Source organism: Pseudomonas sp. Wu6 (genome assembly GCF_019891515.1).
Lineage (GTDB): Bacteria > Pseudomonadota > Gammaproteobacteria > Pseudomonadales > Pseudomonadaceae > Aquipseudomonas > Aquipseudomonas orientalis_A.
Genome location: NZ_JAFLXH010000012.1, coordinates 1 through 57,016, shown reverse-complemented (window position 1 = coordinate 57,016; position 57,016 = coordinate 1). Strand labels below are relative to the sequence as shown.

The window sequence follows — 57,016 nt, the reverse complement described above, 5'->3', positions numbered from 1 at the left end:
AAGTGATGAGTTCGAGATCAGACATTGCGCTGAACAAGCCTACGCGCGTTATGTGCCCGTGATCGGTCGCAAGCCAGCCCCGATGATCGCCGATTTCATCACGCAGATAGCGGCCGGAGTGGTCTATGTTGCGCTTGACGATCAAGCCAGATTTCAGGGCTTTATTGTGTTCTACGTCAAGGACGGATATTGCCTATTGGAAAACGTGGCAGTCCTCCCGAGCGCAGCCGGGCGGGGGGTTGGGAGGGCGCTGATCAGCTTTTGTGAAAAAACCGCCAGCGCGCGCGGTGTGAACGCCGTTCATCTCTATACCAACGCGAAGATGGCAGACAACCTTTCGATATACCCCAAGCTTGGTTATGTGAAAGTAGCTGAGCGCACGGAGTATGGTTTCGATCGCGTTTACTTCGAAAAAAGCCTTACATAACCAGGCGCGTCTTGTCAGAGGCTGGTTCAGATGGCGACTCTGCAAGGTAGGTGGGGCTTCACCGCCGTCTGTAGGAGCGAGCTTGCTCGCGAAAAACTCACAGGCACCGCGTTCATTCAGGAAACACGCGTTATCGTTGACGTTTTTCGCGAGCAAGCTCGCTCCTACCCCATTGTTTTATCTTGTCAGTGCAGTTTCAGGCGCGGCTCAGTCCCGCGTCCGATCTTGCTGCCCAGCATCAGCATCGCCGTGCGGAAAAAGCCATACAGCGCCATCTGGTGCATACGGTACAGCGACACGTAGAACATCCGCGCCAGCCAGCCCTCCAGCATCACACTGCCGGTCAGGTTACCCATCAAGTTACCCACGGCGGAAAAGCGCGACAGCGAGATCAGCGAGCCGTAGTCGGTGTATGTGTAAGTCGGCAGCTCCTTGCCTTCAATCCGCAGCTTCAGCGACTTGGCGAGCAATGAAGCCTGTTGGTGAGCGGCTTGCGCGCGTGGCGGCACATTGCGGTCGGTGCCTGGTTGCGGGCAGGCGGCGCAATCGCCAAAGGCAAAGATGTTTTCGTCGCGGGTGGTCTGCAGCGTCGGCAACACCTGCAGCTGGTTGATGCGGTTAGTCTCCAGGCCATCGATGTCCTTGAGAAAAACCGGTGCGCGGATCCCGGCAGCCCAGACTTTGAGGCTGGCCGGGATCACCTGGCCGCTGCTGGTGATCAGCGCGTCGGCGGTCACTTCGCTGACGGCCGAGTTGGTCAGCACGGTCACTCCGAGTTTCTCCAGAGTCTTGTGCACCGGCCCGCCAATCCGCTCCGGCAGCGCGGGCAATACCCGTGGGCCGGCTTCGATCAGGGTGATGTGCATGTTTTCCGGCTTGATGCGGTCCAGGCCATACGCCGCCAGCTCATGGGCGGCGTTATGCAGTTCGGCGGCCAGTTCAACACCGGTGGCGCCGGCGCCGACGATGGCGACGCTGATTTGTTCGACCGTGTCGGTCTGCCCGGCGTGGGCGCGCAGGTAATGGTTGAGCAACTGCTGATGAAAGCGCTCGGCCTGTTTACGGGTGTCGAGGAACAGGCAATGTTGCGCGGCGCCCTCGGTGCCGAAATCGTTCGTGGTGCTGCCCACTGCAATGACCAGGCTGTCGTAGCCGAGGACGCGCGCAGGCACCAGTTCCCGGCCTTCTTCGTCGAGGGTGGCGGCCAGTTGGATTTTCTTTTGTTCGCGGTCAAGCCCGCTCATACGCCCCAGTTGAAACTCGAAGTGGTTCCATTTTGCCTGGGCGACGTAATTGAGTTCGTCTTCCGAAGAGTTCAGCGAGCCGGCCGCCACTTCGTGCAGCAACGGCTTCCAGATATGCGTCAGGTTGGCGTCCACCAGCGTGATGCTGGCTTTGCCGCGTTTGCCCAGGGTCTTACCCAGGCGGGTCACTAGCTCCAGGCCGCCGGCACCGCCGCCGACGACAATAATACGATGGGTCATGGGGATATCTCGCAAGGCTAAAAGAAATCGGAGCAGTTACCCCCGCGAGCGCCAGGCAGCTCATAGCGTCAGGTAACTCAAAAGGCGGCTCAGCAAACCGAGCCCGATCACCACCACCAGCACCACACCAAGGAGCAGCCACGGCCTGAAAGGCTTGCGCTCGACTCTGTGCTGGGAGAGTTGCAGGTACTCTTCGACATGCTGTTGGTCATCGGGTTTCAGGCGGCTGCTCATAAAGGCCTCGTCAGGTAGACGTTGCAAAAGGGCGTCACGTTACAGCCTGTGGATCAAAGGCTGATGCCCACATCGAACACTATGCTGCGGCCCAGGTTGTTGCGCAAGAAATCCGGCGCGTCCGGATGAGCGAACAGCACCCGCGCAAAGGTCGGCCCCACCAGTGACAGGGAGCGCCAGCCCTGGCGCAGATATTCGGTGGGCGGCGGAAAGTGGCTGTTGAGGTCCAGCACTTCGCGCTTGAGGCTGGCGAAGGCGATGAGGTCCAGCTCCCCCAGGTCCATGCCGCGTTCCTTGTAGTTGTGCGCTTTCTTGCGCAGTGTCGGTGCCAGGCGCAACAGGAACTCATGGGCGGGAATGCGTCTTGGCTTGGCTTCGCGACGCACCAGTTGGCTTAAGGAGAAAGCGCTGCGCCTGCGCAGCAATTCGTCGCGCCATTCGTCGTTCAGGCGGCGGCCTTCGTCCAATACAAAGAACACTTCAAAACTGGCGTCGCGAAACAGCACGTCCGGCGGCTCGGTGCCTGCGGCGTGGAACTCTTCGGCGCGATAGGGCACGTTCAAGCCTTGCAGCAGGCGCTGGCAGACCCAACGCTCACGCTCCCATTTGCGGGCATTGGACAGGAATGCGTTGGCTTGTTCGGCTGCTACGGTGAGCAAGCGCAAATAATCTGAGTCGTCCATCTGCCTAGCTTAGCGTTCAAATGATGACCGCAGGAAGACTCGCTACGACACTGGAGACGTCTGGGAGGCGATGTCCCAGCTGCGCGGCGATGGTGCGGCGCATTGGCGCAAGTATTCAGGCGCTACATCATGCACTTAAACAGTGCGCGAAGTTGCATGAGAGATAAAAGACTGCCACGAATATCGCATAACGGCGTCCAGGCGTTTGCTATCAAGTGAATTTGGGTAAGTCTAGGCAACACAGGCGGCTTGGGTTAGAGTCGAAACAGTGAATTTTCTATGGATAGATAAGAAGCGCCCCATGAAGACCCCGCCACTTAATGCTGTAAAAGCGTTTGAAGCAGTCTCCCGGCATTTAAGTGTAACTAAGGCCGCAGTGGAGCTATGCGTCACTCAAGGGGCCGCCAGCCAGCAGATCAAGAACCTTGAAAACTACGTAAACTGCCCACTGTTCATTAGGGATGCCAAGGGCCTGACGCTGACTGACGCCGGACAGCGGCTCGCTGGCGTTGCGCAGAAAGCACTGGGCGAATTGGCCGCTGTCGCCGAAGAAATTATCGGGACTCAAAGGACCACTCTTTCTATCTCCGCCCCGCCTTCATTTGCCGTTAAGTGGCTCATTCCAAATTTAAACAAGTTTTACGAACAACATGTGGATCTCAATGTTGTGATTGATGCGTCTTGCGAAGTGAGGAGTTTTCGCAGCGATGGTATCGATGCGTCCATCAGGTTCGGCAAAGGTGAGAATCCTCCACCCAACAGCACGGTGCTCGGCTGTTCGGATATTATTATTGTTGGAAGCCCTGCCTATATAAATAAATCACCGGCGATCAATCATTACGCCGATCTGTATGATCACAAGTTAATCAGTTACGAATCAAAAACTGAAGACCACAGGAAACTTCATAAAAGCTGGAGGGGCGTCTTCAGTGAGCTAGGTTTATCCCTGGACCTCAGCAAGACTGCGTTGATCTTTACCGAGGGGCATATGGCGTTAACGGCGGCCATTCATGGACAAGGATTGGCGTTAATAGAATCCATCCTGGTCGAACATGAGTTACGCAGCGGTCAGTTGGAAAAAGTCTTGGGCACTCGCTTTTCCGGCGATAATTGCTATACCTTTCTGAAACCTGAGTACTCTCAGAAAATGCAGGCACTGGAAAAGTTTGAAGCCTGGTTGACCCATTCACTCGCCGGTTCGCTAAGAAGCTTGTAAAACTTGGGCCGCAGCGCAGACTATTAGCCACCCGGTTCGCTGCTGTTTGCCCTTTAGTAAATCTAATACCCCCTGAAGAAATACTCCATCGACTCTGTTCCAAGAGTCTCGTATTTTTTGAAACAGACGTAGGCTTGATTAAATAGCCTTTGACTCATCTCCGTGATCGCCCGAAGCAAATTGTGTCAACAGTGTGCGGGTATTCATGCCGTACACGCACATTCCTCTATTTAAAAATAACGTTCGGCGGTTTCGTCGAATCAATAAATAAACAGCATTTGGCGCCCGCCTGATTCTGAATCAACTTTCCAAACCTATAGGAGCGACACCGTGGCACAACGAGCAACCATTATCCTCTCGGAGGAAAATATCGGTCAAATCGCCGCCGCAGTCGGCCTCGACACCTTAATGGACGAAACGATTGCCAGGTTACGTCAGGCGCTTACGCTTTTTGGCAATGGTGAAGTGGAGATCCAGCCGCGTACCGGGTTTGTCTATGAAACGCCGGAAATGGGCCTGATTGAATTCATGCCTGCTTACCGACGCGATAAGAACGTTGCGCTCAAAGTGGTTGGCTACCACCCGGGCAATCCCTTCAATCGTGGCATGCCGACGGTCATGGCGACCAACTCCTTATACGACGTCAGGGACGGTCACCTTATCGCTGTAGTTGACGGCGTATTCGCGACAGCGGTGCGGACGGGTGCGTCATCGGCCGTTGCGTCAAAATTGCTGGCTCACCCTGAAAGTAAAACTCTGGGGCTGATTGGCGCAGGCGCCATGGCCGTGACCCAGGCCCATGCGCTGAGTCGAATCTATGATTTTGATGCGGTCTTGGTACACGACATAGATCCGAACGTAGAGGCTACGTTCGCCAAGCGCGTCGCCGCCTTGGGCATCACCCCGACCATTGTTTCCAAGGAAAGGGTTCTGGCCGAGTCCGACATCATTTGCGTGGCGACCTCCATCGGGCTTGATGCCGGGCCGGTTGTCCACGCGGGCGGCATGAAGCCGCATGTGCATATCAATGCCGTAGGGGCCGACACACCCAGAAAATATGAGCTATCGACGCAATTGCTGAAAAGCTCGTTCCTGGTGCCTGATTATCTGGAACAGGCGTTGAACGAGGGTGAGTGTCAGCAATTGACTGAAGAGGAATACGGTTGCATCGGTCCTGAATTACACAGGATCGTCAAAGCGCCGCAGGACTATGCGCATTACCAGATGAAGCCAACCATTTTCGACAGCACCGGCGTTTCGTTGGCGGATCAGATCATGACTGAAGTCTTGATCGACCAGGCGCAGGCGCTCGGACTGGGCCAACGCATTCTGATTGAAGCCGGATGTGATGACCCGATGAACCCTTACCGCTTTTCGAATTTCACCCACGGTCTGCATGTGGTTGAAAGCGCAGCACCCGATCGTTCCATAAAGTCAGCGTGAGTGAGAAAGGACAGGCCATGAGCAGCGTGCATGCAGTCGATCGAAAAACACTTTACGTCGCCGTCTGCTTTGGGCTCCTGTCAGCGCTCATCTGGGGCGCCTGGCCTGTCCTTTCCCGTTTTGGTGTGCAAAAAACGCTGTCGGCTTATGACATAGCCGCCCTGCGTTTCATGGTGGCCGGGCTGATCCTGCTGCCTTTTGTCCTGAAGAAAGGAACCGGAACCCTCGGTTTGCCGAAGACGCTGGTTCTTACGGTGGGCCAGGGTATTCCCCACGTACTGCTTGGCATCATCGGACTGGCTTATGCGCCCGCCGGACATGCAGGTGTGCTTATTCCCAGTGCGATGATTGCAGTTTCCACCCTCGGAGGCTGGTTCATACTGCGCGACCGCCCAGCGAAAGCCGTTCTCATCGGAATTCTGGTGGTCATGGCGGGGGCAATGCTCTCGGGCTGGGGGAGTATGACGGACAGTGGAGGGCAGGTCTGGCTGGGGGATCTGTTGTTTATTGCAGCCGGCGCGTTATGGGGGGTTTATACCATTGCTTCGCGCGCGTGGGATGTCGATGCCTTTCAGGCGACAGCGCTGGTATCCGTAGTATCCATGCTGCTGTACCTGCCTCTGTATGTTCTTTGGGGAACACCGGGCATTCTTGCTGCTCCGTTGTCCGAAATCGTGTTCCAGGGACTGTTTCAAGGCGTGTTTGCCGCCATTGTCGCGCTGCTGTTCTATACCAAGGCGGTGACCGTACTGGGGGCGACACGCGGCTCCATTTTCGGTGGGCTCGTCCCGTGCATCGCCAGTGTGCTGGGAATCTTCGTCCTTTGCGAAGTGCCCAGCACACTTGAAGTCGTCGGCGTAATCCTGGCGAGCGCAGGGATGATCTATGTCTTCGGATATCGAAAATAACCTGTGCTTGAAGCAACGCCGTCAGCCAGGGCGGACGGTCATTGACCGGCGCGGTTGAATGGCTTGAGCTCGCCGGACATGACCTTGCGATAAAACGTCCAATAATCCGGCTCGATCACCTCCATGCTGGCACGAGAGCAGTCATGTAGCGTCTGGCAACGCCCCATGGGTACGCTCGCCAGACTGTGGTGGGCGGTGTGCAGGTTGTTTGCGTTTGTATACCAACGGGCCAGCCAGGATGCCTCGATGCTTCGGGTGTTCCTGTTGAAGTTCGGTTCGGTGTAGGCATCCAGGCCGAAGTGCTCCGGTAGTTCGATCAGGTAGTGGGCGGGCTCGGCGATCAGCACCATTGGGATGAGCCAGGCCAGTACCAAAAACCATGAGCCGGTCAATAAAGTGAAAGCGACCGCCGCAGCGACGATGAACAAATACGCACAATATTCCTGTCTCGTCTGCTTTTGCGCTTTGCTGTCTTCTATATCCTGCAGTGTTGCTCCGGTGATGCTTTTAAACATGAGCGCGCCCACGCGCATGAATCTGCCTGGATTGATGGCGGCACTTGCCAACTTCCAAGGGCTGTCCATGCCTTTTTCCGGGTAATTAAAAAACTCACTGTTTTGTGGAGTGCCCAGATGCCGGTGATGGCGAAGATGATGATATTTATAGTGGGAAAAAGAGTTGAGCATGAACAGGCCACAGATAAATCCTAATCCCCGGTTCAATTGTTGTGATTTAAAGGCGTGCCCATGCAGCAGTTCATGTTGAAGCTCGGTAAAGTGAGCGTAAACCAATCCCAGGATGATCATGCTTAAGGCTTTGGCGTACCAGGGCAGATCAACCGCGCCATTTTCTTCGAGCAGCAGTGCGGTCATGGCGAGTGCAATAATCAATGCCGCGTTGATATAAATGAGCGAGGTGCGTACCGGTGTTCGTCTCATCAGTGTGTTTTTTAAAGTCGCATCAAGTTTCGGTGCGCCGCGGTCACTCGCTAGCACGTGTTTATCGATCAAAAGCGGGTAAGTAATGCTGTCTGTCATAGATGCGCCCAGTACTCACAAGAGGCCTTGTTTTCCTGCTCCTTCGATTGGTTTAAAAGACCTCAAGGTTTTATTTGAAGGGGGCAGCGGCTGCAATGCAGTAATACTACGGCTGGTATTAGTTTCTCTATCGATCAACAGCGCAATGCAGTGCCTGTTTTTTCCGTGCCAGCTTCTAAACGGTTTACTCGGCAACCCGAACGTTGGCGATGTAGACTGACTATCCGGCAATGACTCTGGACACAAGACGTTTATGCGCAGGATCGACGCAGCCAGGCCCATGAAAGGTCGCGAGGCGCTGAGGCAGGTGAAACGGTGATCGCCTCGACGGTGCTGGCGCCGCAAACGCTCGGCATCGGCTGGTTGTTGTATGCCCCGCTGGTGATCTGGGCGATTGTGCGTGCGCCCTGGGTCGAACTGTTTGCCGACCGACGTCGCCAGCATTTGCTGTTCGGCACGGTGTTCGCGCTGTTCATGTTGTGGCTGGTGCGGCGGGATTTCGATACGGGGGTGTCGTACCACTTTATTGGCATGACCGCGGTGACCCTGTTGCTGGATTGGCCGCTCGCAATCGTCGGTGGGGTGGCCGCGCAGTTGGGGTTGGTATGGCTGGGGCGTCAGGACCTCGCCGCTGTCGGCGTCAATGGCCTGTTGTTGATTGGCCTTCCGGTACTCATCACTGAGCTTTGCGCGCGACTCGTGGAGCGGGCGCAACCGCGAAACCCCTTCGTGTATATCTTCTGTTCCGGTTTTTTCGCTGCGGCGCTGTCGGCGTTGCTTTGCCTGTTGGTCGGCCTGGGGTTGCTGTGGTTCGATGGTCGATTTGAAATGCCGCAATGGCTGGAGGATTTCGTCGGCTACCTGTGGCTGATCATCTTTCCCGAAGCGTTTATCAACGGCATGGTGATCAGTGCCCTGGTGGTGTTTTGCCCGGAATGGCTTGAGACTTTCAACCGCACCCGCTACCTCTCGGCGCCGTGGAAGGATGACGATTCAGCGCGTTGATCCAGATCAAAAAGGTGCCGAGCGCACAGGCCCATGCTCTGCGAAATTTCAGGAGCACCAATCATGAGTGTGTACGAATGGGCACGGCAGGAACTGCGCAGAAGCCAGGATGCCGCGCAGGAAATCGGTTTTGATCCAGGCCTGACCCTGCGCGCCATGCTCAGCGCGGTGGTGCAGCAGAGCAAGGGCGTTCGCAGCTTTGAAGACTTGGCCGACGAGTTGCAATACCTTGCGGAAAACCTCGACGACCAGCAGGAATATGCCTTTATGCGGCCTTAGTGGCGCGGCGGCAGGTCTTCGGAAAACAACTCGTCTTCGGCGTCCGGGGCTACCGGGATCTTGTGTTCTTCAGCGGCCCAGGCACCCAGGTCGATGAGTTTGCAACGGTCCGAGCAGAACGGCCGGTTGAGGTTGTCGGGTTTCCATTCCACGGGGGCACCGCAGGTTGGGCAATCGACGGTCAAGGGTTGGCTCATGATCGGCCTCCACGCAAAGTAAGGTAAAAGTGGTGCAGTCGCTCGACCTCACCGTGCAGCCAGGCAAGGTCCTGGTCATTGACCAGTACGTCATCGGCATGGTTCAGGCGGTCTTCGCGGCTCGACTGGGCCTTGAGAATCGCCTGCACCTGTTGCTCGCTGATGCCGTCGCGCTGCAGGGTACGCTGAATCTGCAGGGATTGCGGCACGTCGATCACCAGGATGCGCTGGGTCATGCGGTATTGGCCGGACTCGATCAGCAGCGGTGACACCAGGATCGCGTAGGGCGACCGGGCGCGTGCCAGGTGATCGCGAATCTCGTCAGCGATCAGCGGGTGCAACAGGCCCTCGAGCCAGCGACGTTCTTCGGGTACTTCAAAAATCAATGTGCGCAACGCGGCGCGGTCCAGTTGGCCGTCCGCCTGCAGCACAGCGCTGCCGAAATGCTCGGCTATGCGCGCCAGCGCCGGCCGGCCGGGCTCGACCACCCAGCGGGCGGCATGATCGGCATCGACCAGGTCGACACCCAGCGTGGTGAAGTGCTCGGCCGCAGCGCTTTTACCGCTGCCGATACCGCCTGTGAGGCCGAGAATCCAGGGTGTTGCAACAGGAGTGGTCATGTGAAACCGACAGACTGCAGATAGAAGTCGCTTATTTGACCACCCCAGAGCAATGCAATCCAGCCGGCAATTGCCAGGCAGGGTCCAAATGGCATGGGTGCCGACACGTGCGTCTTGCGCCAGCGCATCAGCAGCAACCCGGCAAACACGCCGAGCAGTGACGCCATCAGCAGTGTCATCGGCAGTATCTGCCAGCCGCCCCAGGCACCGAACAGCGCCAATAGCTTGAAGTCGCCATGGCCCATGCCATCCTTGCCGGTCACCAGCTTGAACAGCCAGAACACGCTCCACAGGCTCATGTAGCCCAGCACCGCGCCCCATAACGCATCGGGCAATGTTGCGAACAGGCCCAGACTGTTAAGGATAAGCCCCAGCCATAGCAGCGGCAGCACGAGGGCATCCGGCAGCAGTTGGTGATCTACATCGATCAGGCTCATGCCCAGCAACCCCCAACTCAGCAGCATCACCGTGCCCGCCTGCCAGCCAAAGCCGAAGTGCCAGGCTACGGTGGCGGATATCAGCGCACAGGCCAGTTCGGTGAGCGGATAGCGTGCGCTGATGGATGCACGGCAATGGCTGCAGCGGCCCTTGAGCATCAGGTAGCTGAGCAGGGGGATATTCTCCCAGGGGCGAATCGGCTGGTCGCAGTGTGGACAGCAGGAATTCGGGCGCATCAGGTTATAAACCGGCCCCGCAGGCGCGTCGGGCAGGCCGAGGATCTCACGGGCCTGGGCGCGCCATTCACGCTCGAGCATCTTGGGCAGGCGCCACACCAGCACATTGAGAAAGCTGCCAACGATCAGCCCCAGCACCAGCGCCATGCCGACAAACGCCCAGGGCTGCTCGCCCGACAACGCGCTCAAAATGTCGAACCCAGTTGAAACACCGGCAGGTACATCGCAATCACCAACGCGCCGACGATGCTCCCCAGTACCACCATGATCAGCGGTTCCATCAAGCTTGTGAGGTTATCGACGAGGCTCTCTACGTCGGCCTCGTAATGGTTTGCGACCCTTTCCAGCATGTGGTCCAGGGTGCCGGACTCTTCGCCGATGGCCGTCATCTGGATCGCCATGCCTGGAAACAGGCCGCTGGCGGCCATGGACTGATTCAACTGCATGCCTGTGGATACATCGTGGCGCATATGTTCGATTGCCTGTTTGAAAGGGCCATTGCCGACGGCGCCGGCCACTGAGCCGAGCGCCTGCACCAGGGGAACACCTGCCGCAAAGGTGGTTGCAAGCGTACGGGCGTAGCGGGCGACGGCAGCTTTGTTCAACAGTTTGCCTGCCAGGGGGACTTTCAACAAACCCGCCTCCAGCCGGTAGCGAAAACGCGCAGAACTACGGTAGGCGTGGCGCAGCCCGCCGATGAGCGTGCCCAGGCCCAGCGCCAGTATCCACCAGGCCTGTTGCAGAAAGTCGGAGAGGGCGATGACCCCCAGGGTGAAGCCGGGCAATTGGCTGTCGACTCCGGCAAACAGGTGCTGGAACTGCGGCACCACCTGTATCAACAGCACGGCGCTGACGAGGCCGGCCACCACCAGCACGGCAAGCGGGTAGGTCATGGCTTTCTTGATTCTGGTCTTGAGCCGTTGGCTTTTTTCCAGATGAATGGCCACGCGCTCCAGCAGCGTTTCCAGGGCTCCGGCCTGTTCGCCGGCGGCAATCAGGTGGCAGTACAGGTCATCGAAATAACGCGGGTACTGGCGCAACGTACCGGTCAGGCTGTTACCAGCGGCGACGTGTTGCTTCATACCCTTGACCAGCTCGCGCAGTGTGCGGTTTTCGACGCCCTCGCCGATAATGTCGAAGGCTTGCAACAGCGGGATACCGGCCTTCAACAGCGTCGCCAGTTGGCGGGTGAAAAGGGCGATTTCAGCCGGCAGTATCGGCGCCGCCAGGCGTGGCAGGCCTGACGACCGCTTGCGCACATGTTCGGGGCAGATTCCTTGCTGGCGCAGTCGTGCCTTGACCCACGCGGGGTCATGCCCCGAGATTTTCCCGCACACCCTGCGGCCGTTGCGGTTGATGCCCTGCCAGGCGTAGATCGTCGAGGTGTCGTTCATGTCGCGTTCGCACATGCAGATTAAGAATTTACAGCTTAGCCAGCGGGCGGATACAGGCAGGCTGGCGTTGGCCGATAAAATGTCAGATTGTGCTTCTGGTATGCGATTGGCCGCGCAGGGATGAGTACACTGGCGCCGCTGCACAATACGGGGCGCAGGATGCGCCTTGTCATGGTTCTATTCTGGAGAGTGAGAGCGATGCATCAGAAAGGCTTTACCTTGATCGAGTTGTTGATCGTCGTGGCAATCATCGGCATTTTGGCCACGATTGGCTTGCCCATGTACACCAAGCACCAGGCCAAGGCCAAGTTCACGGCGGGGTTGGCCGAAATCAGCGCGTTGAAGGCCGGCTACGAAGATGTGATTAACCAGGGCACCGTACCCACGCTGCCGTTGATTGGCGGCAAGAGCCCCACCGCCAATTGCAAGGTCGATGTGACAGGAGATGTCGCCACGGGCAGCGGCTCCATCAGCTGTGAAATCCTTGATGCGCCTGCGCCCGTACTGGGCAAGACCATCACCTTGACGCGCAGCGCCACCAGCGGCTGGACCTGTGCAACCACGGCCGAGGCGCAATATGTCGCCAAGGGTTGTGGCGCCAACGGCGCATGACGTCTGGCGGGTGGTGAGCGAGCCGGTTGCCGCATGCCCAATGCGGTGCTAGCTTTAGCCCACCGCCCGTGTAGCTCAGCCGGTAGAGCAGCGCACTCGTAACGCGAAGGTCGCAGGTTCGATTCCTGTCTCGGGCACCAAGGCAACACTGTTTCACTGGCATGTTTCAAGGGCCCGTTTCAAAAGGCCTGTTTCAAAGGCACAGTTTTCAGATGATCCCAGAATGGTTCTGAAGGCCAGACGAGCCGGCATTCGCGCCTGCTCTTTCGTATCTGCGCAACCTTGATGACCCAGATGCATCCCCATTCCTCGATCTAAGAGAACGACATGACCACGACTGAGATGACCCAGGAAGTTCGGCACCAAGCAGCCCTCGACAAATACCTCGAGGCAACGCCGCAGCTCAAAGACGAGATCAAGGACCTGAGCGCTGACGACCAGCGTGATCAGATTCAGTGGGCATTCGAGGACGAGGCGGAGAGCCAGAATCTCCAGCCTTGGGAACTGACCCTCAAGTACACCTGCGCACCGGAAGAATTCGAAGCCGCACGCCTGGCCTTGCACAAGGAGGCCGCCGAAGTGCTGGGGGTCGAATGGGACGAGTACTGCGAGATGAATAATCTCGTAGTCTAAACGCTGCCGGTAGGAGCGAGCTTGCTCGCGAAAAACGTTAACGATAACGCGTGACATCCGAGTGCACGCGGCGCCGTTGAGTTTTTCGCGAGCAAGCTCGCTCCTACTGCCTAGGCTCTTTAGATACTGAGCCGCATCGACAAATCCACAGCCTTCACATCCTTGGTCATCGCACCGATGGAGATGTAGTCCACGCCGGTCTCGGCAATGGGCAGCAGCGTGCTTTCATTGATCCCGCCGCTGGCTTCCAACCTGGCCTTGCCCGCGTTCAGCCGCACGGCTTCGCGCATGTCGTCCAGGCTCAGTTCATCGAGCATGATGATGTCGGCACCCGCCGCCAGTGCTTCGCGTAACTCCTGCAGGCTTTCCACTTCGATCTCCACCGGCTTGCCGGGGGCGATTTTGTGGGCCGCGTTGATGGCCTGGGCAATGCCCCCGCACGCGGCGATATGGTTTTCCTTGATCAGGAAGGCGTCATACAGCCCGATGCGATGATTGTGGCAACCGCCGCAGGTCACCGCGTACTTCTGCGCCAGACGCAGGCCCGGCAACGTCTTGCGCGTGTCCAGCAGCTTGACCTGGGTGCTGGCGACGAAATCCGCCAGGTATCGGGCGCGGGTGGCGACACCTGACAGCATCTGCAGGAAATTCAGCGCACTGCGTTCACCGGTGAGCAGCGAGCGCGCCGGCCCTTCAAGGTGAAACAGCGGCTGGTTGGGGCTGACGCGCTCACCGTCGGCCACCTGCCAATGCACGGCGACGCGGGGGTCCAGTTGGCGGAAGACCGTATCCACCCAGGCGGTCCCGGCAATCACGGCCGCATCGCGGGTAATGATCGTGGCCTTGGCCAGCCGTTCGGCCGGGATCAACTGTGCGGTGATATCACCACTGCCGATGTCTTCCAGGAGTGCGCGGCGCACGTTGGCTTCTATTTCGGCGGCGAGGTCGGCAAGACGCAGGTTCGGCATAACAGGCTCCACAGACTAAGTGCCGCGATTATAGGGGCTGTGTGAACTGGAACCCAGACGCGTCACTCATTTACCGCGCCGGGCAGAGTTTACTGGCGCAATGTCCATGATTTGCCGATAATCTCGCGCCTTGCAATTGGCGTCATAGCTTTGACGTCCTGATGGTGATCGGGTATTTGCAATGCCCAGCGGGTCAGGCCCCGTTCCTGCCCATCTCAACACCCGCCGTTTCAGGAGGCCAGGATGCACAATGACGGGAAGGTGGTGCCTATCAAGCAGGCACAGGCCACGCCATCGCCGCTCGCACGTCTGCCGGTGGTGGTGCTGCAGGTGCGTGACAAAGCGGCGCAACAGTTGCAACAGGGGTTGCAGGAACTGTTCGATAACGCCGACGACACCCTGTTTGAAATGGCCGACAAGGCCCGCAGCACGGTTGACCAGCATATTTTCTTTCAGGCCATGCGCGACCTGCGCCTCAAGCGCAAGAACTTCGAGCGCGTGTTCATGGAGCAACTGTATGCCGCCTTCGCCAACCTGAGCCAGGCCGATAGCGGTGCGTTGCACCCGGTGCCTGTGGTGTCCTATGAGGTGGCCGGCGCTATCCGGGCCGATGACCGGGAAAAGGCCGTGGCACTGGAGGCAATGCTCGGTCGGGTACGCCACCGTGATGGCTTGGCGCTCGGGCAACTGAGCGCGCGCCTGAGTGAAGTGTTGGGCAGGCCCATGACCGATCATGAGAACCCTCTGGGCCCTGCACGGCTTTGCCAGTTTTTTTTGCAGGCGGGCCGCAGCCTGGGGGTGGAGATCCGGGTCAAGCTGATCATGCTCAAGCTCTTCGAGAAATACGTGCTCAGCGATGCCGACCACCTGTATGGCGAAGCCAACCAACTGCTGGTTGCCACCGGGGTCCTGCCCGGACTCCAGAGCGTGCCGTCCCGTCGTGCAGGTGGCCGCGCGGCGTGTGAGCTCCCGCAACCGGCGCGTCCGCCGACCGCCGAAGCGCCTTGTGACGAAAGCGGCCAGCAAGCCTTTGCCGCCCTGCAAGCCTTGCTGGTGGCGGTGCGCGGCAGCGTAGCGCCAACCCTTGAAGCCAGTGCGCAACCGCAACCCATCGCCAGCCGAGACTTGCTGCGCCTGCTGTCGCATTTGCAGCAATACGTACCGGAGCCTGGCGCCGAGGACGATTTCGACCTGCGCAACCAGCTCGAACAGTTGCTGACCCGGGTCAGCGTCAAGAGCGGCAAGTCGCGGGTGGTGGAGGCGGCTGACGAAGATGTGATCAACCTCGTCGCGCTGCTTTTCGAGTTCATCCGCAATGACCGCAGTGTGCCCCACGCCTTCAAGGCCCTGATCGCTCGCTTGCAGATCCCGATACTGAAAGTTGCCGTGCTCGACAAGAGTCTGTTCAGTTGCCCCGGTCACCCGGCACGCCGCTTGCTCAATCAGATCGCCAGTGCCGCCATGGGGTGCAGCCCGCACGACGGCGATCAGAACGACAGCCTGTACCTGCGTATCGAACAGGTCATCCAGCGCCTGTTGAATGAATTTGCCGAAGATCCGCTGATTTTTTCGCAGTTACTGGCGCCATTCAGCACCTTCATCGATCAAGAGCAGCGGCGCAGTGAGTTGCTCGAACAGCACACCCGTGATGTCGAGGAAGGGCGCCTGCGTACCGAGGTCGCTCGTCAGCGCGTGGCGCATGCGCTGAACCGGCGGCTATTGGGCAAGGTCCTGCCGCCGTTCGTGGTGCAATTTCTGCAACAAACCTGGAGCCAGGTATTGTTGCTGGCCGCTCTCAAGCACGGCGAACACTCGGTGCAGTGGCAGACCGGGCTGCGCACCATGGATGAGTTGATCTGGAGCGTCGGCCTGCACGAAGACACCGAGGCAGGCCGGCATCTGCTGGCGCAATTGCCAGGGTTGCTCAAGTCGTTGCGCGACGGGTTGGCCAGTGCGGCGTTCGATCCTTTCAGCACGCGGGAGTTTTTTTTACGCTTGCAGACCGTACATGTTCAAACATGCGAAGGCGGAGGCGACGACGGGCTGATTGAAGTTCGCGAGCCCTTTGTTCTCGGCACCCCACTGTCGGACGCCGGCGAGGACTGGCCGCATGATGACCCGGACCTGCTCAAGGTGCTCCCGTTGCGGGTCGGCGGTTGGGTGGAGTTGCGCCAGGACGACGACACGGTATTGCGCTGCAAGCTCACGGCGATCATGGCGCCGAACCATCGTTATATTTTCGTCAGCCGCACGGGGCTCAAGGTCCTGGAGCAAACCCCCGGGCAATTGGCTGCGGCTTTCAGGCGCGGCACCCTGCACAGCCTGGACGAGGGGCCGCTGTTCGACCGCGCGCTGGCGGCGGTGATGGGCAACCTGCGCCAACTCAATCGGGGCAAGTGATCGCAACCGCAGGGCGGAACGCGGCATACTGGTAACACTTTGTCTCAGTCAAGGAGCCTGTATGCAGTTGGACCCCGTCAGCGGTTGGTTCGAGGGCATTGGCCATTGCCCTTCGCCCAACTTCAACGAGCGCCCGGCAGGTGAGGTATCGTTGTTGGTGATACATAACATCAGCTTGCCTCCGGCGCAGTTTGCCACCGGTAAGGTGCATGAGTTTTTCCAGAATCGCCTGGATGTAACGGAGCATGCCTACTTTGAGGGGATAGTCCACCTACGGGTCTCTGCGCATTTTCTGATTGAGCGTGACGGTACAGTGACGCAGTTTGTGGCATGCCGGGACCGGGCCTGGCACGCGGGCGTCTCCAGCTTTGAAGGGCGTGACACCTGCAACGACTTCTCGTTGGGAATCGAGCTGGAAGGCACAGATGATCTGCCGTTCACCGATGCCCAGTACCAGGCGCTGATTGAGCTGACGCGTCAGCTGCTCGCAGCTTATCCTGCGATCACCCCCCAACGTATCTGCGGTCACAGCGACATCGCCCCAGGCCGCAAAACCGATCCGGGCCCGGCTTTTGATTGGAAGCGCTTTCGTGGCGCGCTGCAGGATGGAGGACACAAACTATGAGTTTCCTGGTGCTGGTGCTGGCAGTGTGGATCGAGAAGTTCTCGGCCTTGCGCCAGCGGTTGCAGCGCGACGGCGGCTGGCTGCGCGAGCTGGCCAGGCTTGAATCGAGCCCGCGCATGGGCAAGCGGCCCTGGCTGATCCTGCTGGCGCTGGTGGTGCTGCCCGCGGCGCTGCTGGGCTTGTTGCTGCTGGTGCTGGAGCCCGTGGCCTATGGCTTGTTGGCGTTGCCGGTGCATGTACTGGTGGTGATCTACAGTCTGGGCCGTGGCGATCTGTTGGCCGCGTTGGGACCGTTTCGTGATGCCTGGCGGCGAGGTGATCTGCAAGCCGCCGAGCACGTGGCCGAACGTGACCTGAAGCTGGGTGCCGACAGTGGCGAGCAACTGCTCGAGCGGGTTCAAGGCCACTTGCTGTGGCAGGCGTACCAAAGCTTTTTCGCGGTGATTTTCTGGTATTTCCTGCTGGGCCCGGTGGCGGCTCTGGCCTATCGCCTGCTGGCGCTGGCCAGTGAGCACAGCCAGAACCCCCTGGTGGCCGAACGCGCCACGCAAATGCGCCACGCCTTTGACTGGCTGCCGGTGCGCCTGCTGGCCGCGAGCTTTGCCCTGGTGGGCAACTTTGTCGGGGTCAGCCGGGTCATGCTCCACGAATTGCTCAGCTGGGATATCAGCGCTGCACAACTGGTGGAAAAAGTCGGCCTGGCCGCTGCGGAAATACCGCCACCGGTAGTGGGCGCCGAAGGCATCAGCAGTCTTGATCAACTGTGGGAATTGCTGCTGCGTGCGGCGGTGCTGTGGTATGCCGGATTTGCAATCTGGACGGTGTTGCCCTGAGACCGCCATCGGGGGCAAGCCCCCTCCCACATTTGACCGAGCAGGGATCAGCCAAAATCGGGGAGGCGCAGTCAGCGTGCGAGGGGGCTTGCCCCCGATAACCTATATCCATACAACTTCGTAGGCTATAGCCGCCAACACTAACCACGATGCGAAGCGAGTCGCCCTTGATCTTGATCTGCTTTTGATCCTAGGCGCCCCGTTAAACCACGCTGGCCGAACGCAGGCTTGAATCCGTGGGTAACCCGGCAGGACGCCGGGTTAGCCGCCCCGCGCCATGGATGGCGCGTGGCGGCGGCCCACGGATTCAAGCCTGCGTTCGGGCACACCGAGCCTAGGCGAGGTGCCGAGTGGTGGGGCAAGAGCGTTTTGCTTACTTTTGCGCTTTTCAAAAGTGAGCCGCTGTAAAAGCGGAACCCTAAGCAGCCGTGACCGCAGAAACGGATATGTACTCAACCCAATCCAACATCCTGGTCGGCCCTAAGGCCGCCATCGGGGGCAAGCCCCCTCCCACATTTGGATTTGTGGGGTATCAGTAAGATAGGCTGCTGTGCCCCCTACGGGTAGCAACGGGGAGCAAGTTCGGCGTCACGCCAAAGTTGTGTAGATACCTATGGCGCGTTCCGCACGTAGGAATTTTCGGTGGGATTTAACCCCGTCACACGTGGCCCTTATCCTGATTTCGCTACTGGCCTTTCAATATGCCGTGAATGAGTGAACATTTGAATCATCTGGTCACGGTCTCAAGGAGGCACGGCGATGGCCGCTGTCATCGGCATCAAAGGGCATTGCGCCCACTGCGACATGACGTTTGAACTCAAACCCTGGCAACTGAACGCCATCGCCATCGACGAACCCTTCGTCTGTACCTATTGCCACACGTGCCTGCAGCTGTGTTGCCGCAAGCAACTGCGTCGCTTTCGTGCCCTGGACCACTGGGCGCTGGTGCCGCCCGGCATGATCATGCTGACCTGCGCGACCCTCCTGGCAGCGCTGTTTGCAGAGTGGCTGGGGCTGCTCAGTGTGATCGGGCAATTCAACATTTCGCTGACGACGCTGTTGATCCACTTTCTGGTGCTGCGCTACGTGCGTCATCGGCAACGGATGACCTTGAACCTGCAAGTCGTCAGCCGCTTACCACTGGAACAGCTCGCACGCATTGCGTGTGCTCGCCTCAGCCAGCCGTGACGCGCTGATGCCCATGCGCTCGGCCAGGGCGCTGCAGATGTCCGGCAAGTGGTGTGGGCTGTTGCGCCGGCCCGGGTACATGGCCGGGGCCATATCCGGCGCATCCGTCTCCAGCACCACCGCTTCCAATGGCAATTGGGCCAGCACCTTGTGCATGCGCAAGGCCTGCGGCCAGGTCGCGGCACCGCCCAGGCCCAGCTTGAAGCCAAGCTTGATGTACTCGCGGGCCTCTTCCCGGCTGCCGGCGAACGCATGAATGATGCCGCCACGCGGCAGGTGGATGCGTTTGAGTGTGGCGATCACCGCCGCGTGACTGCGGCGTACGTGGAGCAAAGCGGGGAGGGTGAAATCCACCGCCAGTTTCAACTGGGCTTCGAACAGCGCTTGCTGGCGCGCTCGGTCCAGGTGCTCAAGAAAGTAATCCAGGCCGATTTCACCCACGGCGCACAGTTGCCGGTGGCCCTGCAGGCGCGTCAGCCAGTCGCCCAATTCCAGCAGGTCGGCAGGGCAGTGTTCATCGAGATACACCGGGTGCAGGCCGAAGGCGGCGAACAAGCCTTCATCCTCCATCACCAGATCCCACAACCTTTGCCAATTGCGCTGATAAACCCCGAGCACCACCATACGTCGCACACCGAGTTGACGGCTGTGGGCGAGGACCTGCGGACGATCACTGTCGAAGTCCGCGAAATCCAGGTGGGTGTGGGTGTCGATCAGCTCCACGCTCAGGCCTCGTGAATACGCTGCTTGAAGGTTCGGCTGATGCCGTGCACGCCGGGTTGGTAATGTTCTTCTTCAATGGCCGCCAGGGCCAGGCGCAGGGCGGTGTCGGCGATCAGTTGATGCTGCTGGGCCATGGCGTTGACCGGCAGCGGCAGGAAGTCCAGCAACTGAGTGTCGCCGAAGGTGCCCAGGCGCAGTGGCCGCGACTTGAGCGGGAAGTCGTGCAGGGCGTCAAACACGCCTTGCAGCAGTACGTAGGACGTGGTCACCAGCGCGTCAGGCAGATGCCCCAGGCGCTGCAGTAATTGCTCCATCAACTGTCGCCCGCAGTCGCGGCTGAAGGCTTCGCCCTGTTCGACGATCACCTCGCCGGTAAAGCCTTGCAGGGCTTCACGAAAACCCGCAGCACGTTCCTGGCTGATGCTCAGCTCCGGATGGGCGCCGATCAGCGCGATTTGCTTGGGCAACGGTTGCAGCAGGCTGCCGGTGAGCTGCTGGCAGGCTTGGCGGTCGTCGCTGACCACCGAGCAGAACTGGCTGGGCTCCATCACCCGGTCGATGGCGATTACCGGCAAGCCTTTGGCTTGCAGTTCGCGATAGCTGTCATCCTCGGCCGGCAGGCAGCTGGCGACAAACAGCGCATCGCAGCGCCGCGCGCGGAACAGTTGCAGCAATTGGCGCTCACTGTCAGCCTCATCGTCGGAGCTGGCGATCAGCAATTGATAGCCGCGCGCCCGTGCGCCTTGTTCGAGTAACTTGGCAATGCGTGCGTAACTGGGGTTCTCCAGGTCCGGCAGGATAAAGCCCAGGGTGCGCGTGTGCCGGCTGCGCAAGCCGGCGGCTTGCGGGTTAGGCGTAAAACCGTGGGCCTGGACCACGGCCCGCACCCGCTCCACCGTCGCGTTGCTGATACGTTGTTGTTCGGCCTTGCCATTGATGACATAGCTGGCGGTTGTGACCGACACACCGGCCAGACGTGCGATATCACTGAGTTTCAAACCGGGTTTCCTTGTTTTTTTGAGCGTGCCCCGACATTTTGTCCAATCGTAACCGATTCCCGCATACGACCAATGTCCCACAACAGGCGCCGAGTGGCCCTTCAAGCTTGCGCAATTAACGCGTAATCTGCCATAAATTCTAGATTAAACGTTTCAGCAAGGGTATTTTTACGATGTTCGCCGCTGAGTGGCTACTGCCAACTGACCGCTCAGTCAGTTACTTTTGAACACCGCTAAGCTGATTTATTCAAAACAATACCTAGTGCGCACCCCGCACTAACTAGGAGAACGGCATGCTCGAGCTCACTGTAGAGCAGATATCCATGGGCCAGGTGGCGGTGGATAAATCTGCGGCCTTGCACCTGCTCGCGGAAAAACTGGTGGCCGATGGCCTGGTTGCCGAAGGTTATCTCAGTGGCTTGCAAGCCCGTGAAGCCCAAGGCTCGACCTTTCTTGGCCAAGGCATCGCCATTCCTCACGGCACACCGGAAACCCGCGACCAGGTGTTTTCCACCGGCGTGCGTCTGTTGCAGTTTCCCGAAGGCGTGGACTGGGGCGACGGCCAGGTGGTGTACCTGGCGATCGGGATTGCCGCCAAATCCGATGAACACTTGCGCCTGCTGCAATTGCTGACCCGCGCCCTGGGTGAGACCGACCTCGGCCAGGCGCTGCGCCGTGCCGGTTCTGCCGACGCCTTGCTGAAACTGCTGCAAGGCGCGCCGCAGGAACTGGCACTGGATGCACAGATGATCAGCCTCGGCGTGTCGGCCGATGATTTCGAGGAACTGGTGTGGCGCGGCGCGCGCCTGTTGCGCCAGGCCGATTGCGTGAGCAACGGGTTTGCCGCCGTGTTGCAGCAAGTCGATGCACTGCCCCTGGGCGATGGCCTGTGGTGGCTGCACAGCGAGCAGACGGTCAAGCGCCCGGGCCTGGCCTTCGTCACGCCGGACAAACCCATGCGCTACCTGGGCCAGCCGCTCAATGGCCTGTTCTGCCTGGCCAGCCTGGGCGAAGCGCATCAGGCGTTGCTCGAGCGCCTGTGCGCCTTGCTGATCGAAGGGCGCGGCCAGGAATTGGGCCGCGCCACCAGCAGTCGTGCCGTGCTTGAGGTGCTGGGTGGCGAACTGCCGCCCGACTGGCCGAGCGCGCGCATCACCCTGGCCAATGCCCACGGGTTACATGCACGCCCGGCGAAGATCCTCGCGCAACTGGCGAAAAGCTTCGATGGCGATATTCGCGTGCGCATTGTCGATGGTCCGGTCGGCGCGGTATCGGTTAAAAGCCTGAGCAAGCTGTTGAGCCTCGGCGCGCGGCGTGGCCAGGTGCTGGAATTCGTCGCCGAGCCGAGCATTGCCGGGGACGCGCTGCCGGCCCTGTTGGCCGCAATTGAAGAAGGCCTGGGGGAAGAGGTCGAGCCTTTGCCGACCGTCAGCGCCCAGCCCGCCACCGTCGACATCGAACCGGTGATCAGCGCGCCGCTGTCCGGTAGCCAGATCCAGGCAATTGCCGCCGCGCCCGGTATCGCCATCGGCCCTGCGCATATCCAGGTGCAACAGGTCTTCGACTACCCACTGCGCGGTGAGTCCTGCGCGGTTGAGCGCCAGCGCCTGCAGGCTGCGCTGAGTGATGTGCGTCGCGATATCGAGGGCCTGATCGAACGCAGCCAGTCCAAGGCGATTCGCGAGATCTTCATCACTCACCAGGAAATGCTCGACGACCCGGAGCTGACCGACGAAGTCGACACCCGTCTCAAGCAAGGCGAAAGCGCCGAAGCGGCCTGGATGAGCGTGATCGAAGCGGCTGCCCGGCAGCAGGAGTCGTTGCAGGATGCCTTGCTCGCCGAGCGCGCTGCCGACCTGCGCGACATCGGTCGCCGCGTATTGGCGCAACTGTGCGGCGTCGACACTGCGCAGGAACCCAATGAACCCTACATCCTGGTGATGGACGAAGTCGGCCCTTCGGACGTCGCGCGCCTGGACCCGGCCCGTGTCGCCGGCATCCTCACGGCCCGTGGCGGCGCCACGGCCCACAGCGCCATTGTCGCCCGCGCGCTTGGCATTCCCGCACTGGTCGGGGCCGGCGCGGCGGTATTGCTGCTGGGCGCCGGTACACCCTTGTTGCTCGACGGCCAGCGCGGCCGCCTGCACGTCGACCCCGATGCGGCCACCCTGCAACGCGCGACCGTCGAGCGCGACACTCGCGAGCAACGCCTGCAAGCCGCCTCTGCGCAACGCCATGAACCGGCGCTGACCCGCGACGGCCACGCGGTGGAAGTGTTCGCCAATATCGGCGAAAGCGCCGGAGTGGCCGCGGCGGTGGAGCAGGGCGCCGAGGGCATCGGCCTGTTACGCACCGAGCTGATTTTCATGGCCCACCCGCAAGCGCCGGACGAAGCCACCCAGGAAGCTGAATACCGCCGCGTACTCGACGGTCTTGACGGGCGCCCGCTGGTGGTACGCACCCTCGATGTGGGCGGCGATAAACCGCTGCCGTACTGGCCGATTGCCGAGGAAGAAAACCCCTTCCTCGGCGTGCGCGGCATTCGCCTGACCCTGCAACGCCCGCAGATCATGGAAGCGCAACTGCGCGCGCTGTTGCGTTCGGCGGACAACCGGCCGTTGCGCATCATGTTCCCCATGGTCGGCAGCGTGGATGAATGGCGCGCGGCTCGGGACATGACCGAGCGTCTGCGCCTGGAAATCCCGGTGGCCGACCTGCAACTGGGGATCATGATCGAAGTGCCGTCGGCCGCGCTGCTGGCGCCGGTGCTCGCCCGGGAAGTCGACTTTTTCAGCGTCGGCACCAACGACCTGACCCAATACACCCTGGCCATCGACCGTGGGCACCCGACACTGTCGGCCCAGGCCGATGGCCTGCACCCGGCCGTGCTGCAACTGATCGACATCACCGTGCGTGCCGCCCATGCCCATGGCAAATGGGTCGGCGTGTGCGGCGAGCTGGCGGCGGACCCGCTGGCGGTGCCGGTGCTGATTGGCCTGGGTGTGGACGAGTTGAGCGTGTCGGCCCGCAGCATCCCCGAAGTGAAGGCGCGGGTGCGTGAATTCAGCCTGAGCCAGGCCCAGGGCCTGGCGCAACAGGCACTCGCGGTGGGCTCGCCCGCCGAAGTACGTGCTCTAGTGGAGGCCGTGTAAATGGCAAGGATTTTGACCCTGACGCTGAACCCGGCGTTGGACCTCACGGTACGCCTGGCGCGCCTGGAACCCGGTGCGGTCAACCGCAGCGAAACGCTCATCACCCATGCCGCCGGCAAGGGCGTGAACGTGGCGCAGGTGCTGGCGGACCTTGGCCACGCGGTGACCGTGGGCGGCTTTCTCGGTGAAGACAACCCGCAGGCGTTCGAAGCACTGATCGCCCACTGTGGGTTTGGCGACGCGTTCGTTCGCGTGCCGGGGGAAACCCGCAGCAATATCAAGATTGCCGAACAGGATGGCCGGGTGACCGACATCAACGCGCCGGGGCCGCTGGTGAGCGAGCAGGCGCAAGCCGAACTGCTCAAGCGACTTGCGCTGATCGGCCCTGACTTCGACGCGGTGGTGGTCGCCGGCAGCTTGCCGCGTGGCGTCAGCCCGCAATGGTTTCAGGCACTGATCGAGCAATTGAAAAACCTCGGTCTGAAAGTGGCCCTGGACACCAGCGGCGAAGCCTTGCGCGCCGGGTTGAAGGCGGGCCCCTGGATGGTCAAGCCCAATACTGAAGAGCTTGCCCAGGCGCTGGATAACGCCACCGATGCCATCCGCCAGTTGCATCAACAGGGCGTGGAACATGTGGTGGTCTCGGACGGTGCTGCCGGCGTGAGCTGGTACAGCTCGGGGGCGACCCTGCAGGCCTCGCCGCCCAAGGTGACGGTGGCCAGCACCGTAGGCGCCGGCGATTCGCTGCTGGCGGGCATGCTCCACGGCCTGCTGCGCGACGAAGCGCCCGAGCAGACCCTGCGCCGCGCCACGGCGATTGCCGCGATGGCGGTGACGCAGATCGGTTTCGGCATCAGCGATGACGCGCAGTTGGCGCGTCTCGAAAGCGGCGTCGATGTGCGCACGCTGACAGAACAATAAGAGGGTTTGTGATGAAGTTAGCCATTGTTACCGCCTGCCCGAACGGCATGGTCACCAGTGTGCTGTGCGCCCGCTTGCTGGACGCCGCCGCACAGCGCCAGGGCTGGAGCACCAGTGTCGAAGTGGTGGACGTGCAGCGCCCGGACAGCCAGCTGTCCCAGGCGACCCTCGATGACGCCGAGTGGGTGTTGCTGGTCAGCAGCACGCCGGTGGATATGCAGCGTTTTGTCGGCAAGCGCGTGTTCCAGAGCACGCCGGCCCAGGCGCTGGCGGATGTCGACGCGGTGTTGCGTCGGGGCGCCGAGGAGGCGCAGGTGTACGTGGCGACCGAGGCACCGGCCGGGAATGCCCCGCGCATTGTCGCGATTACCGCTTGCCCGACCGGCGTTGCCCATACGTTCATGGCCGCCGAGGCCTTGCAGCAGACGGCCAAGCGCCTGGGCTATGACTTGCAGGTCGAGACCCAGGGCTCGGTCGGTGCGCGCACGCCGTTGAGTCCGCAGGCCATCGCCGACGCCGACGTGGTGCTGCTGGCGGCGGATATCGAAGTCGCCACCGAGCGCTTCGCCGGCAAGAAGATCTACCGCTGCGGCACCGGTATTGCCCTCAAGCAATCGGAAGCCACGCTCAACAAGGCGCTGGCCGAAGGCGCGGTGGAAAGCGCCGGCAGCGGCGCAGTGGCCAAGTCGGAAAAAACCGGCGTGTACAAACACCTGCTCACCGGGGTGTCGTTCATGTTGCCGATGGTGGTGGCGGGCGGTTTGTTGATCGCCTTGTCCTTTGTGTTCGGCATCCATGCCTTTGAAGAAAAAGGCACCCTGGCGGCGGCGCTGAAAACCGTCGGCGACCAGGCGTTCATGCTGATGGTGCCGTTGCTCGCCGGCTACATCGCCTACTCGATTGCCGATCGCCCCGGCCTGGCGCCGGGCATGATCGGTGGCCTGCTGGCGGGCACGCTGGGCGCCGGGTTCATTGGCGGGATCTTCGCCGGTTTCCTGGCCGGCTACAGCGTCAAGCTGATCTCCCGGGCAGTGCGCCTGCCGCAAAGCCTGGAGGCGCTCAAACCGATCCTGATCATCCCGTTGCTCGCCAGTTTGTTCACTGGCCTGGCCATGATCTATCTCGTTGGCCCACCGGTGGCGCGCTTGCTGACCGGGCTGACGGATTTTCTCAGCACCATGGGCACCACCAACGCGGTGCTGTTGGGCATCCTGTTGGGCGGCATGATGTGTGTCGACTTGGGCGGGCCGATCAACAAGGCGGCGTACGCGTTTTCCGTCGGCCTGCTGGCGGCGTCGAGCGGGGCGCCGATGGCCGCGACCATGGCCGCCGGCATGGTGCCGCCGATTGGCATGGGCATCGCGACGTTCCTGGCCCGGCGCAAGTTCGCCCAGACTGAACGCGAAGCCGGCAAGGCCGCGATGATTCTCGGCCTGTGCTTTATCTCCGAAGGCGCGATTCCGTTTGCCGCCAAGGACCCATTGCGCGTGATCCCGGCCAGCATCGCCGGTGGCGCATTGACCGGCGCGCTGTCGATGTACTTCGGCTGCAAACTGGCCGCGCCCCACGGCGGGTTGTTTGTGTTGGTGATTCCGAACGCGATGAATCATGCGCTGCTGTATCTGCTGGCGATCGTGGCCGGCAGTGTGCTGACCGGTGTGGTGTATGCGCTGATCAAGCGGCCGGAAGCGGCGGAGCTGGCCGTCACTGCCTGACGCGGTAAAAAAATGTGGGAGGGGGCTTGCCCCCGATAGCGGTGTGTCAGCCAGCTTATTTGCAGCTGACACACTGCCATCGGGGGCAAGCCCCCTCCCACATTTGGATTTGCATTGGCGGTAAAGTGCGGTGTCATATCTGCTTCATCCGGCCATGCTTAAGTGGCCCTTTTGATACTCAAGAGGGCACACGCATGAGCCACTTCGATCTCGGCCGTCGCCGCGTGATGCAAGCTGTTGGCGCGGGCCTGTTGTTGCCGGGCCTGGCGCCGGCGGTGATTGCGTCGGTCAATGACCGCCCGCTGCTCACCGATGGCGTGCAATCAGGCGATCTGCTCGGTGACCGCGCGATGATCTGGAGCCGCAGCGACCGCCCGGCACGGATGGTGGTGGAGTGGGACACCCGCAGTGTGTTCAGCAACCCACGCCGATTCGTCTCGCCCCTGGCCGACAACCGCAGCGATTTTACCGCCCGCGTCGAACTCACCGGGTTGCCTGCCGACCAGGCGATTTTCTACCGTGTGCATTTCGAAGACGCCCAGACCGGTATCGCCAGCGAGCCGTGGTTCGGCCACCTGCGCAGCGTGCCGCAACAGCGTCGCGACATCCGTTTTGTGTGGAGTGGCGACACCGTCGGGCAAGGCTTCGGCATCAACCCGGACATCGGCGGCATGCGCATCTATGAAGCCATGCGCCTGCGCCTGCCGGACTTCTTTATCCACAGCGGCGACACCATCTACGCCGACGGCCCGGTGCCGGCGCAACTGGCCACCGAAGGTGGACGCATCTGGCGCAACATCACCACCGAAGCCAAGAGCAAAGTCGCCGAAACCCTGGATGAATATCGCGGCAATTACCGCTACAACCTGCTGGATGAAAACGTGCGGCGCTTCAATGCCGAGGTGCCGCAGATCTGGCAGTGGGACGATCACGAGGTGATCAACAACTGGTCGTCGAGTAAACAGCTGGATGAGCGCTACCAGACTCGCGACATCAACACCCTGGTCGGCCGTGCGCGCCAGGCCTGGCTGGAATATTCACCGATGCGCCGGCAAAGCGCCGACGCGGGCGGGCGAATTTATCGCAAGCTCGGTTACGGTCCGCTGCTGGATGTGTTCGTGTTGGACATGCGCAGTTATCGCGGACCGAACGACGACAATCTGGGCGGCGAAAAGCCCTTCCTCGGCCGCGAGCAACTGGACTGGCTCAAGCGCGAACTCAAGGCGTCCCAGGCGCAGTGGAAAGTGGTCGCAGCCGACATGCCTATCGGGCTGGGCGTGCCCGACGGTGAAGTCAGCCCCGGCGTGCCGCGCTGGGAAGCGATTGCCAACGGTGATCCCGGCCCGGCCCAGGGGCGTGAGCTGGAAATCGCCGAGTTGCTGGGGTTCCTGCGCGCGCACAAGGTACGTAACCATGTATGGCTGACCGCTGACGTGCACTATTGCGCGGCGCATCACTATCACCCGGACCGGGCGGCGTTCCAGGATTTCGAACCGTTCTGGGAGTTCGTCGCGGGGCCACTGAATGCGGGGAGCTTCGGGCCCAATCCGTTGGACAAGACCTTCGGGCCCGAGGTGGTGTTCGAGAAGGCACCGCCGGCGCAGAACACCTCGCCGTTTGCCGGGTTTCAGTTTTTCGGCGAGGTGCAGATTGATGGGCAGACGGCGGAGTTGACCGTTATTTTGCGCGACTTGGATGGGCTTTCAGTGTTCGAACAGAAGCTGCAACCCGCCTGAAAACTGTAGGAGCGAGCTTGCTCGCGAAAAACGTCAACGATAACGCGTGTTTTCTGAATGAACGCGATGCCTGTGAGTTTTTCGCGAGCAAGCTCGCTCCTACAAAAAGCCTTAAGCCCCTCCCACATTGATCAGTACACATCCCGGCGGTAGCGGCCTTGTTCGATCAGGCGCTCCACCGCTTCACTGCCGAGGATGTCCACCAACGCCTGGTCCACACCCGTGGCCATGCCCTGCAAACTGCCGCATACATAAATCACCGCACCATCGGCCAGCCATTTGCGCAGCACGTCGGCGGATTCGCGCAGGCGATCCTGCACGTAGATTTTCTCCGCCTGGTCCCGCGAGAACGCCAGGTCCAGCAGGGCCAGGTCGCCACTGGCCAGCCAGCCTTGCAGTTCTTCCCGGCACAGGTAGTCGTGGGCGATATGGCGTTCGCCGAACAGCAGCCAGTTACGCTGCCGGCCCTCGGAAATGCGCGCCTTGAGCAGGCTGCGCAGGCCGGCCAGGCCGGTGCCGTTGCCCAGCAGGATCAGCGGCACGGGCGCCTCGGGAAGATGGAAGCCGCTGTTGCGGCGCAGGCGCAGGCTGATGTTCGAGCCTACGGCGGCGTGTTCAGTCAGCCAACCGGAGCCCAGGCCCAGGCTGCCGTCCGGATGACGCTCCTGGCGCACGATCAGCTCCAGCACGCCATCGCTGGCAATCGAGGCGATCGAGTATTCGCGCATGCCCAGCGGTATCAGCGCATCCACCAGTGCCTGGGCATGCAGGCCCACCAGGTGCGTGCGGTTGTCCGGCAGTTGGCGTGTGGCCAGGGCCTGGTCCAGCGTTTGCGCCAGGCCTTCGATCAATACGCCGTCGCTGCCGGCCAGGCCCAGCCCTTCCAGGAAGTGCTCGACGGCCCGTGGGCCATTGCGCGGCAGGATTTCCACCAGGTCACCGGCCAGCCAACTGCTGGGCGAGGGTGGCGTGAGGCCCAGCAGGTACACGGGGGCGCCGACGCTGCCAGGGTTGAGCAGGGTGCGTTGACTCAAGGTCCAGTGTTCAAACCGGGCCGTCTGCCACGCCGCTGCCGGCGCGTGACCGGTGAGCTGGCCGAGTTGTTGTTGCCAGGTCAGCAAGGCCTCGGTGTCGCCACTGTCGACTTCCACCGGCGCAAACAGCGGGTTGCCGCCCTGATGGGTCAGCCAGAAGTGCAGGCGCCTCGCAAAGCCGCAAAAGTGCGCGTACTGGCGGTCGCCCAGGGCCAGCACCGAGTAGTTCAAGCCTTTGAGGGACAGGTCCTGGCCGAGCACGCTGCGCTCGAAGCCACGGGCGCTGTCGGGCGCTTCGCCGTCACCGAATGTACTGACCACGAACAACGCCTGTTGCGCCTGACTGAGGTCATCGCGGCTGACGCTGCCCAGGGGCTGCACCTTCACCCCAAGCCCTGCGGCCTGCAATTGCCCGGCGGTCTGCCAGGCCAACTGTTCGGCAAAGCCGCTCTGGCTGGCAAAGCCGATCAACCAGGCCGGCGCGTCGTCGTGGCTTGCCACCAGGCCTTTGCGCGCATCACGCACCTGGCGTTTTTTGCGGCGACGGTCCAGGTACAGCAGCCAGCCGGTGATAAAGAACAAGGGCATGAGCAGCGCGCTCACGGTGAGCACAATTCGCCCGACCAGCCCGAAATAACTGCCGGTGTGCAGCGCATAAACACTGGTCAGCAACTGCGCCTTGAGGCTCTTGCTGGCGTAACGCTCATGGGCCGTGACCTCGCCTGTGGCCGGGTCGAGGTTGATCTGGTTCAGCGCGCGGTCATGGGGCGAGCTGTCGAGCAGGTAATACACGGTGGCCGGTTGCCCGGCGACGGCCGGCAGGCGGATGTTGTAGGCGCTCAAGCCAGGGCCTGCATTGCTGTAGATGCTGCTCCAGATCGCTTCATAGTTGGCCGCGGGCGCAGGGCCTGCGGGTGGCGGGCCGCGCTTGCGCATGCGCTCGTTCTGCGGCGCATCGGACAGCAGTTGGGTCACGCCACGGCTGTACCAGTCGTAGGACCAATACAGCCCGGTCAGCGCTGCCAGCAGATAAAGCAGCAGGCACCAGGTGCCGAACACCGAGTGCAAATCCCAATTGAAGCTGCGGCCCTTTTTACGCCAGTCCAGGGTCAGCCATACACGCCAGTTCCTGACCTGGCGCGGCCAGCGCAGGTACAGGCCGGAAAGGCAGAAGAACAGCAGGATCAGGGTGCAGGCGCCAGTGATGTTGCGGCCGGTGTCGCCGATGGCGAGGAAGCGGTGCAACTGCAGGATGAAGCCGAACACATCCTGGCCGACGGCGTCACCCAGGTAGTCGCCGGTATACGGATCGAAGTAACGCAACGGGCCACGCTGCTCGCCTGGCGGCGGGGTAAAGGACACGCGGGCGGCTTTGCCGCTGTGGTCTTCCACCCACAGCATGGCCACGCGCTTGCCTTCGGCGGCTTCCAGCTTGCGCACCAGCTCGGCGGGCGGCAGCACGCCGGCTTCGCGCTTCTGCACGTTCAGTACCGTGGGGTTGAGCGCGCGCAGGATTTCATCCTGGAACGAGTACGCAGCCCCGGTGATCCCCATCAAGGCCAGCACCAGCCCGGCCGTGATGCCGAAGAACCAGTGCAACTGAAACAGGGTTTTCTTCAACACGTCAAAGCGCCTCGCTTAGCTGGATATAGGTGTCACGGCGCGCATTATGCCGTGAGTTGCCGAAAAACACGCAAAAGCCCCGCGCATCTGATGCGTGGGGCTTGTTGTGCTTGATGGAGAACGTGCTGATGGCCGCGCGGGTGTTGCGCAAGTCTGGAACAAAGTCGATGAACGGCGATGAATTGAGGTTGTTGCTCAACGTTAAATCACTATGATTAAGCTTGAATCATATTTAATCACTTGCGCCAGATATCCCGAGGAGAGTGTCCATGGGGGCCGATACCAAAGTAATGACCGCTCACATTCCCACCGCTCTTGCTCAGAAAGTCGACCAGATGGCCGCACGGATGGATCGCTCACGTGGATGGGTGGTCAAGCAAGCTCTCGTCGATTGGGTCGATCAAGAAGAAGAGCGCAGTCGCTTGACGCTTGAAGCGATGGCGGATGTCGATGCGGGGCGTGTGATTGATCACCAGGCAGTGCAGGCCTGGGCTGATAGCCTGGACACCGACTCGCCGCTGCCGGTTCCGCGCTGATGGAGCTGAAGTGGACAAGTAAAGCCTTATCCGACTTGGCTCGATTGTACGACTTCCTCTCTGTGGTGAACCGCCAAGCGGCCGCCCGCACCGTGCAGGCACTCTCCCGGGCACCGGACACATTGCTCAGTAATCCGCGTATCGGGGAAAGAATTGAAGAGTTTTCGCCGCGAGACGTAAGAAGACTTTTGGTTGGCCGTTACGAAATGCGCTACGAAATTCAACAGTCGACACTCTATGTTTTACGGTTATGGCACGTTCGCGAGGACCGCTGAAACCCCGGAGCACGCACAAAAAAGCCCATGAAACGTCATGGGCTTTTTAGTTGCAGCCGTCTTACACGTAAAACGATTTCAACGGCGGAAACCCATTGAACTCAACCGCGCTGTAGCTGGTGGTGTAGGCACCGGTCGACAGCCAGTATAAGCGATCGCCAATCGCCAGGTTCAGCGGCAGGCCGTACTTGTAGTTTTCGTACATGATGTCGGCGCTGTCGCAGGTGGGGCCGGCGATGACCACTTCTTCCATCTCGCCTTTCTTCTCGGTCCAGATCGGGAACTTGATGGCTTCGTCCATGGTTTCGATCAGGCCGGAGAACTTGCCCACATCCGTGTAAACCCAACGCTCGACGGCGGTACGCGATTTGCGCGCTACCAGCACCACTTCGCTGACCAGGATACCGGCGTTGGCGATCAACGAACGGCCCGGTTCCAGGATGATTTCCGGCAGGTCGTCACCGAAGTCTTCCTTGAGGAAGCGGATGATTTCTTCAGCGTAGGTTTCCAGGCTGTTGGTGCGGGTGATGTAGTTGGCCGGGAAGCCACCGCCCATGTTGATCAACTTCAATTCGATGCCGTCTTCTTCCTTCAGGCGTTCGAAGATCACTTTGACCTTGGCGATCGCCGCGTCCCACACGCTGATGTCGCGCTGCTGGGAACCGACGTGGAACGAGATGCCGTAGGGCACCAGGCCCAGGTCACGGGCGAGGATCAGCAGGTCCATGGCCATGTCGGTCTGGCAGCCGAACTTGCGCGACAAAGGCCAGTCGGCCGTGGTCGAGCCTTCGGTGAGGATGCGCACATACACTTTCGAACCCGGCGCAGCCTTGGCGATGTTGCGCAGGTCGGCTTCGGAGTCGGTGGAGAACAGGCGCACGCCCTTCTCGTAGAAGTAGCGGATGTCCTTGGATTTCTTGATGGTGTTGCCGTAGCTGATACGGTCGGCGCCGACGCCACGGTCCATGACCTTGTCCAGCTCGTAGATCGAGGCGATGTCGAAGCTCGAACCCTTGTCTTTCAACAGGTCGATGATCTCGACGGCCGGGTTGGCCTTGACCGCGTAATACACCTTGGCGAATTCGAAACCGGCGCGCAGGTCATCGTAGGCCTGGCTGATCATCGCGGTGTCGATCACCACGAACGGGGTTTCCTGTTTGTCGGCGAACGCCTTCATTTTGTCAAAGGTGGCGCGCGCGAAATAATCTTCGACGTTGATCGACATGCTGGGAACTCCTAAGGGCAAACTGTATTAATCAATGGGTGCAAATGAACGTCCTCCGTATCCCCACTTTGGTTCGCCTACTTCCCAAGGCATGTCGCCGAAAGCAAAAAGGCCATGGGATACGCGTCCCTTGGCCTTGCTGTCTCGTCGTCAGTACTTGAGCCGGATGGATCGTTTCCAGCATGGACGTTCGGCGCGAACTTTAGGGCTTGATGGGCGTGGGATCAACTAAAAATGTCGCGTTTTTGCACGCGTTCGTCGCGCGACCCCGTGCAGCTACTTATGTAACCGACCGGTGTGACGGATTGATGTTCCCCGGATGGGGCAAATCGACTGTATTTCACTGACACCCTGGGGGGCAAATGTGGGAGGGGGCTTGCCCCCGATGGCGGTGGGTCAGTTATAGAGTTATCAACTGACCCACCCTCATCGGGGCATGGGTATCTACACAACCCTGTAGCGCTCAACCGTAACCACGATGCGAAGCGAGCCGCTCTTGATCTTGATCTGCTTTTGATCTTGATCTCAGGCGCCCCGTTAAACCACGCTGGCCGGAGAGAGGGCACACCGAGCCTAGGCGAGGTGCCGAGTGGTGGGGCAAGAGCGTTTTGCTTACTTTTGCGCTTTTCAAAAGTGAGCCGCTGTAAAAGCGGAACCCTAAGTGGCCGTGACCGCAGAAACGGATATGTACTCGATCTGATCCAACATCCTGGTCGGCCCAGAGGCCGCCATCGGGGGCAAGCCCCCTCCCACATTTGCCCCCCAGGGTGTCAGGTCAGGTCAGGCCAGGGCGGTCTCGGCCGGCGAGACGATACTGGTCTTGCCGCCACGGGACTTGCCGGAACTCAGGTACTCGGCAATCGACTCCTGGGTCACCTCGCCCAGGAACACCCGCTCGGCATCCATCACCGGCAACCATGAACGGTTGAACTCGTACATGCGCGACAGCAGGATGCGCAAATGCTCGTCATACGCCGCCGTGGCGTTGAACTCGCGCAGGTATTGGCCGCAGGTACCGGTCTGACGGTGCAGGTCGCGACGTCGTACATAGCCCAGCGCCTTGTTCTCGGCGCAGGTGACCACCACATAGCGGCGGTCGTGCTCGTCCATCAGTTCCAGCGCATCGGCCACCGGGGTTTCCGGGCTCACCGACGGCGCGTTGTCCGCCGCGTCTTCGGCCTTGACCAGCAACAGGCGCTTGAGGGTACTGTCCTGGCCGACGAAGTTGCTGACGAACTCGTCCGCCGGGTGCGCCAGCAGCGTATCGGGATGGTCGATCTGCAGCAGCTTGCCGGCCCGGAAGATCGCAATCTTGTCGCCCAGCTTGATGGCCTCGTCGATGTCGTGGCTAACCATGATCACGGTCTTGTTCAGCGCACGCTGCATTTCGAAGAACTCGTTCTGGATCATCTCGCGGTTGATCGGGTCGACCGCACCGAACGGTTCATCCATCAGCAGCAACGGCGCATCGGCCGCCAGGGCACGAATCACACCGATGCGCTGTTGCTGGCCGCCCGACAATTCACGCGGGTAGCGGTGCAGGTACTGCTTGGGTTCGAGCTTGATCATGCTCATCAGTTCGCGGGCGCGGTCGTGGCATTTCTGCTTGTCCCAGCCGAGCAGCTTGGGCACCACCACGATGTTTTCTTCGATGGTCATGTTCGGGAACAGGCCGATCTGCTGGATCACGTAGCCGATGTTGCGACGCAGGGTCACTTCGTCCAGGTCGGTGGTGTCTTCGCCGTTGATCAGGATCTTGCCCGAGGAAGGCTTGATCAGACGGTTGATCATCTTCAGCGTCGTACTCTTGCCGCAGCCCGACGGGCCGAGGAACACGCAAATTTCGCCTTCGTTGACGGTCAGGCTCACATCGTTGACGGCGGTGACAGTCTTGCCGTTGCTTTGAAAAGTCTTGGACAGGTTTTGAAGTTCGATCATTTGAGCAATCCTTTTGGAGTCAGCGAGCGTTGCAGCCATTGCAGAAGCAGGTCGGCGAAGATGGCCAGGAGACTGACCAGCACGGCGCCGACAATCAGCATCGACATGTCGCTGCGGCTGATGGAAGCCAGAATAAGTACACCCAGGCCACCGGCGCCGATGGTGGCGGCGATGGTCATCACGCCGATGTTCATCACCACGGCGGTGCGCACACCGGCGAGGATCACCGGCACGGCAATCGGCAGTTCGACCATGCGCAGGCGCTGGCCGAAGGTCATGCCGATGCCTTTGGCGGCCTCGCGGATGCCCGGCTCGACACCGGTGAGCGCCAGGTAGGTGTTACGCATGATCGGCAACAGGGAGTAGAGGAACACGGCGGTAATCGCCGGCATCGGCCCCAGGCCCTGGCCGAACTTGGAGTAGAACGGCAGCAGCAGGCCGAACAGGGCGATGGAGGGCACCGTGAGCAATACCGTGGCGCTGGCTTGCAAGGGGCCCGCGAGGGTCGGGTAGCGGGTCATCAGCACGCCCAGGGGCACACCGACGACAATCGCGAGAATCACAGCGATACCGACCAGGGTGATGTGCTGCCAGGTCAGGTGCAGGACCTGGGCCCAATCAAGATGGGAAAAGGCGTTCAAAAATTCCATGTCTTCTCCTCGTTAGTTGATTGGATGTTGGCGCAGGAAATCGGCGGCAACGGCGGACGGGCTTTCATGGTCGACGTCGACTCGCGCATTGAGCTGGCGCATGGTTTGGTCGTCGAACAGCGTGGCCAAAGGCTTGAGCTCGGCGGCCAGTTGCGGGTGCTTGTCGAGGTAGTCCTGGCGGATCACCGGGGCGGCGGTGTAGTCCGGGAAGTAGTGCTTGTCGTCCTCGAGCAGCTTCAACTTGAACGCGTTCAGGCGACCGTCGGTGGTGTAGACCAGGCCGGCAAACACTTGGCCATTACGCAACGCGGTGTAGACCAGGCCTGCGTCCATCTGCCGAGTGTTCTTGCGCGTCAGGTTCATGTCGTACAGCTTGACCATGCCTGCCAGGCCGTCGGAGCGGTTGGCGAACTCGGTGTCCAGGGCGACCAGGCGGTGATCCTTGGCGTCTTCGGCCATGGCTTTGGTGAGATCGCTGATGCTGTTGATCTCGGGGTGTTCCTGAGCCACTTTCTCGGGCAACGCCAGGGCGTAGGTGTTGCTGAAGCGCGACGGCGACAGCCAGACCAGGCCCTTTTTCGCGTCGAGTTCCTTTACCCGCGCGTAGGACTGTTCGCTGTCGAGCTTCTCGTCGATATGGTTGTAGGCCACCAGCGACACGCCGGTGTATTCCCAGATCAGATCCAGTTGCCCGCTTTCCTGGGCGCTTCTCGCCAGGTTGCTGCCCAGGCCGCCGGTCACGCGGGCGTCGTAGCCCTTGCTGCGCAGGTACTGGGAAGTGATTTCGGCCAGCAGGGTCTGTTCGGTGAACACCCGGGCGCCGATGCGAATCACCGGTTTTTCAGCGGCTTGCGCAATACCTGCAAGCAGCAGGAAGCAGCCTAATATCAAGCTTAGTTTTTTCATCTCGATTCCTTACCTGGCGTTAAGACGGGCGCAGCCCGCGTTCCAGCCAGAGGCGGCTGGCCATGGTCACCAGGCCATCAAGCAGCAATGCGAGCAGCGCGGTGCAGGCGGCGCCGAGCAGCAGTTGCGGCTGGTTGTTCAGGGCGATGCCCGGGAAGATCAGGCTGCCCAGGCTGTTGGCACCGATCAGGAACGCCAGTGGCGCGGTGCCGACGTTGATCGCCAGGGCCACCCGCACGCCACCGATGATGATCGGCACGGCGTTGGGCAATTCCACGCGAAACAGCACCTGGCGCGGGGTCATGCCGATGCCGGTGGCGGCTTCCTTGAGTGAGCCCTGCACATTTTTCAGGCCTTCGTAGGTGTTGCGCACGATGGGCAGGAGAGAGGCGAGAAACAACGCGAAGATGGCCGGGCCGCTGCCGATGCCGAGGACGCCGAGGGCGATGGCCAGTACGGCCAGGGGAGGGACGGTGTTGCCGATGTTGAAAATCTGCATGAAGCGTTCTGCGCGCCCGACCATGTTCGGTCGACTGAGCAGGATACCGGCGGGGATCCCCACAATCAGGGCGGCCAGCATGGAGACCAGGACGAGAATCAAATGAGCTTGCAGGTAAAACAATAAATCGTCGCGGTACAGTTCGATCGTGTTGATGCCGATCCAGTGGACCAGCAGGGCCAGGAGCGCGACGACAACCGCTGCTCCCATAAGCCCTTTGCCATAGCGAATAGCCACAGGCGGACTCCTTTTTTCTTCTGTCGACGAACACATTCCCGCGTGGCAAGCCATTGCTGGCTGTCAGCGAAATATGATCGCGAAATGCAGCTCGCCAATGCCGTCAAAAGCGGCATGAGTTCGAGCCATAAGCGCAGCCTCGTCAGGCTAACTTGCTGATTTTCCAGCCCCTGTTCCGAGTGCGTAAGCAGGGGAGTGGACGTCTCTACCTTTTAAAAGGTTCCACACTTGGGAGCATTTAGCCACCCCCAATGGGCTCAACGGTGGTCCGTACCCTCGCGTTTGCGCTATACTCGCCGCCCTTTTTTGACTCACCTGCCAGGCGATTTCCCATGACCCACCAGGCCGCCGAAGTCGCGAAACGCCGCACTTTCGCCATTATTTCCCACCCCGATGCCGGTAAAACCACCATCACCGAAAAGCTGCTGCTGATGGGCAAGGCAATCGCGGTGGCCGGCACGGTGAAATCGCGTAAATCCGACCGCCATGCGACATCCGACTGGATGGAAATGGAAAAGCAACGGGGTATTTCCATTACCACGTCGGTCATGCAGTTCCCGTATCGCGACCACATGGTCAACCTGCTCGACACCCCAGGCCACGAAGACTTCTCCGAAGACACCTACCGCACCCTTACTGCGGTGGACTCGGCATTGATGGTCCTCGACGGCGGTAAGGGCGTCGAGCCGCGCACCATTGCGCTGATGGACGTTTGCCGTCTGCGCGACACACCGATTGTCAGCTTCATCAACAAACTCGACCGCGATATCCGCGATCCCATCGAGCTGCTGGATGAAATCGAAGCCGTGCTGAAGATCAAGGCCGCGCCGATCACCTGGCCGATTGGTTGCTACCGCGATTTCAAGGGCGTGTATCACCTGGCCGATGACTACATCATCGTCTACACCGCCGGCCACGGGCATGAGCGCACCGATGTGAAAATCATCGAAAAGCTCGACTCCGACGAAGCCCGCGCCCACCTGGGCGACGAGTACGACCGTTTTGTCGACCAGCTGGAACTGGTGCAGGGCGCCTGCCACGAGTTCAACCAGCAGGAATTCCTCGACGGTCAGTTGACCCCGGTGTTCTTCGGCACTGCCCTGGGCAACTTCGGTGTCGACCACGTGCTCGACGCCGTGGTGAATTGGGCACCCAAGCCTCTGGCCCGGGTCGCCAACGAGCGCACGGTGGAACCGGTCGAAGAGAAATTCACCGGCTTCGTGTTCAAGATCCAGGCGAACATGGACCCCAAGCACCGCGACCGTATCGCCTTCATGCGTATCTGCTCCGGCCGCTACGAAAAGGGCATGAAGATGCGCCACGTGCGCACCGGCAAGGACGTACGCATCGGCGATGCGCTGACGTTCTTCTCCTCCGAGCGTGAACAGCTCGAAGAAGCCTACGCCGGCGACATCATCGGCCTGCACAACCACGGCACCATCCAGATCGGCGACACCTTCACCGAAGGCGAAGCGCTGGGCTTCACCGGTATCCCGCACTTCGCACCGGAACTGTTCCGCCGCGTACGCCTGCGCGACCCGCTGAAATCCAAGCAACTGCGCCAGGGCTTGCAGCAATTGGCTGAAGAAGGCGCCACCCAGGTGTTCTTCCCCGAGCGCAGCAACGACATCATCCTCGGCGCTGTCGGTGTGCTGCAGTTCGATGTGGTCGCCAGCCGCTTGAAAGAGGAATACAAGGTGGAATGCTCCTACGAGCCGATCACCGTGTATTCGGCGCGCTGGATCGAGTGCAGCGATAAGAAAAAACTGGAAGAGTTTTCCAACAAGGCCGTGGAAAACCTGGCGGTGGATGGCGGTGGTCACCTGACCTACCTGGCCCCGACGCGGGTCAACCTGGCGCTGATGGAAGAGCGTTGGCCGGATGTGAAATTCCGGGCAACCCGCGAACACCATTAAGGTCTGAGCGATAAACAGAAGGGCGAAGCTGTCATGGCTTCGCCCTTTTTTTGGCTGTGAAATACAATCAAATGTGGGAGGGGGCTTGCCCCCGATGGCGGTTTATCAGTGACATGTAATGTCCTGACCCACTGCTATCGGGGGCAAGCCCCCTCCCACATTTTGCCCTCTATAAGGCTGGAGATTGGCGAGAACCCTGCATCGGGTCTAGCGTTCACACATTGACTGCGAAGGAGACCTCCGTGCGAAATGTTCGATACGCTATTTGTCTGATGCTACTGGCAGGCCCGGGGCTGATGACGCTCCCGGCACTGGCCGTCGATGGCACGCCCCAATGGAAGGACACCGGCCCTGTCACCAAGAGAAAGGCCAACGAGGTCAATTCCGGCAGCTGGAAACCGCAGCCCCAGCCCACAGACGTTAAAGATCCGGAAAACCCGATCAACGAAGGGGAAGACAGTGTGACCTTCGACGACGGCGAAACCTGAGACGCGGCGCCAACCCAAAAAGAAGCCCCTCCCGCCAGGCTGATGCGCAACCTGACGGGAAGGGCTGTAGAACTCACTAACGCCGCATCACTGATCGTTCCCACGCTCCGCGTGGGAATGCCGCCTGGGACGCTCTGCGTCCCGATCGCTCAGGCGACGAACTGCTCCGCATAGTGGCAAGCCACCTGGCGATTATCCAACGGCCGCAACAGCGGCTCCTCGGTGCTGCAGCGCGCTGTCGCGTACGGGCAGCGCTTGTGGAACGCGCAGCCTGGTGGCGGGTTCAGCGGGTTGGGCAGTTCGCCGACGATCTTGATCTTCGGCTTGCTCGGGTCCGGGTGGATGGTCGGGGTGGCCGACAGCAGTGCCTGGGTGTACGGGTGCAGCGGACGGGCGTAAATGTCTTCCTTGGGGCCCACTTCCACCGGGCGGCCGAGGTACATCACCATCACGTCGTCGGCGACGTGTTGCACCACCGCCAGGTTGTGGGAGATGAACACGTAGGCGGTGTTGAATTCCTGCTGCAAATCCATGAACAGGTTGAGCACCTGGGCCTGGATCGACACGTCCAGCGCCGAGGTCGGCTCATCCGCCACCAGCACTTTGGGTTGCAGCATCATCGCCCGGGCCAGGGCGATACGCTGGCGCTGGCCACCGGAGAACATGTGCGGGTAGCGCTGATAATGCTCGGGACGCAGGCCCACTTGCTTCATCATCGCCTGCACTTTTTCGCGGCGTTCGGCGGCGGACAGGTTGGTGTTGATCAGCAGCGGCTCACCGAGCTGATCGCCGACCTTCTGGCGTGGGTTCAAAGAAGCGTACGGGCTCTGGAACACCATCTGCACGTCTTTGCGCAACTGCTTGCGCTGGGCCTTGTCGGCACCGGCGACTTCCTGGCCGGCGATTTTAAGCGAGCCCGAAGACGGCTCCTCGATCAGCGTGAGGGCGCGGGCCAGGGTGGACTTGCCGCAACCCGACTCGCCTACCACGGCAAGGGTCTTGCCGGCTTCGAGTTCGAAGGACACACCATTAAGGGCGCGCACCGTGGCGTGGCCCTTGAACAGGCCACGGGACACTTCGTAGTGACGGGTCAGGTCGCGGGCGGTAAGAACGACGGCCATTACGCCACCTCCTGGTTCAAGGGGTAGAAGCAGCGTGCAAGGCTGTTGGTTTTCGGATCAAGGCTCGGGCGCTGGGTGCGGCAGTTTTCCTGCACGTACGGGCAACGCGGCGACAGCAGGCAACCCTGCGGGCGGTCATAGCGGCCCGGCACGATGCCGGGCAGCGTGGCCAGCCGCGTGGCGCCCAGGCTGTGTTCCGGAATCGCCTTGAGCAGCGCTTCGCTGTACGGGTGCGCCGGGATGTCGAACAGTTGCGGCACCTGGCCGACTTCCACGGCCTGGCCTGCGTACATCACGCACACGCGCTGGGCGGTTTCAGCCACGACCGCGAGGTCGTGGGTGATCAGCACCAGGCCCATGTTCTGTTCTTTCTGCAGGGCCAGCAGCAGGTCCATGATCTGCGCCTGGATGGTTACGTCCAGGGCGGTGGTCGGTTCGTCGGCGATCAGCAGTTTCGGCTCGCCGGCAATCGCCATGGCGATTGCCACGCGCTGGCTCATACCGCCGGACAGTTGGTGCGGGTAGGCATCCATACGGCTGGCGGCGCCCGGGATTTCAACTTTTTCCAGCAGTTCGATGGCCCGCTTGCGCGCTTGTCGGCCGGACATTTTCAGGTGCAGGCGCAGCACTTCTTCAATCTGGAAACCCACGGTGTAGCTGGGGTTCAGCGCGGTCATCGGGTCCTGGAACACCATGGCCAGGTCTTTGCCGACGATCTGGCGGCGCTGGCGGTTGCTCAGCTTGAGCATGTCCTTGCCGTCGAAGTTCAGCGCGTCGGCGGTAACGATGCCGGGATGCTCGATCAGGCCCATCAGCGCCATCATGGTCACGGATTTACCCGAGCCCGACTCGCCAACGATTGCCAGGACTTCGCCCTTGTCGACGGTAATGTCGAGGCCATCGACCACCGGTACGGCGGTCTTGTCGCCGAAGCGCACGTTGAGATTCTTGATTTCTAACAGTGACATGGGAATCTCCTCAGGCGGCGTTCTTGAGTTTCGGGTCCAGCGCGTCGCGCAGGCCGTCACCCATCAAGTTGATTGCCAGCACGCTGAGCAAAATGGTCAAGCCAGGCAAGCTCACTACCCACCAGGCGCGTTCGATGTAGTCACGGGCCGAAGCCAGCATGGTGCCCCACTCAGGCGTTGGCGGTTGTACGCCAAGGCCAAGGAAGCCCAGGGCCGCGGCATCGAGAATCGCCGAGGAAAAGCTCAGGGTCGCCTGTACGATCAGCGGCGCCATGCAGTTGGGCAGCACGGTGACGAACATCAGGCGTGGCAGGCCGGCACCGGCCAGGCGCGCCGCCGTCACGTAGTCGCGGTTCAGCTCGCCCATCACCGCAGCGCGGGTCAGGCGCACGTAGGACGGCAGCGACACGATGGCGATCGCGATCACGGTGTTGATCAGGCCAGGGCCGAGGATGGCGACAATCGCCACCGCCAGCAGCAGCGAAGGCAGGGCCAGCATGATGTCCATCAAACGCATGATGGTCGGGCCGAGCAGGCGCGGGAAGAACCCGGCGAACAGGCCCAGCAGGATGCCGGGGATCAGCGACATCACCACCGACGACAAGCCGATCAGCAGCGACAGGCGCGAACCCTGGATCAGGCGCGAGAGCAGGTCGCGGCCCAGTTCGTCGGTGCCGAGCAGAAACTGCATCTGCCCGCCTTCCAGCCACGCAGGCGGGGTGAGCAGGAAGTCGCGGTATTGCTCGCTCGGGTTATGCGGTGCAACCCAGGGTGCGAAGATCGCGCAGAACACGATCAGCAGCATGAACAGCAGGCCGGCAACCGCACCTTTGTTCTTGGAGAAGGCTTGCCAGAATTCTTTGTACGGGGACGGGTACAGCAGGCTCTGATCGACTGCTGACACTGGAGTAGAGGTAGTCATGGTCATGATCTCAGCGCTGGTGACGGATGCGTGGGTTGGCGAAGCCGTAGAGGATGTCCACCACGAAGTTCACCAGGATCACCAGGCAGGCGATCAGCAGAATGCCGTTCTGCACCACCGGGTAGTCCCGCGCGCCAATGGCTTCGATCAGCCATTTGCCGATGCCGGGCCACGAGAAGATGGTTTCGGTCAGTACCGCACCGGCCAGCAGCGTGCCGACTTGCAGGCCGACCACGGTGAGCACCGGGATCAGTGCGTTGCGCAGCCCGTGCACGAACACCACGCGCGCCGGCGACAGGCCCTTGGCCTTGGCGGTGCGGATGTAGTCTTCACGCAGCACTTCGAGCATCGACGAGCGGGTCATGCGCGCGATTACCGCCAGCGGGATGGTGCCCAGCACGATGGCCGGCAGGATCAAGTGGTGCAAGGCGTCCCAGAACGCGTCCGGCTCGTCGGCCAGCAGCGTGTCGATGAGCATGAAGCCGGTGCGCGGCTCGATGTCGTAGAGCAGGTCGATACGCCCGGAAACCGGGGTCCAGCCCAGGCTTACCGAGAAGAACATGATCAGGATCAGGCCCCACCAGAAGATCGGCATCGAGTAGCCCGCCAGGGAGATGCCCATCACCCCGTGGTCGAACAGCGATCCTCGCTTGAGTGCCGCGATCACCCCGGCCAGCAGGCCCAGGATACCGGCGAACAACAGGGCGGCCATGGACAGTTCCAGGGTCGCCGGAAAGAGTGCGGTGAACTCGGTCCACACGCTGGTGCGGGTGCGCAGGGATTCGCCAAGGTCGCCCTGGGCAAGTTTGCCCACATAGTCCAGGTATTGCGCATACAACGGCTTGTTCAAGCCAAGGCGTTCCATTGCCTGGGCATGCATTTCGGGGTCAACCCGACGCTCGCCCATCATGACTTCTACGGGGTCGCCTGGAATCATGCGAATCAACGCAAAGGTCAGCAACGTGATGCCGAAGAACGTGGGGATCAATAACCCCAGTCGGCGGGCAATAAAACTAAACATCTTGGTGTATACCTCAATCAGCCGGTTAGGCAGGTTCGGCGCCGTCAGGGTCGACGGCGCCGAGCGTTTTTCTTATTTACTTCACCTGGGTGGTGGCGAAGTTATTTGTACCCAGAGGGCTTTGGGTGAAGCCTTCTACGTTCTTGCGCATGGCGGTGAACAGTTTCGGATAAGCCATGGGAAGCCATGGCTGGTCCTTCTCGAAAACATCCTGTGCTTGTTCATAGAGCGCAGCCCGTGAGGCCGGTTCCTTTTCTGCACGGGCCTTGTCGATCAAGTCCTGAAACTCTTTGTTACACCAGCGTGCGTAGTTTTCGCCGTTTTTCGCCGCATCGCAACTCAGGTTGGGTGTGAGGAAGTTGTCCGGGTCACCGTTATCGCCGACCCAGCCAGCCGAAACCATGTCGTGCTCGCCGTTTTTAGCGCGCTTGAGCATTTCGCCCCATTCCATGACTTTGATATTGACCTTCAGGCCAATCTGCGCCAGATCCGCCTGCATGCGCTGGGCGCCGAGCATTGGATTGGGGTTGGTCGGGCCGCCGCCGTTGCGGGTGAACAGGGTGAATTCGGTGCCTTCCGGTACGCCGGCTTCCTTGAGCAGGGCGCGGGCCTTGTCCAGATCGCGGGGCGGGTTTTTCAGTTTGTCGTTGAAACCCAGCAAGGTCGGCGGATAAGGGCCGGTACCCACTACCGCATTGCCTTTGCCGAACAGGGCTTCGGTGTAGCCTGCCTTGTCGAACGCGATGTTGATCGCATGACGTACCCGGGCATCGCTCATGTATTTGTGGGTGGTGTTCATCGCGGTGTAACTGGTGGTCATCGCCGCCAGTTCGTCAACTTTCAGGTTCGGGTCTTTCTTGATGCTCGGAATATCATCCGGCTTGGGGAACAGCGCGATCTGACATTCGTTGGCCTTGAGCTTCTGCAGGCGCACGTTGTTATCGATGCTGATCGCCAGGATCAACGGATCAACTGCCGGTTTGCCGCGAAAGTACTCAGGGTTGGCCTTGAAGCGCGCCTGGGCATCTTTTTGATAACGGATGAAGATGAATGGGCCAGTGCCGATGGGCTTGGCGTTGAGGTCATCGGTCTTGCCGGACTTGAGCAGCTGGTCGGCGTATTCCTTGGAGTGGATTGAAGAGAATGCCATGCCCAGGTCGGCCAGGAACGGTGCTTCAGGACGGGTCAGGGTAAAGACGACGGTGTGATCATCGGTCTTCTCTACGCTCTTGAGCAGTTCCTTGAAGCCCATGCTTTCGAAGTACGGGTAGCCTACGAGCGACTTTTTATGCCACGGGTGATTCGGGTCCAGCTGGCGCTGGAAGCTCCAAAGCACGTCGTCGGCGTTCAGGTTGCGCGTGGGTTTGAAATAGTCGGTGGTGTGGAACTTGATATCGTCACGCAGGTGGAACGTGTAGGTCAGGCCATCGGCGCTGATTTCCGGCAGGTCCTTGGCCAGCGCCGGGACCACTTCAGTGGTGCCGGGCTTGAAGTCCACCAGGCGGTTGAACATGGTTTCGGCTGCGGCGTCAGCGGTCACGGCGGTGGTGTACAGGACCGGGTCAAAACCTTCCGGGCTGGCTTCGGTGCAGACCACCAGCGGTTTGGCCGAAACGCCGATCGCCACGCTCAACAGCGCAGCGGCCATGGCAGCTTGTAACGGGAGCATTTTCATTCAGAGCCCTCTGCAATCGATGGAGCCAGAAACGCGAAGACGGCGGGCTCGTCCTGAGCCCGCCGCTTACCTGGCGCTAATTAAAGAATGTTGAACGGGATGGTGGTGACCAGACGGAACTCTTTGATGCTGCCGTCGGACTGGAACTCGCTGCCACGGTGCTCAACGTAGGTTGCGCGCACGGTAGTGGCTTTGAGCGGGCCGCTCTGCAGGGCGTAAGAGGCGCCTACACCGTATTCCTGGTGCTTCTCGCCGTCCTGGGACTGGATACCGTCGTAGGCGAACTTGGCGCGACCATTGTTGCCGGTGTAGTGGGTACCGTCGATGCCCCAGCCGCGGGCCGAGTAGGCGTTGAACTTCAGGCCTGGCACGCCGTATTCGGCCATGTTGATGGCGTAGGCGATCTGGAACGATTTCTCGTTCGGGCCGTTGAAGTCGGACGTCAGGGAGTTGGCCAGGTAGATGCCGTTGGTTTCGTGCAGGTAGTCGAAGTACTCGTTACCGTTCACTTGCTGGTAGCCGAAGGTCAGGCTGTGGGCCTGGTGAGTCAGGCCAAGGGACAGGGAGAAGGTATCGTTGTCGATTTCCCCCATCTCTTTTTTACCTTCATCGACCGTCTTGTAGTAGTTGAAGCCGGTGGTCAGGCCCAGTTGCTGAGCGTCGCCCAGTTCGTGGGTCGCGCCGAAGTAGTACTGGTTCCAGAAGTCCTTCACGTTGGCGGCGAAGAAGCTGGTCTTCAGGCTTTTCAGCGGCTGGTAGTTCACACCCAGGGTGGAGACCTTGTCGGTTTCCGCGCCATTGCCGTATTCGCTGCGGAATTTCGACAGGCTCTGTTCGGTACGCGGGGAAACGCGATCGAAAATGCCGCCCTGGAACGACAGGTTGCTGAACTCTGCGCTGTTGAAGCTCACACCCTGGAAGCTTGAAGGCAGCGCACGGTTGCCGATGGTGTCGACGATGCCGCTGCTGAAGTTCTGGCGACCGGCGGTCAGTGTGGTGTTGGACACGCGGAACTGCACGTTGGCCAGGCCCAGTTTGCTCCACTGGTCGACGGCATCACCGTTGGAGTCGGCCAGGGTGCGGTTGGAGCCGCCCTTGATATCACGCTTGCTGCGGTCCAGGACCAGCGCGTTGTACACCGCCACTTCGGTCTTGACGCCGACAGTGCCCTGGGTGAAACCCGAGCTGGCGTTGAGGATGGTGCCCTGCACCCAGTTGGTACGGTTGCGGTCGGTACGGGTTTCACCATGCTTCTGGTAGGAGAAGGTGCCCCCACGGTATTTGCTTTCATGGGAGTACCAGTTACGCGTGGTGCCGCCCAGGCTGAAATCTTCGATGAAGCCCTTGGCCTCGCTTTGGGCGCTGGTGCCGGCCAGAGTGGTAGGAACGAAGTCCTGGCTCTGGGTTTCAGCGTAGGCGGTGGCCGTGATGCTGCTGATGGCCAGGGCCAGAAGCGCTTTGCTGCTCAGTTTCATGGGTGAAGCTCCTTTGGTTCTCTTTTTTATGCCGGTCTTTTTAGGTGAACCGGCTATTGGGTGTGTAACTCGTTCAAGCTATTGCAAACGTTTGGCGTAGGAAAATTCCCAACAAAAGCCTGCACGTTTGCCGCAGGGCCAACATCGCCCTGCGCCATCCGGTTATTTTTTCTTATGGGGTGATACTGACGCCCGAGAACACGTTGCGGCCGAAGGGGCTCACTTTGAAGCCTTCGACTTTGGCGCTTAACGGCTGGTTGACCGTCGAGTGGGCGACTGGCGTGATCGGCACCTGCTGCTTGAGCAGTTGCTGTGCCTGTTTGTACAGAACAGTCCTTTGTTCACGGTCGGTGACGACCTTGGCTTGCTTGATCAGCTTGTCGTACGCCGGGTCACACCACATGGAGTAGTTGTTCCCGCCGATGGCGTCGCAGCTGTAGAGGGTGCCCAGCCAGTTGTCCGGGTCACCGTTGTCGCCGGTCCAGCCGATCAGGCTGACATCATGCTCACCGTTCTTGGTGCGCTTGATGTATTCGCCCCATTCGTAGCTGACGATCTTCACTTTCAGGCCGATCTTGGCCCAATCGTTCTGCAGCATTTCAGCCATCAGCTTGGCGTTGGGGTTGTACGGACGTTGTACCGGCATCGCCCAGAGGGTGATCTCGGTGCCTTCCTTCACGCCGGCGGCCTTGAGCAGTTCCTTGGCTTTTTCCGGGTTGTAGGCGGCGTCCTTGATGCTGTCGTCGTAGGACCATTGGGTCGGCGGCATGGCGTTGACGGCCAGTTGTCCCGCACCCTGGTAGACGGCGTTGAGGATGCTCTGCTTGTTCACCGCCATGTCCAGCGCCTGGCGCACTTCAAGCTGGTCGAACGGCTTGTGGCGCACGTTGTAGGCGATGTAGCCGAGGTTGAAGCCCGGCTTGGTCAGCAGTTGCAGGTTCGGGTCGGCCTTGAGCGCGTCGACATCGGCAGGGCGCGGGTGCAGGGTGATCTGGCATTCGCCGGCCTTGAGCTTCTGCACGCGCACCGAAGCGTCGGTGTTGATGGCGAAGATCAGTTGGTCGAGCTTGACCCGGCTCGGGTCCCAGTACTGTTTGTTCGCCACGTAGCGAATCTGCGAGTCTTTCTGGTAACGCTGGAACACAAACGGGCCGGTGCCGATCGGCTTCTGGTTGATATCGCTGGGTTTGCCTTCCTTGAGCAACTGCTCGGCATACTCGGCGGAGAGGATCGCGGCGAAACTCATGGCGATGTTTTGCACGAACGCGGCGTCGACCGTGTTCAAGGTGATCACCACGGTGTGCGGGTCGGTTTTTTCGACCTTGGCGATGTTCTTGTTCAGGCTCATCCCGTTGAAGTAGGGGAACTCGGTAGGGTAGGCCTTGCGAAACGGATGGTCGGGGTCAAGCATGCGGTTGAAGGTGAACAGCACGTCGTCGGCGTTGAAGTCGCGCGTCGGCTTGAACTCCTTGTTGCTGTGGAACTTCACCCCTTCACGCAGGTGAAACGTGTAGGTCAGTCCGTCTTCGGAAATATCCCAGTTGGTGGCCAGCCCGGGCACGACGTCAGTTGCACCCTTTTCGAACTCGACCAGGCGGTTGTACAACGGCTCTGCAGCGTCGTTGTCGGTGGCGGTGGTGTATTGCGCGGTGTCAAAGCCTGCCGGGCTGCCCTCGGAGCAGAACACCAGGCTCTTCTTGTCGGCGGCTTCAGCCGTTGTGGCCACGGCCAGAAGGCTGGTGGCAAACAGTGCGGATAGAACGGTGGTATGGCGCATGACGATCCCGATCCTTGTTTGTAGTTATCAACAGCGAGCGGTCCCACTGGCCACAGCCAGGGAGACATCACTGATCCCACACACAGCGAGTACCTTTCTCAAATTGGGGCCTCTGCCGTCCTACGACGTTATGGGTCGCGGACTTCACAGTAAATGCGCCAAATCGGACTGGCCTTGTAGGTAACGGAGACATGAAGCGCAGTTCATTACTGTAGGACGGCGGCGCTTAAAATGTGGTCTGTTTCCTACGATCTAGGCGGATGAAATAACGGCGACGTTGTGAAACGTCGCCGCTATTGATCCTTACTTGCCGCTTACGCTCACGCCGTAGAAGGAGTTCAAGCCAAACGGGCTGATCTTGAAGTCCTGCACGGTGTTGCGCATGGGTTGATACACCGTCGAGTGCGCGATAGGTGTCATCGGAACTGCGTCTTTGAGTACATGTTGCGCCTGCTTGTACAGCTCGGTGCGTTTGGCGACATCCGATGTGGCCTTGGCTTGTTTCACGATGCCGTCGAATTTCTTGTCGCACCACTTGGAGAAGTTGTTGCCCGACAGCGAGTCGCAGCCGAACAGCACGTTCAGCCAGTTGTCCGGGTCACCATTGTCGCCGCTCCAGCCAATGATCATGGCCTGGTTCTCGCCGCCCTTGGAGCGCTTGATGTACTCGCCCCACTCGTAGCTGGTGATCTTGACCTTCAAGCCGATCTTGGACCAGTCGTTCTGCAGCATCTCAGCCATCAGTTTGGCGTTCGGGTTGTACGGACGCTGAACCGGCATGGCCCACAGCACGATCTCGGTGCCTTCCTTGATGCCGGCTTCCTTGAGCAGCGCCTTGGCTTTCTCGGGATTGTAGGCGGCGTCCTTGATGGTGGTGTCGTAGGACCATTGGGTCGGCGGCATGGCGTTGACGGCCAATTGACCGGCACCCTGGTACACCGAGTCGATGATCTGCTGCTTGTTCACCGACATGTCCAGCGCCTGACGTACGCGCAGGTCTGCCAGCGGGTTTGGCTGATCGCTGCCCTTGACCTTGTCCATCACGTTGTAGGCCACGTAGCCCAGGTTGAAACCGGCCTGGTGCGGCAGTTTCAGGTCCTTGTCTTCACCCAGCGCCTTGAGGTCGGCCGGACGCGGGAACAGGGTGACCTGGCATTCGTTTTTCTTGAGCTTCTGGATACGCACCGACGGGTCAGTGGTGATGGCGAAGATCAGGTTATCGATCTTCACGTCTTCAGGTTTCCAGTAGTCCTTGTTGCCGGTGTAGCGAATGTTCGAGTCTTTCTGGTAGCTCTTGAACACGAACGGACCGGTGCCGACCGGCTTCTGGTTGATGTCGGCAGGTTTGCCTTCCTTCAACAATTGCGCGGCGTATTCGGCGGATTGGATCGAGGCGAAGCTCATTGCCATGTTCTGAATGAACGCGGCGTCCACGGTGCCAAGGGTGAACTTGACGGTGTTGTCATCGATTTTCTCGATGTTCTTGATGTTGGTGTCCATCCCCATGTCCGTGAAATACGGGAACTCGGTGGGGTAGGCCTTACGGAATGGATCGTCTTTATTGATCATCCGGTTGAACGTGAACAGGACGTCGTCGGCCGAAAATTCACGAGTCGGCTTGAAGTACGGGGTGGTGTGGAACTTGACGCCTTCGCGCAGGTGGAAGGTATACGTCAGGCCGTCCGGGGACACGTCCCAGCTGGTGGCGAGGCCAGGCACCACGGCGGTGCCGCCGCGTTCGAACTGGCTCAGGCGGTTGAACATGGTTTCGGCCGAGGCATCGAAGTCTGTTCCGGTGGTGTACTGGCCTGGGTCAAAACCGGCCGGGCTCCCTTCGGAGCAGAACACCAGGTTAGTTGCCGCTTGGGCAAATGGGGCTGCGGCCATAAGGCCAGCGCTCACTAATAACGGAAGGACTGCGTGTTTAAGCATGTTGGCCTCATGATTTGTTGTCATTTTTGGTGGTGAGGGCGACCTCGTGAGTCGGCCTGCGGATACTTATGCAGGCGCCATACCCATTGCAAGATGTTGAACGGTTGCAAGCACCAAACAGTGGGACGGGCGTACAAGAATGTCGCATTTATGAAAGTTTCGACATAAATGTGTCCGTTTGGCGGTTTTTTTCGGTGCGTCGGGCGCACCGCAAAAGCCCAATCGAGGCGTCTAGTGCACTCGATTGGGGCGTTGTTGTTACTTATCTAGACTCACGCCGTAGAACGGTGTCAGCCCGAACGGGCTGATCTTGAAGTCGCGCACTTGCTTGCGCATTGGCTGGAAAACCGTCGAGTTCGCAATAGGCGTTATAGGTACTTGTTCCTTAAGGATTTGTTGTGCCTGTTGATACCACTTGATGCGCTGTTCGCGGTCGTTGCTGACCTTGGCCTGCTGCACCAGCTTGTCATAGGCCGGGTTACACCATTTGGCGTAGTTGCTGCCCTTGACTGCGGCACAACTGTAGAGCACGCCGAGCCAGTTATCGGGGTCGCCGTTGTCGCCGGTCCAGCCATAAATCATCGCGTCGTGTTCACCATTTTTGGCGCGCTTGATGTATTCGCCCCACTCATAGCTGACGATATTGGCCTTGATGCCGACCTTGGCCCAGTCCTGCTGGATCATTTGTGCGGACATGCGCGCGTTCGGGTTGGAGGCGCGTTGCACGGTCATCGCCCAAAGATCGATGGTGGTACCAGGTGCAACCCCTGCTTCTTTTAGTAGCGCCCGGGCCTTGGTCGGGTCGTACGGTGCATCCTTGATCGCCGGGTCATAAGACCACTGCGCCGGTGGCAGTGCGTTCTGCGCCAATTGTCCGGCGCCCTGGTAAACCGCCTTGATGATTGCAGGCTTGTCGATGGCCATATCCAGGGCCTGGCGCACTTTGAGCTGGTCCAGTGGCGGATGGGTAACGTTGTACGCCAGGAAACCCAGGTTGAAGCCGGCCTGCTGCAGCACGCGCAAGTCAGGGTCCTGCTTCATCACCTCGATGTCGGCGGGGCGCGGGTAGCCGCTGACCTGGCATTCGCCGGCCTTGAGTTTCTGCAGGCGCGCGGCGGCGTCCGGGGTAATGGCGAAGACCAGGTTGTCGAGTTTCACGTCCTCGGGCTTCCAATACTGTTTATTGGCGACGTAGCGGATCTGCGCGTCTTTCTGGTAGCGCTTGAACACGAACGGTCCGGTGCCCACCGGTTTCTGATTGATGTCCTCGGCCTTGCCTTGCTTGAGGAGCTGGGCGGCGTACTCGGCCGATTGCACCGAGGCGAAACTCATGGCCAGGTTCTGCACGAACGAGGCATCGACGTTGTTCAGGTTGAAGCGCACGGTGTGGTCGCCGAGTTTGTCGACGCTTTTGATCGTGGTGTTCAGGCCCATGTCGGTGAAGTAGGGCGATTCGGAGGGGTAGGCCTTGCGAAACGGGCTCTCGGCATCCAGCAGGCGTGTGAAGGTAAACACCACATCATCGGCGTTGAAGTCGCGGGTCGGGGTGAAGAAGTCGGTGGTGTGAAACTTGACGCCATCACGTAAGTGGAAGGTGTAGGTGAGGCCGTCTTCGGACACCTCCCAGCGGGTGGCGAGGCCGGGCTCGACTTCGGTGCCGCCACGCTTGAACTGGGTGAGGCGGTTGAATACGGTTTCGGCGGAGGCGTCAAAGTCGGTGCCGCTGGTGTATTGGCTGGGATCGAAGCCGGCGGGGCTGGCTTCGGAGCAGTAGACCAGGGTGGTGGAGGCGTGAGCCAGCGGCATAAAGGCCAGGAGGCCTGCGGCAAGGAGGAGCGGTTTGAAGGCAATTCTGTCCATGGAGACCCCTGAAATCGCAACCCTGTAAAAGCTGCGCAAATGAAAACGGCGGTCACCGAGGTTACCGCCGTTCAGGGTTGTCAGGTAGGGGTCACTGCATCTGCACTTCAATCACGCCGTCTGCGCTCATGTTGACCTGGCTGGTGCCGGCTTCCACTTCAGGCGTGGGCGCCGAATCGGCCATCGCCGCTTTCATCATCATGGCGCCGCGCGCGTAGGGCATCGGGTAGCCGTTGGTGTTGAAATTCAGGTTGACGATTTTGTAACCCTTGCCGCCGAGTGCATCGGTAGCCAGTTGCGCACGGGCCTTGAACGCTGCCACTGCGTCTTTGAGCATCGCATCTTCGCTGGCCTTGCGCGTGCTGTCAGCGATGGCGAAGTCCATGCTGTCCATTTTCAGGGTGTTCAACAGCTCGCCGGTGAGTTTGGACAGTGCCGGGAAGTCCGCGCTTTCCAGGCGCAGTTCGGCGCGTTCACGCCAGCCGGTGATTTTCTGGTTTTTGCTGTCGTAGATCGGGTAGCTGTTGCGGCTGCCCTGGCGCAGGGTCACGGCCTTGACTTCGCGCGCCTGGCCCAGGGCGGTGTTCATGGTGGTGGTGATTTCAGCGGCAAGCTTGGCCGGGTCGGCGTTCTGCGATTCGGTGTAGAGGGTCACGATCATCTTGTCGCGCGCCACTTCCTGGCTGACTTCGGCGCGCAGGGAGATCTGGTTGTAATGCAGTTCATCGGCGGCCATGGCCGGCAGGCTGGCCAGGGCGCTGGCACCGAGGGTGAGGACAGCGGCACTGCGAATGAAACGGGACATGAAAGCTCCTTGGGATTGTCGTGTTCGGTATGACTGTAGACGGTGGCGCCGGGTTCTTCGGGTTTACATATTCCCTACATGTTGTGACGGCGCCGACGAACGGTCATCTGCCCCCGCCTGCGTCAAAGAGCCACACGCGCCGTGCCGGCGGGTCTGCTTCGTTTATACTTGTGCCGATCCGCCTGCAGCGCTCATCGGGAGAGCTCATGCTCGCCGCCGTAAAACTGACTTCCGCCACCCGCCAGAACCTCTGGCGCCTGACGTTCATCCGCACGTTGGTATTGGCCGCACAGGCCGGTTCCGTCGGGCTCGCCTATTGGTTCGACCTGCTGCCGCTGCCCTGGCTGCAACTGGCCGTGACCCTCGGCTTTTCCAGCGTGCTGTGTGCGTTTACCGCCATCCGCTTGCGCACCACTTGGCCGGTCACCGAGTTGGAATACGCGCTGCAATTGGCCTGCGACCTGTTTATCCACAGTGTGTTGCTGTACTTCTCCGGCGGTTCCACCAACCCGTTTGTGTCTTATTACCTGGTGCCGCTGACCATTGCCGCCGTGACCCTGCCGTGGCGCTATTCGGTGGTGCTGTCGGGCATCGCGCTGACGCTGTACACGCTGCTGCTGGCGCAATTCTATCCACTGCAGACCTTTCCGATCGCTCGGGAAAATCTGCAGATCTACGGGATGTGGCTCAGCTTTGCCTTGTCCGCCGCCGTTATCACGTTTTTTGCCGCGCGCATGGCCGAAGAGTTGCGCCGTCAGGAAGAGCTGCGCGCGATTCGCCGTGAAGAAGGCCTGCGCGACCAGCAATTGCTGGCAGTCGCCACGCAGGCGGCAGGTGCCGCCCATGAGCTGGGCACGCCGCTGGCGACCATGAGCGTGCTGCTCAAGGAGATGACCCAGGACCATCACGACCCGGCGTTGCAGGATGACCTCAGCGTGCTGCAGGAACAGGTCAAGCAGTGCAAGTTGACCCTGCAGCAACTGGTACGCGCCGCCGAAGCCAATCGGCGTCTGGCGGTCGAGATGCAGGATGTCACCCAGTGGCTCGACGAAGCCCTGAACCGCTGGCACCTGATGCGCCCTGAAGCCAGTTACCGTTTCAGCCTGTTGGGCCAGGGCAGCGTACCGCGCATGGCGCCGCCGCCGGACCTCACCCAGGCCTTGCTCAACCTGTTGAACAATGCCGCCGACGCCTGCCCTGAAGGCCTGGGCGTGCAGTTGGACTGGGACGCGGAAAACGTCACCATCAGCATTCGTGACCACGGCGCGGGCGTGCCGCTGGCCATTGCCGAGCAGATCGGCAAACCGTTTTTTACCACCAAGGGCAAAGGTTTCGGCCTCGGCCTGTTTTTGAGCAAGGCCAGCGTGACCCGCGCGGGCGGCTCAGTGAAGCTCTATAGTCATGAGGAAGGCGGTACGCTCACCGAGCTGCGCCTGCCCCGTGTCGCACGAGGAGATATCGATGAGTGACGAGATCCAAGTCGAAGGCGAAGAACTGCCGCATTTGTTGCTGGTAGATGATGACGCCACCTTTACCCGCGTGATGGCGCGTGCCATGAGCCGTCGCGGCTTTCGCGTCAGCACCGCAGGCTCGGCCGAAGAAGGCCTGACCATCGCCCAGGCCGACCTGCCGGACTACGCCGCGCTCGACCTGAAAATGGACGGCGACTCGGGCCTGGTGCTGTTGCCCAAGCTGCTCGAACTCGACCCGGAAATGCGCGTGGTGATCCTCACCGGCTATTCCAGCATCGCCACTGCCGTCGAAGCCATCAAGCGTGGCGCCTGCAACTACCTGTGCAAGCCGGCGGATGCCGATGACGTGCTCGCCGCGCTGCTGTCCGAGCACGCCGACCTCGATACCCTGGTTCCGGAAAACCCCATGTCGGTGGACCGCCTGCAGTGGGAGCACATCCAGCGTGTACTGACCGAGCACGAAGGCAATATCTCCGCCACCGCTCGCGCGTTGGGCATGCACCGACGTACCTTGCAGCGTAAGTTGCAGAAGCGCCCGGTGCGACGCTGAACGGCGACTGAACAACCCGCTTCAGGCTGCACGGATGCACGAACCGATCACCTATGATCGGTTCAAACGCCTGTGATGTTTTCCTACCGAGCCTGAACAATGAATCAGAACGCTGAATATTCCGCGGTCAACGATGCGGTGCGCGGGCAATTCTTCCGCCGAACCTGGGCCATGATCACGCCGTATTGGCGCAGTGAAGAGAAGGGCAGGGCCTGGTTGCTGCTGGCCGCCGTAATTGCTTTGTCGCTGTTCAGCGTGGCGATCTCGGTGTGGATCAACCACTGGTACAAGGATTTCTACAACGCGCTGGAGAAGAAGGACACGGCTGCTTTCTGGCAATTGATCGTTTACTTCGGCGGTATCGCGGCTGTGGCGATCCTGGGCGCGGTGTACCGCCTGTACCTGACCCAGATGCTCACCATCCGCTGGCGTGCCTGGCTGACCGAACAGCACTTCGCACGCTGGCTCGCCCACAAGAACTACTACCAGCTGGAGCAGGGCGGCTACACCGATAACCCGGACCAGCGGATTTCCGAAGACCTCAATACGTTCACCTCCAGCACCTTGAGCCTGGGCCTGGGACTGCTGCGCAACGTGGTCAGCCTGGTGTCGTTCTCGATCATCCTGTGGGGCGTGTCGGGCAGCATCGAGGTGTTCGGCCTCACCATTCCCGGCTACATGTTCTGGTGCGCGCTGCTGTACGCCGCCGTGGGCAGTTGGCTGACGCACTTGATCGGGCGTCGCCTGATCGGCTTGAGCAACCAGCAACAGCGCTTCGAAGCGGATTTGCGTTTCTCCATGGTACGGGTACGTGAAAATGCCGAAAGCATCGCGCTGTACAACGGCGAACCGAATGAAAAGCAACGCCTGAGCACGCGCTTCGGCAAGGTCTGGCACAACTTCTGGGACATCATGAAAGTGTCCAAGCGCCTGACCTTCTTTACCGCCGGCTACAGCCAGATCGCGATTATCTTCCCGTTTATCGTCGCCGCGCCGCGCTACTTCACCGGTAAGATCGAACTGGGCGAACTGATGCAAATCAACTCGGCGTTCGGCAATGTGCAGGAGAACTTCAGCTGGTTTATCAACGCCTACTCGGAACTGGCGTCGTGGCGCGCTACCAGTGACCGTCTGCTGAGTTTCCAGCAGGCCATGAGCGACAACGAGCAGCGTGCCCCGGCCATCGATGTGCGCCCTGAAGGCGAACACCTGGTGATCAAGAATCTGGGCATGGACCTGGCCGACGGCCGTCACTTGCTCACCGACGCCGACATGACCGTGGAGCCTGGCCAGCGCGTGATGCTCAGCGGGCGTTCCGGCAGCGGCAAGAGCACCTTGCTGCGGGCGATGGGGCATCTGTGGCCGGCCGGCCATGGCAGCATTCGCCTGCCGGCGACGCGCTATCTGTTTCTGCCGCAGAAGCCGTATTTACCGATTGGCACGCTTAAGGCCGTGTTGAGTTATCCACAGGACGACAGCGTCTATCCGGCAGAGCGTTATGCACAAGTCCTGGAAGCCTGCCGCCTGCCGCATCTGGTCAGCCGCCTGGATGAAGCCAACCACTGGCAGCGCATGCTCTCGCCCGGCGAGCAACAGCGCCTGGCCTTTGCCCGTGCGTTATTGTTCGCGCCGCAGTGGCTGTACATGGACGAAGCGACCTCGGCCATGGATGAGGAGGATGAGGCAACGTTGTATCAGGCGCTGATCGATGAACTGCCGGGGTTGAGCATCGTCAGCGTCGGCCACCGCAGCAGTCTCAAGCGCTTCCATGAAAGGCATGTGCGGATCGAGGGTGGGCGGTTGCAGGAGCAGATTTAAAGTCTTGCTCGGTCAAGTGTGGGAGGGGGCTTGCCCCCGATGGCTGCCTTTGGGCCGACTGGGGTGTTGGATCAGACCGAGTACATATCCGTTTCTGTGGTAACGGCCACTTAGGGTTCCGCCCTGACGGCGGCTCACTTTTGAAAAGCGCAAAAGTAAGCAAAACGCTCTTGCCCCACCACTCGGCA

Annotated in this window: 51 protein-coding genes and 1 tRNA gene (1 of these 52 cut by a window edge); 24 read left to right on the top strand and 28 right to left on the bottom strand. The window is 60.6% G+C overall.

What is annotated here, in order from left to right; translation table 11 throughout:
• Positions 1-427 carry the 3' portion of a GNAT family N-acetyltransferase gene (locus J1G34_RS10930; protein WP_065896503.1) on the top strand. Its footprint begins 20 nt before the window's first position, so only the last 427 of its 447 coding nucleotides appear in the window; its start codon lies off the left edge, out of view; it ends in the stop codon at positions 425-427.
• A 185-nt stretch (positions 428-612) separates the two neighbouring features.
• On the opposite strand, the gene J1G34_RS10925 is transcribed toward J1G34_RS10930, so the two are convergent.
• From J1G34_RS10925 to J1G34_RS10915, 3 genes are read right to left on the bottom strand one after another with little or no spacing between them, the layout of a single operon-like run.
• On the bottom strand, positions 613-1,911 hold the full coding sequence (locus J1G34_RS10925) for an NAD(P)/FAD-dependent oxidoreductase (RefSeq protein ID WP_222994020.1): 1,299 nt from the start codon (positions 1,909-1,911) through the stop codon (positions 613-615).
• Positions 1,912-1,971: 60 nt separating this feature from the next.
• Positions 1,972-2,145 (bottom strand): DUF3094 family protein, encoded by a 174-nt coding sequence (locus tag J1G34_RS10920; protein ID WP_065887994.1) that lies wholly within the window; start codon positions 2,143-2,145, stop codon positions 1,972-1,974.
• Between the two features lie 53 nt (positions 2,146-2,198).
• Positions 2,199-2,828, bottom strand: a complete 630-nt coding sequence (locus tag J1G34_RS10915) for a DUF1780 domain-containing protein (protein WP_065887993.1) — start codon at positions 2,826-2,828, stop codon at positions 2,199-2,201.
• Positions 2,829-3,129: 301 nt separating this feature from the next.
• Between J1G34_RS10915 and J1G34_RS10910 the strand changes: the two genes are divergently transcribed.
• From J1G34_RS10910 to J1G34_RS10900, 3 genes are all read left to right on the top strand, one after another.
• Entirely contained in the window at positions 3,130-4,044 is a 915-nt protein-coding gene (locus J1G34_RS10910) for a LysR family transcriptional regulator (RefSeq protein WP_065896502.1), read from the top strand.
• A 330-nt stretch (positions 4,045-4,374) separates the two neighbouring features.
• The gene (locus J1G34_RS10905) at positions 4,375-5,487 is read left to right on the top strand and encodes an ornithine cyclodeaminase family protein (protein ID WP_065891875.1); all 1,113 of its coding nucleotides are present in this window, start codon (positions 4,375-4,377) and stop codon (positions 5,485-5,487) included.
• Between the two features lie 17 nt (positions 5,488-5,504).
• Entirely contained in the window at positions 5,505-6,395 is an 891-nt protein-coding gene (locus tag J1G34_RS10900) for a DMT family transporter (RefSeq protein WP_262411774.1), read from the top strand.
• 38 nt (positions 6,396-6,433) lie between these two features.
• On the opposite strand, the gene J1G34_RS10895 is transcribed toward J1G34_RS10900, so the two are convergent.
• Positions 6,434-7,432 (bottom strand): fatty acid desaturase family protein, encoded by a 999-nt coding sequence (locus J1G34_RS10895; RefSeq protein ID WP_122561927.1) that lies wholly within the window; start codon positions 7,430-7,432, stop codon positions 6,434-6,436.
• A 315-nt stretch (positions 7,433-7,747) separates the two neighbouring features.
• Between J1G34_RS10895 and J1G34_RS10890 the strand changes: the two genes are divergently transcribed.
• Both J1G34_RS10890 and J1G34_RS10885 read left to right on the top strand, forming a co-directional pair.
• Positions 7,748-8,437 (top strand): energy-coupling factor ABC transporter permease, encoded by a 690-nt coding sequence (locus tag J1G34_RS10890; RefSeq protein ID WP_065896499.1) that lies wholly within the window; start codon positions 7,748-7,750, stop codon positions 8,435-8,437.
• Positions 8,438-8,500: 63 nt separating this feature from the next.
• Entirely contained in the window at positions 8,501-8,716 is a 216-nt protein-coding gene (locus J1G34_RS10885) for a hypothetical protein (RefSeq protein ID WP_003171680.1), read from the top strand.
• Here the strand turns inward: J1G34_RS10885 and yacG are convergent.
• From yacG to J1G34_RS10865, 4 genes are read right to left on the bottom strand one after another with little or no spacing between them, the layout of a single operon-like run.
• Positions 8,713-8,913: a DNA gyrase inhibitor YacG gene (gene yacG, locus J1G34_RS10880; protein ID WP_065887991.1), complete on the bottom strand. Its 201-nt coding sequence runs from the start codon at positions 8,911-8,913 to the stop codon at positions 8,713-8,715. The genes J1G34_RS10885 and yacG overlap by 4 nt on opposite strands.
• The gene (coaE, locus tag J1G34_RS10875; RefSeq protein WP_065896498.1) at positions 8,910-9,533 is read right to left on the bottom strand and encodes a dephospho-CoA kinase; all 624 of its coding nucleotides are present in this window, start codon (positions 9,531-9,533) and stop codon (positions 8,910-8,912) included. Before coaE ends, yacG begins: the two co-directional genes overlap by 4 nt.
• Complete coding sequence (locus tag J1G34_RS10870; protein WP_130139157.1) at positions 9,530-10,396, bottom strand: prepilin peptidase; 867 nt, start codon at positions 10,394-10,396, stop codon at positions 9,530-9,532. The genes coaE and J1G34_RS10870 overlap by 4 nt, the downstream gene beginning before the upstream one ends.
• Positions 10,393-11,601 (bottom strand): type II secretion system F family protein, encoded by a 1,209-nt coding sequence (locus J1G34_RS10865; protein ID WP_279309146.1) that lies wholly within the window; start codon positions 11,599-11,601, stop codon positions 10,393-10,395. The genes J1G34_RS10870 and J1G34_RS10865 overlap by 4 nt, the downstream gene beginning before the upstream one ends.
• A gap of 198 nt (positions 11,602-11,799) precedes the next feature.
• Between J1G34_RS10865 and J1G34_RS10860 the strand changes: the two genes are divergently transcribed.
• From J1G34_RS10860 to J1G34_RS10850, 3 genes are all read left to right on the top strand, one after another.
• A complete protein-coding gene (locus J1G34_RS10860) occupies positions 11,800-12,213 on the top strand; it encodes a pilin (protein WP_065891883.1) in 414 nt (137 codons plus the stop codon).
• Positions 12,214-12,277: 64 nt separating this feature from the next.
• Positions 12,278-12,353 (top strand) — tRNA-Thr (locus tag J1G34_RS10855).
• Positions 12,354-12,540: 187 nt separating this feature from the next.
• On the top strand, positions 12,541-12,846 hold the full coding sequence (locus J1G34_RS10850) for a DUF6388 family protein (RefSeq protein WP_065891884.1): 306 nt from the start codon (positions 12,541-12,543) through the stop codon (positions 12,844-12,846).
• A gap of 119 nt (positions 12,847-12,965) precedes the next feature.
• Here the strand turns inward: J1G34_RS10850 and nadC are convergent, their stop codons facing one another.
• Positions 12,966-13,814, bottom strand: coding sequence for a carboxylating nicotinate-nucleotide diphosphorylase (gene nadC / locus J1G34_RS10845; RefSeq protein ID WP_130139159.1), 849 nt, complete (start codon positions 13,812-13,814; stop codon positions 12,966-12,968).
• A 243-nt stretch (positions 13,815-14,057) separates the two neighbouring features.
• Between nadC and J1G34_RS10840 the strand changes: the two genes are divergently transcribed.
• From J1G34_RS10840 to J1G34_RS10825, 4 genes are all read left to right on the top strand, one after another.
• Positions 14,058-16,214, top strand: a complete 2,157-nt coding sequence (locus J1G34_RS10840; protein WP_222994015.1) for a DUF1631 domain-containing protein — start codon at positions 14,058-14,060, stop codon at positions 16,212-16,214.
• A gap of 61 nt (positions 16,215-16,275) precedes the next feature.
• Positions 16,276-16,839: a 1,6-anhydro-N-acetylmuramyl-L-alanine amidase AmpD gene (gene ampD, locus J1G34_RS10835; RefSeq protein ID WP_065887983.1), complete on the top strand. Its 564-nt coding sequence runs from the start codon at positions 16,276-16,278 to the stop codon at positions 16,837-16,839.
• On the top strand, positions 16,836-17,672 hold the full coding sequence (gene ampE, locus J1G34_RS10830) for a regulatory signaling modulator protein AmpE (RefSeq protein WP_065887982.1): 837 nt from the start codon (positions 16,836-16,838) through the stop codon (positions 17,670-17,672). The genes ampD and ampE overlap by 4 nt, the downstream gene beginning before the upstream one ends.
• A 759-nt stretch (positions 17,673-18,431) precedes the next feature.
• Positions 18,432-18,860, top strand: coding sequence for a hypothetical protein (locus tag J1G34_RS10825; RefSeq protein WP_065887981.1), 429 nt, complete (start codon positions 18,432-18,434; stop codon positions 18,858-18,860).
• On the opposite strand, the gene J1G34_RS10820 is transcribed toward J1G34_RS10825, so the two are convergent.
• Positions 18,807-19,583 (bottom strand): TatD family hydrolase, encoded by a 777-nt coding sequence (locus J1G34_RS10820; RefSeq protein ID WP_065891888.1) that lies wholly within the window; start codon positions 19,581-19,583, stop codon positions 18,807-18,809. The two genes, J1G34_RS10825 and J1G34_RS10820, sit on opposite strands and share 54 nt — an antisense overlap.
• 2 nt (positions 19,584-19,585) lie before the next feature.
• Positions 19,586-20,581: a catabolite repressor/activator gene (gene cra / locus J1G34_RS10815; RefSeq protein ID WP_065891889.1), complete on the bottom strand. Its 996-nt coding sequence runs from the start codon at positions 20,579-20,581 to the stop codon at positions 19,586-19,588.
• Positions 20,582-20,874: 293 nt separating this feature from the next.
• On the opposite strand from cra, the gene ptsP reads away from it, so the two are divergent.
• The 4 genes from ptsP (at position 20,875) to J1G34_RS10795 (ending at position 28,105) form a co-directional block, all read left to right on the top strand.
• Entirely contained in the window at positions 20,875-23,733 is a 2,859-nt protein-coding gene (ptsP, locus tag J1G34_RS10810; protein ID WP_065896492.1) for a phosphoenolpyruvate--protein phosphotransferase, read from the top strand.
• Positions 23,734-24,654: a 1-phosphofructokinase gene (gene pfkB, locus J1G34_RS10805; protein ID WP_222994013.1), complete on the top strand. Its 921-nt coding sequence runs from the start codon at positions 23,734-23,736 to the stop codon at positions 24,652-24,654. It abuts the gene before it with no gap.
• 11 nt (positions 24,655-24,665) lie between these two features.
• A complete protein-coding gene (locus J1G34_RS10800) occupies positions 24,666-26,369 on the top strand; it encodes a PTS fructose-like transporter subunit IIB (RefSeq protein ID WP_122737673.1) in 1,704 nt (567 codons plus the stop codon).
• 194 nt (positions 26,370-26,563) lie between these two features.
• Positions 26,564-28,105, top strand: a complete 1,542-nt coding sequence (locus J1G34_RS10795) for an alkaline phosphatase D family protein (protein WP_222994006.1) — start codon at positions 26,564-26,566, stop codon at positions 28,103-28,105.
• A gap of 131 nt (positions 28,106-28,236) precedes the next feature.
• Here the strand turns inward: J1G34_RS10795 and J1G34_RS10790 are convergent, their stop codons facing one another.
• A complete protein-coding gene (locus tag J1G34_RS10790) occupies positions 28,237-30,762 on the bottom strand; it encodes a PepSY domain-containing protein (RefSeq protein ID WP_222994004.1) in 2,526 nt (841 codons plus the stop codon).
• A gap of 1 nt (position 30,763) precedes the next feature.
• A complete protein-coding gene (locus J1G34_RS10785; RefSeq protein ID WP_065896488.1) occupies positions 30,764-30,961 on the bottom strand; it encodes a hypothetical protein in 198 nt (65 codons plus the stop codon).
• 70 nt (positions 30,962-31,031) lie between these two features.
• Between J1G34_RS10785 and J1G34_RS10780 the strand changes: the two genes are divergently transcribed.
• Positions 31,032-31,298: a CopG family ribbon-helix-helix protein gene (locus J1G34_RS10780; protein ID WP_065893646.1), complete on the top strand. Its 267-nt coding sequence runs from the start codon at positions 31,032-31,034 to the stop codon at positions 31,296-31,298.
• Positions 31,298-31,573, top strand: coding sequence for a type II toxin-antitoxin system RelE/ParE family toxin (locus J1G34_RS10775; protein ID WP_065883631.1), 276 nt, complete (start codon positions 31,298-31,300; stop codon positions 31,571-31,573). The genes J1G34_RS10780 and J1G34_RS10775 overlap by 1 nt, the downstream gene beginning before the upstream one ends.
• A 61-nt stretch (positions 31,574-31,634) precedes the next feature.
• Here the strand turns inward: J1G34_RS10775 and J1G34_RS10770 are convergent, their stop codons facing one another.
• The 5 genes from J1G34_RS10770 to J1G34_RS10750 all read right to left on the bottom strand — a co-directional run bounded on the left by J1G34_RS10770 (position 31,635) and on the right by J1G34_RS10750 (position 37,064).
• Entirely contained in the window at positions 31,635-32,798 is a 1,164-nt protein-coding gene (locus tag J1G34_RS10770; RefSeq protein WP_222994002.1) for a type III PLP-dependent enzyme, read from the bottom strand.
• Between the two features lie 780 nt (positions 32,799-33,578).
• Complete coding sequence (locus J1G34_RS10765) at positions 33,579-34,736, bottom strand: osmoprotectant ABC transporter ATP-binding protein OsmV (protein WP_005784718.1); 1,158 nt, start codon at positions 34,734-34,736, stop codon at positions 33,579-33,581.
• A complete protein-coding gene (locus tag J1G34_RS10760; RefSeq protein ID WP_057726112.1) occupies positions 34,733-35,386 on the bottom strand; it encodes an ABC transporter permease in 654 nt (217 codons plus the stop codon). The genes J1G34_RS10765 and J1G34_RS10760 overlap by 4 nt, the downstream gene beginning before the upstream one ends.
• A 12-nt stretch (positions 35,387-35,398) precedes the next feature.
• Complete coding sequence (locus J1G34_RS10755; RefSeq protein WP_065893644.1) at positions 35,399-36,292, bottom strand: glycine betaine ABC transporter substrate-binding protein; 894 nt, start codon at positions 36,290-36,292, stop codon at positions 35,399-35,401.
• 19 nt (positions 36,293-36,311) lie between these two features.
• Positions 36,312-37,064 (bottom strand): ABC transporter permease, encoded by a 753-nt coding sequence (locus J1G34_RS10750; protein WP_370671691.1) that lies wholly within the window; start codon positions 37,062-37,064, stop codon positions 36,312-36,314.
• A 296-nt stretch (positions 37,065-37,360) separates the two neighbouring features.
• Between J1G34_RS10750 and J1G34_RS10745 the strand changes: the two genes are divergently transcribed.
• Both J1G34_RS10745 and J1G34_RS10740 read left to right on the top strand, forming a co-directional pair.
• Complete coding sequence (locus J1G34_RS10745) at positions 37,361-38,944, top strand: peptide chain release factor 3 (RefSeq protein WP_065883636.1); 1,584 nt, start codon at positions 37,361-37,363, stop codon at positions 38,942-38,944.
• Between the two features lie 296 nt (positions 38,945-39,240).
• Positions 39,241-39,432 (top strand): hypothetical protein, encoded by a 192-nt coding sequence (locus J1G34_RS10740; protein WP_262411773.1) that lies wholly within the window; start codon positions 39,241-39,243, stop codon positions 39,430-39,432.
• Positions 39,433-39,581: 149 nt separating this feature from the next.
• Here J1G34_RS10740 and J1G34_RS10735 read toward each other — a convergent pair whose 3' ends face one another.
• The 10 genes from J1G34_RS10735 to J1G34_RS10690 form a co-directional block, all read right to left on the bottom strand.
• Positions 39,582-40,553, bottom strand: coding sequence for a peptide ABC transporter ATP-binding protein (locus tag J1G34_RS10735; RefSeq protein WP_065893643.1), 972 nt, complete (start codon positions 40,551-40,553; stop codon positions 39,582-39,584).
• Positions 40,553-41,521, bottom strand: coding sequence for an ABC transporter ATP-binding protein (locus J1G34_RS10730; protein ID WP_065883643.1), 969 nt, complete (start codon positions 41,519-41,521; stop codon positions 40,553-40,555). The genes J1G34_RS10735 and J1G34_RS10730 overlap by 1 nt, the downstream gene beginning before the upstream one ends.
• 10 nt (positions 41,522-41,531) lie before the next feature.
• On the bottom strand, positions 41,532-42,443 hold the full coding sequence (locus J1G34_RS10725; RefSeq protein ID WP_065883645.1) for an ABC transporter permease subunit: 912 nt from the start codon (positions 42,441-42,443) through the stop codon (positions 41,532-41,534).
• A 10-nt stretch (positions 42,444-42,453) separates the two neighbouring features.
• Positions 42,454-43,464 (bottom strand): ABC transporter permease subunit, encoded by a 1,011-nt coding sequence (locus J1G34_RS10720; RefSeq protein WP_003171721.1) that lies wholly within the window; start codon positions 43,462-43,464, stop codon positions 42,454-42,456.
• A gap of 76 nt (positions 43,465-43,540) precedes the next feature.
• Positions 43,541-45,139 (bottom strand): ABC transporter substrate-binding protein, encoded by a 1,599-nt coding sequence (locus J1G34_RS10715; RefSeq protein WP_222993998.1) that lies wholly within the window; start codon positions 45,137-45,139, stop codon positions 43,541-43,543.
• A gap of 80 nt (positions 45,140-45,219) precedes the next feature.
• The gene (locus J1G34_RS10710) at positions 45,220-46,614 is read right to left on the bottom strand and encodes an OprD family outer membrane porin (RefSeq protein ID WP_065883650.1); all 1,395 of its coding nucleotides are present in this window, start codon (positions 46,612-46,614) and stop codon (positions 45,220-45,222) included.
• 172 nt (positions 46,615-46,786) lie between these two features.
• Complete coding sequence (locus tag J1G34_RS10705; protein ID WP_065883652.1) at positions 46,787-48,391, bottom strand: ABC transporter substrate-binding protein; 1,605 nt, start codon at positions 48,389-48,391, stop codon at positions 46,787-46,789.
• Between the two features lie 303 nt (positions 48,392-48,694).
• Positions 48,695-50,323, bottom strand: coding sequence for an ABC transporter substrate-binding protein (locus J1G34_RS10700; protein ID WP_130138977.1), 1,629 nt, complete (start codon positions 50,321-50,323; stop codon positions 48,695-48,697).
• Positions 50,324-50,581: 258 nt separating this feature from the next.
• A complete protein-coding gene (locus J1G34_RS10695) occupies positions 50,582-52,183 on the bottom strand; it encodes an ABC transporter substrate-binding protein (protein WP_222993996.1) in 1,602 nt (533 codons plus the stop codon).
• A gap of 91 nt (positions 52,184-52,274) precedes the next feature.
• Positions 52,275-52,988 (bottom strand): SIMPL domain-containing protein, encoded by a 714-nt coding sequence (locus J1G34_RS10690; protein ID WP_065893640.1) that lies wholly within the window; start codon positions 52,986-52,988, stop codon positions 52,275-52,277.
• Positions 52,989-53,194: 206 nt separating this feature from the next.
• On the opposite strand from J1G34_RS10690, the gene J1G34_RS10685 reads away from it, so the two are divergent.
• The 3 genes from J1G34_RS10685 (at position 53,195) to J1G34_RS10675 (ending at position 56,828) form a co-directional block, all read left to right on the top strand.
• Positions 53,195-54,457, top strand: coding sequence for an ATP-binding protein (locus tag J1G34_RS10685; RefSeq protein WP_065893639.1), 1,263 nt, complete (start codon positions 53,195-53,197; stop codon positions 54,455-54,457).
• Positions 54,450-55,010, top strand: a complete 561-nt coding sequence (locus J1G34_RS10680) for a response regulator transcription factor (protein WP_003171731.1) — start codon at positions 54,450-54,452, stop codon at positions 55,008-55,010. Before J1G34_RS10685 ends, J1G34_RS10680 begins: the two co-directional genes overlap by 8 nt.
• Positions 55,011-55,109: 99 nt before the next feature.
• Entirely contained in the window at positions 55,110-56,828 is a 1,719-nt protein-coding gene (locus tag J1G34_RS10675) for an ABC transporter ATP-binding protein/permease (protein WP_222993994.1), read from the top strand.
• Positions 56,829-57,016: the final 188 nt, after the last annotated feature.

Coding starts and splice junctions, on each gene's coding strand:
- J1G34_RS10925 (WP_222994020.1), bottom strand. CDS start 1,911: ATGACCCATCGTATTATTGTCGTCGGCGGCGGTGCCGGCGGCCTGGAG.
- J1G34_RS10920 (WP_065887994.1), bottom strand. CDS start 2,145: ATGAGCAGCCGCCTGAAACCCGATGACCAACAGCATGTCGAAGAGTAC.
- J1G34_RS10915 (WP_065887993.1), bottom strand. CDS start 2,828: ATGGACGACTCAGATTATTTGCGCTTGCTCACCGTAGCAGCCGAACAA.
- J1G34_RS10910 (WP_065896502.1), top strand. CDS start 3,130: ATGAAGACCCCGCCACTTAATGCTGTAAAAGCGTTTGAAGCAGTCTCC.
- J1G34_RS10900 (WP_262411774.1), top strand. CDS start 5,505: ATGAGCAGCGTGCATGCAGTCGATCGAAAAACACTTTACGTCGCCGTC.
- J1G34_RS10895 (WP_122561927.1), bottom strand. CDS start 7,432: ATGACAGACAGCATTACTTACCCGCTTTTGATCGATAAACACGTGCTA.
- J1G34_RS10885 (WP_003171680.1), top strand. CDS start 8,501: ATGAGTGTGTACGAATGGGCACGGCAGGAACTGCGCAGAAGCCAGGAT.
- yacG (WP_065887991.1), bottom strand. CDS start 8,913: ATGAGCCAACCCTTGACCGTCGATTGCCCAACCTGCGGTGCCCCCGTG.
- coaE (WP_065896498.1), bottom strand. CDS start 9,533: ATGACCACTCCTGTTGCAACACCCTGGATTCTCGGCCTCACAGGCGGT.
- J1G34_RS10865 (WP_279309146.1), bottom strand. CDS start 11,601: ATGAACGACACCTCGACGATCTACGCCTGGCAGGGCATCAACCGCAAC.
- J1G34_RS10860 (WP_065891883.1), top strand. CDS start 11,800: ATGCATCAGAAAGGCTTTACCTTGATCGAGTTGTTGATCGTCGTGGCA.
- J1G34_RS10850 (WP_065891884.1), top strand. CDS start 12,541: ATGACCACGACTGAGATGACCCAGGAAGTTCGGCACCAAGCAGCCCTC.
- nadC (WP_130139159.1), bottom strand. CDS start 13,814: ATGCCGAACCTGCGTCTTGCCGACCTCGCCGCCGAAATAGAAGCCAAC.
- J1G34_RS10840 (WP_222994015.1), top strand. CDS start 14,058: ATGCACAATGACGGGAAGGTGGTGCCTATCAAGCAGGCACAGGCCACG.
- ampD (WP_065887983.1), top strand. CDS start 16,276: ATGCAGTTGGACCCCGTCAGCGGTTGGTTCGAGGGCATTGGCCATTGC.
- ampE (WP_065887982.1), top strand. CDS start 16,836: ATGAGTTTCCTGGTGCTGGTGCTGGCAGTGTGGATCGAGAAGTTCTCG.
- J1G34_RS10825 (WP_065887981.1), top strand. CDS start 18,432: ATGGCCGCTGTCATCGGCATCAAAGGGCATTGCGCCCACTGCGACATG.
- ptsP (WP_065896492.1), top strand. CDS start 20,875: ATGCTCGAGCTCACTGTAGAGCAGATATCCATGGGCCAGGTGGCGGTG.
- pfkB (WP_222994013.1), top strand. CDS start 23,734: ATGGCAAGGATTTTGACCCTGACGCTGAACCCGGCGTTGGACCTCACG.
- J1G34_RS10800 (WP_122737673.1), top strand. CDS start 24,666: ATGAAGTTAGCCATTGTTACCGCCTGCCCGAACGGCATGGTCACCAGT.
- J1G34_RS10795 (WP_222994006.1), top strand. CDS start 26,564: ATGAGCCACTTCGATCTCGGCCGTCGCCGCGTGATGCAAGCTGTTGGC.
- J1G34_RS10780 (WP_065893646.1), top strand. CDS start 31,032: ATGGGGGCCGATACCAAAGTAATGACCGCTCACATTCCCACCGCTCTT.
- J1G34_RS10775 (WP_065883631.1), top strand. CDS start 31,298: ATGGAGCTGAAGTGGACAAGTAAAGCCTTATCCGACTTGGCTCGATTG.
- J1G34_RS10770 (WP_222994002.1), bottom strand. CDS start 32,798: ATGTCGATCAACGTCGAAGATTATTTCGCGCGCGCCACCTTTGACAAA.
- J1G34_RS10765 (WP_005784718.1), bottom strand. CDS start 34,736: ATGATCGAACTTCAAAACCTGTCCAAGACTTTTCAAAGCAACGGCAAG.
- J1G34_RS10760 (WP_057726112.1), bottom strand. CDS start 35,386: ATGGAATTTTTGAACGCCTTTTCCCATCTTGATTGGGCCCAGGTCCTG.
- J1G34_RS10755 (WP_065893644.1), bottom strand. CDS start 36,292: ATGAAAAAACTAAGCTTGATATTAGGCTGCTTCCTGCTGCTTGCAGGT.
- J1G34_RS10750 (WP_370671691.1), bottom strand. CDS start 37,064: ATGTGTTCGTCGACAGAAGAAAAAAGGAGTCCGCCTGTGGCTATTCGC.
- J1G34_RS10745 (WP_065883636.1), top strand. CDS start 37,361: ATGACCCACCAGGCCGCCGAAGTCGCGAAACGCCGCACTTTCGCCATT.
- J1G34_RS10740 (WP_262411773.1), top strand. CDS start 39,241: ATGACGCTCCCGGCACTGGCCGTCGATGGCACGCCCCAATGGAAGGAC.
- J1G34_RS10735 (WP_065893643.1), bottom strand. CDS start 40,553: ATGGCCGTCGTTCTTACCGCCCGCGACCTGACCCGTCACTACGAAGTG.
- J1G34_RS10730 (WP_065883643.1), bottom strand. CDS start 41,521: ATGTCACTGTTAGAAATCAAGAATCTCAACGTGCGCTTCGGCGACAAG.
- J1G34_RS10725 (WP_065883645.1), bottom strand. CDS start 42,443: ATGACTACCTCTACTCCAGTGTCAGCAGTCGATCAGAGCCTGCTGTAC.
- J1G34_RS10720 (WP_003171721.1), bottom strand. CDS start 43,464: ATGTTTAGTTTTATTGCCCGCCGACTGGGGTTATTGATCCCCACGTTC.
- J1G34_RS10715 (WP_222993998.1), bottom strand. CDS start 45,139: ATGAAAATGCTCCCGTTACAAGCTGCCATGGCCGCTGCGCTGTTGAGC.
- J1G34_RS10710 (WP_065883650.1), bottom strand. CDS start 46,614: ATGAAACTGAGCAGCAAAGCGCTTCTGGCCCTGGCCATCAGCAGCATC.
- J1G34_RS10705 (WP_065883652.1), bottom strand. CDS start 48,391: ATGCGCCATACCACCGTTCTATCCGCACTGTTTGCCACCAGCCTTCTG.
- J1G34_RS10700 (WP_130138977.1), bottom strand. CDS start 50,323: ATGCTTAAACACGCAGTCCTTCCGTTATTAGTGAGCGCTGGCCTTATG.
- J1G34_RS10695 (WP_222993996.1), bottom strand. CDS start 52,183: ATGGACAGAATTGCCTTCAAACCGCTCCTCCTTGCCGCAGGCCTCCTG.
- J1G34_RS10690 (WP_065893640.1), bottom strand. CDS start 52,988: ATGTCCCGTTTCATTCGCAGTGCCGCTGTCCTCACCCTCGGTGCCAGC.
- J1G34_RS10685 (WP_065893639.1), top strand. CDS start 53,195: ATGCTCGCCGCCGTAAAACTGACTTCCGCCACCCGCCAGAACCTCTGG.
- J1G34_RS10680 (WP_003171731.1), top strand. CDS start 54,450: ATGAGTGACGAGATCCAAGTCGAAGGCGAAGAACTGCCGCATTTGTTG.
- J1G34_RS10675 (WP_222993994.1), top strand. CDS start 55,110: ATGAATCAGAACGCTGAATATTCCGCGGTCAACGATGCGGTGCGCGGG.